Origin of the sequence: Streptomyces sp. NPDC046881, from assembly GCF_040645015.1 — a bacterium.
In the GTDB taxonomy this organism is placed as follows: domain Bacteria; phylum Actinomycetota; class Actinomycetes; order Streptomycetales; family Streptomycetaceae; genus Streptomyces.
In genome coordinates, this window is the sequence record NZ_JBEYXJ010000008.1 from 1 (window position 1) to 54,192 (window position 54,192).

Genomic DNA, 54,192 nt, shown 5'->3' on the forward strand with positions numbered 1-54,192 from the left:
CACCGCGTGAGTGGAACCGGCCGTGCGCGGGCACTCACGCACCCGCAGGACGGCTGCGGCGGGGACCCGGGCGGAGGAGGCAGACGCCGCCCCCCGCGGGCGCGGGAGGGCGTCTGAGGGGCCCGGAGAGCAGCGCCGCGCCCGGGCCCGTACCCGCCGGCGCGCCGGGTGTGATCAGGTGCACCCCATTTGTTTTGACCGCAGCCAATGCGGTAGGTACGCTCAGACCTTGTGCCTGGGGTGTGCCCTGGCTCCTGTGCGTGCCTGTAACCGCATGGCGAGCCGCGACCGGCCACCGTAATTCGCGCCCTTTTCGCCTTGCGGCGGGAGTCTGGCGGATTCGACACACCCGACCGCGTGGGTCGGCGACGTTCCAGGTTAGCTGTACCCATCGGCACACAGAAACCGGAGAAGTAGTGCCTACGATCCAGCAGCTGGTCCGCAAGGGCCGGCAGGACAAGGTCGAGAAGAACAAGACGCCCGCACTCGAGGGTTCCCCTCAGCGTCGTGGCGTCTGCACGCGTGTGTTCACGACCACCCCGAAGAAGCCGAACTCGGCCCTCCGCAAGGTCGCGCGTGTGCGTCTGACCAGCGGCATCGAGGTCACCGCTTACATTCCGGGTGAGGGACACAACCTGCAGGAGCACTCCATCGTGCTCGTGCGCGGCGGCCGTGTGAAGGACCTGCCGGGTGTTCGCTACAAGATCATCCGCGGTTCGCTCGACACCCAGGGTGTCAAGAACCGCAAGCAGGCTCGCAGCCGTTACGGCGCCAAGAAGGAGAAGTAAGAATGCCTCGTAAGGGCCCCGCCCCGAAGCGCCCGGTCATCATCGACCCGGTCTACGGCTCTCCTCTGGTGACCTCCCTGATCAACAAGGTGCTGCTGAACGGCAAGCGCTCCACCGCCGAGCGCATCGTCTACGGCGCCATGGAGGGCCTGCGCGAGAAGACCGGCAACGACCCGGTCATCACGCTGAAGCGCGCTCTCGAGAACATCAAGCCGACCCTCGAGGTCAAGTCCCGCCGTGTCGGTGGCGCTACCTACCAGGTGCCGGTCGAGGTCAAGCCCGGCCGCGCCAACACCCTGGCGCTGCGCTGGCTGGTCGGTTACTCCCGCGCCCGTCGCGAGAAGACCATGACCGAGCGTCTCCTCAACGAGCTTCTCGACGCCTCCAACGGCCTCGGTGCGGCCGTGAAGAAGCGCGAGGACACCCACAAGATGGCCGAGTCCAACAAGGCCTTCGCGCACTACCGCTGGTAGTCGCTACCCACATCGAGACCGAGAGAAGACTGAAGCCTTATGGCTACCACTTCACTTGACCTGGCCAAGGTGCGCAACATCGGCATCATGGCCCACATCGACGCGGGCAAGACGACCACCACCGAGCGGATCCTGTTCTACACCGGTGTGTCTTACAAGATCGGTGAGGTCCACGACGGCGCTGCCACCATGGACTGGATGGAGCAGGAGCAGGAGCGTGGCATCACGATCACCTCTGCTGCCACCACCTGTCACTGGTCGCTGGAAGACGTCGACCACACGATCAACATCATCGACACCCCGGGTCACGTCGACTTCACCGTCGAGGTGGAGCGCTCCCTGCGCGTGCTCGACGGTGCCGTGACGGTGTTCGACGGCGTCGCCGGTGTCGAGCCGCAGTCCGAGACGGTGTGGCGTCAGGCGGACCGCTACGGCGTTCCGCGTATCTGCTTCGTCAACAAGCTCGACCGCACGGGTGCCGAGTTCCACCGCTGCGTGGACATGATCTCGGACCGCCTGGGCGCGCAGCCGATCGTCATGCAGCTCCCGATCGGTGCCGAGGCCGACTTCCAGGGCGTCGTGGACCTGGTCCGCATGAAGGCGCTCGTCTGGTCCGCCGAGGCCACCAAGGGCGAGATGTACGACGTCGTCGACATCCCGGCCACGCACACCGAGGCTGCCGAGGAGTACCGCGGCAAGCTGATCGAGGCCGTGGCCGAGAACGACGAAGAGATCATGGAGCTGTACCTGGAGGGCGAGGAGCCTTCCGAGGAGCAGCTGTACGCCGCGATCCGTCGTATCACCATCGCGTCCGGCAAGGGCACCGGCACCACCGTGACCCCGGTGTTCTGCGGTACCGCGTTCAAGAACAAGGGCGTCCAGCCCCTGCTCGACGCGGTCGTGCGCTACCTGCCGTCCCCGGTCGACATCGAGGCCATCGAGGGCCACGACGTCAAGGACCCCGAGACGGTCATCAAGCGCAAGCCGTCCGAGGAAGAGCCGCTGTCGGCGCTTGCCTTCAAGATCATGAGCGACCCGCACCTGGGCAAGCTCACCTTCGTCCGGGTCTACTCGGGCCGCCTGGAGTCCGGCACCTCGGTGCTGAACTCCGTCAAGGGCAAGAAGGAGCGCATCGGCAAGATCTACCGCATGCACGCCAACAAGCGTGAGGAGATCGACTCGGTGGGCGCCGGCGACATCGTCGCCGTCATGGGCCTGAAGCAGACCACCACCGGTGAGACGCTCTGCGACGAGAAGAACCCGGTGATCCTGGAGTCCATGGACTTCCCGGCGCCGGTCATCGAGGTCGCGATCGAGCCCAAGTCCAAGGGTGACCAGGAGAAGCTGGGTGTCGCCATCCAGCGTCTCGCGGAGGAGGACCCCTCCTTCCAGGTGCACACCAACGAGGAGACCGGCCAGACCGTCATCGGCGGTATGGGCGAGCTTCACCTCGAGGTCCTCGTGGACCGCATGAAGCGCGAGTTCAAGGTCGAGGCCAACGTCGGCAAGCCGCAGGTGGCCTACCGCGAGACGATCCGCAAGGCCGTCGAGCGCGTCGACTACACCCACAAGAAGCAGACCGGTGGTACCGGTCAGTTCGCGAAGGTGCAGATCGGCATCGAGCCCCTCGAGGGCGGCGACGTCTCGTACGAGTTCGTGAACAAGGTGACCGGTGGCCGTATCCCGAAGGAGTACATCCCTTCGGTGGACGCCGGTGCGCAGGAGGCCATGCAGTTCGGCATCCTCGCCGGCTACGAGATGACCGGTGTCCGTGTCATCCTCCACGACGGCGCCTACCACGAGGTCGACTCCTCCGAGCTCGCCTTCAAGATCGCCGGTTCGCAGGCCTTCAAGGAGGCCGCGCGCAAGGCCAGCCCCGTGCTGCTCGAGCCGATGATGGCCGTCGAGGTCACCACGCCCGAGGACTACATGGGTGAAGTCATCGGCGACATCAACTCCCGCCGTGGCCAGATCCAGGCCATGGAGGAGCGGGCTGGTGCCCGCGTCGTGAAGGGCCTCGTGCCCCTGTCGGAGATGTTCGGCTACGTCGGCGACCTCCGCAGCAAGACGTCGGGTCGCGCAAGCTACTCGATGCAGTTCGACTCCTACGCCGAGGTTCCGCGGAACGTCGCCGAGGAGATCATCGCGAAGGCCAAGGGCGAGTAACGCACCGCGTTCACACGCCGTAGGCTTGACTCCGGAGCCTCCAGGGGCAAACGTCCGCAATCGTGAGCGTTTGCCCCGGGTTCCGGGCCTTTACAGCAAAGATCACCTGGCGCCGATGAAGTAAGGCGTACAGAACCACTCCACAGGAGGACCCCAGTGGCGAAGGCGAAGTTCGAGCGGACTAAGCCGCACGTCAACATCGGCACCATCGGTCACATCGACCACGGTAAGACGACCCTCACGGCCGCCATTACCAAGGTGCTGCACGACGCGTACCCGGACCTGAACGAGGCCACCCCGTTCGACAACATCGACAAGGCTCCTGAGGAGCGTCAGCGCGGTATCACCATCTCCATCGCGCACGTCGAGTACCAGACCGAGGCGCGTCACTACGCCCACGTCGACTGCCCGGGTCACGCGGACTACATCAAGAACATGATCACGGGTGCGGCGCAGATGGACGGCGCCATCCTCGTGGTCGCCGCCACCGACGGCCCGATGCCGCAGACCAAGGAGCACGTGCTCCTGGCCCGCCAGGTCGGCGTTCCGTACATCGTCGTCGCCCTGAACAAGGCCGACATGGTGGACGACGAGGAGATCCTGGAGCTCGTCGAGCTCGAGGTCCGTGAGCTCCTCTCCGAGTACGAGTTCCCCGGCGACGACGTTCCGGTCGTCAAGGTCTCCGCGCTCAAGGCCCTCGAGGGCGAGCAGGAGTGGGTGGACTCCGTCCTCAACCTGATGAAGGCCGTCGACGAGTCGATCCCGCAGCCGGAGCGCGACGTCGACAAGCCGTTCCTCATGCCGATCGAGGACGTCTTCACGATCACCGGTCGCGGTACGGTCGTCACCGGCCGTATCGAGCGTGGTGTCCTCAAGGTCAACGAGACCGTCGACATCATCGGCATCAAGACCGAGAAGACCACCACCACGGTCACCGGCATCGAGATGTTCCGCAAGCTGCTCGACGAGGGCCAGGCCGGTGAGAACGTCGGTCTGCTCCTCCGTGGCATCAAGCGCGAGGACGTCGAGCGCGGCCAGGTCATCATCAAGCCGGGCTCGGTCACCCCGCACACCGAGTTCGAGGCGCAGGCCTACATCCTGTCCAAGGACGAGGGTGGCCGCCACACGCCGTTCTTCAACAACTACCGTCCGCAGTTCTACTTCCGTACGACGGACGTGACCGGCGTGGTGACCCTCCCCGAGGGCACCGAGATGGTCATGCCGGGTGACAACACCGAGATGAAGGTGGAGCTCATCCAGCCCGTCGCCATGGAAGAGGGCCTGAAGTTCGCCATCCGTGAGGGTGGCCGCACCGTGGGCGCCGGCCAGGTCACCAAGATCGTCAAGTAAGTTCCGCTTGCTTGAGGGTCACCTGACCTAAGGGGAGGCCCGTACGACTCCGGTCGTACGGGCCTCTTCCGCATTCCCGGCTCCCTGTCGTTCCGGGGGAGCGCATACGGTTCTTCGCGTGAGTACCGTGCCGCCCGCCGACGGGCCCGACCAGCCTCCCCTGTCCGACGAGCAGTGGGCGGCGTTCCTGCGCGACGCCGTCGAGGGCGACGGTGCCGGCGCCCCCAGGGAGCCGTCCGCGCGCGCCAGGACGCGGTTGCGCCGGCTGCGGGCCGGACTGCGCCGCGGGCCCAGGCGTCCCGCGCGCTTCTCGGTGCGCGCCGGAGTGCAGGCCGTCGTGCCCTGGCTGGCCGCGGCGGCCGTGGTGGTCTACGGCGCCTGGGAGCAGGGCCTGCTCTCCTGGGGCGGCGGGGAGGAGCCGGGACCGGCCCGTGCCGTGGCCCTGCCGGGTGGCGGGGTGTCCGACGGCGACCACTGCGGGGCCAGGGGCTACCACCACTTCCCGCTGCCGGCGGCCGCCTCCGTGCCGGTCCCGAAGTCCGCGGATCCGCCGTCCGGCCCGCGGCTCGTCCTCGGCTCCTACGGGTACGTGAAGCCGTCCCGCCGCGCTCCCGGGCGCCTGACCGTCGGCCTGCTCTTCGCGCCGGGCGAGAAGGGCTCGCTGGAGCTGTCCCGGACCCTGGGCGGCGAGGGCGCGGCGGTCGAGATCGAGGGCCCGGACGGGCTGGTGGGCGGCGCCCACGGCGTGCCGGTCACCTGGGACTCCCCGGCGAAGCCGGGTGACGCCGGCACGGCACGCATCGACCTCACCGACGAGGGTGGCGCCGAGCTGTCCCTGCCGTCGCAGGCCCTGTGCCCCGGATACGACGCGGTGTCCGTGGCCGGGCACCTCCCGCCGCCGACCGACTCCTCGAACACGATCACCGGTCAGCCGCCCTACACCCTGACCGTCTCCGTCCGCGACCCGGGCGTCGGCGCCCTGCGCACGTCACTCGGCCTCCCGCCGGGCGGCGGCATCCTGAGCGCGAACAACCTGGTGCCGGACGGCCCCTGAGCCCGGACGGCCCTTCGAAACTATTCGGCGCCGACGACCCGTTCCCCCCGCCGCCGACTCCCTCCACTATTTGTCATGCCTCTGAGCAAATAGATCCGGGCAGTCGGAAGTGACCCGGCCGGTGGGAGGGGACGTATGTCTGTGGCGCGCAGGGCTGTGCTGGGGGCGGGGCTCGCCGCCGTGCCGGTGCTGGCCTCGGGGGTCGCGTGGGCCGGCGCGGACGGCGGCCCGGCGGTGACGGACCCGGGGGCGTACATCTCCTTCTCGGGTGGGGCGTTCTCCCTGGTGGGCGCGCCGGTGGTGGTGAGCCCGGAGGATCATCCCGGAGTCGTACGGGTGGCCGGGGATCTCCGGAACGACCTCGAACGGGTGACGGGGGTCCGCCCGGGCAATGCGCTCGGCCGTTTCCCGGTGCTGCTCGGCACGATCGGGCGCAGCCCGCTGATCGACGGGCTGATCCGGTCCGGGAAGCTCGACGTGACGGGCGTGCGGGGCAGGTGGGAGACCTCGCTACAGACGGTCGTGGACCGGCCGGTGCCCGGTGTGGAGCGGGCGTTCGTCGTCGCCGGCAGCGATCCGCGGGGCACGATCTTCGGGGCGTACGACGTCTCGTACGGCATCGGTGTCTCCCCCTGGCACTGGTGGGACGACGTGCCGCCGGCCCGGCGGGACCACGTATGGGTGAAGCCCGGCCGCTTTACCCAGGGGAGCCCGGCGGTGAGGTACCGGGGCGTCTTCGTCAACGACGAGAATCCCGCGCTGGGCACCTGGGCGCCGGCGTACTTCGGCCCGGGGAAGGCGCCGGGCCACCCCGGCGGCTTCACCGCGGACTTCTACGCCAAGGTCTTCGAGGTGCTGCTGCGTCTGAAGGGCAACTACCTCTGGCCGGCGGTGTGGGGCCGGGCGTTCGCGGAGGACGACCCGGACAACCACCGCCGTGCCGCCGAGTACGGCATTGTCATGGGCACGTCTCACGAGGCGCCGATGATGCGGGGCATCGAGGAGTGGAACCGGCACGCCGGCTCGGGGACCGACCCCTACGGGGGCACGGGCGAATGGTCGTACCGCCGCAACGCGGAGGCGATCCGCGCGTACTGGCGCGCCGGCATCCAGCGCATGGTCGACCAGGGCTTCGAGGGCGTGGTGACCCTCGGCATGCGCGGCAACGGCGACACGAGCCTGCCCGACGGCGACGGCATCGAGCTGATGCAGCAGATCATCGCCGACCAGCGCCGCATCATCGAGGAGGTGACCGGCAGGCCGGCGGCCGAGACCCCGCAGGTGTGGACCCTCTACAAGGAGGTCCAGCGCTACTGGGACCGCGGCCTGCGCGCCCCGGACGACGTCACCGTGGTCCTCACCGACGACAACTGGGGCAACATCCGCAAGCACCCGGACGGCCCGCGCCCCGGCGGCTACGGCCTCTACTACCACTTCGACTACGTCGGCGCCGGCCGCAACTACAAGTGGGTCGACACCGCCAACCTCAGGAACGTCTGGGACCAGCTTCACCAGGCGCACGCCTACGGCAACCACGGCCTGTGGGTGGCCAACGTCGGCGACCTGAAGGGCAACGAACTGCCCACCGAGTTCTTCCTCGGCTACGCCTGGAACCCCGACCCCTGGCCCCTGGAACGCCTCGGCGCCTGGGAGGAGCGCTACGCCCGGCAGAACTTCGGCGCCGCGCAGGCCGGGGAGATCGCCGCGCTGCTGGCGGACTACGGCCGGCTCCAGGCCCGCCGCAAACCCGAGCTGCTGAACCGCCGGATCACCCTCTCCGGCGACCGTGTGGTCTACGACGACCGGCAGACCCCGTACTACTTCGCGCACCGGGAACTGGAACGGGTCACGGAGGAGTGGCGCGAGCTGGGCCGCCGTGCGGAACGAATCGAGCGCCGACTGCCGGAGCGGTTGCGGGACGCGTGGTTCGAACTGGCCGGCTACGCGGTCACGGCGACCGCGAACCTGTACGAGCTGCGGGCGGCGGAGTTCACGAACCTGCTGTACGCGGCGCAGGGCCGGGCCGCGACGAACGACCGCGCGGCCCGGGCGGAGGCGGCCCTCGGCCGGGACCTGGCCCTGGCCGACCGCTTCGGCTCCCGGGTGGCGGACGGCAAGTGGCAGGGCTTCCAGACCCAGCCGCACATCGACTACGGCGACGTGGACCGCTACGGCCCGAACGCGCCGTGGCAGCAGCCCGAGAAGGACGACGTGGCCCTGCCGGACGTGCTGTTCCCCGCTGTACGGCGCATCGAGGTGCCCTCCGGCGATGAGCTGGGCGTGTGCGTGGACGGGGCGGAGGACACGGGGGAGTGGTGGCCGGGAGGCTCCTCCTCGGCCGCGTCGCTGCCGCCGTTCAGCCCCTACCAGACCCGCCCCCGGCAGTACGTGGAGATCTTCAACCGGGGCCGTACGCCCTTCCCCTACGAGGTCTCGGTCCCGGTGCCGTGGCTGCGGGTGGACCGCCCCCGGGGCCGGGTGGAGCAGCAGGTCCGCCTGGAGGTGGAGGTGGACTGGTCCCGGGCTCCGGCCGGGCGCGCCGAGGCGACCCTGACGGTGCACGGCGCGGGCGCGTCGGTCCCGGTCCGCTGCGTGGCGGAACGCCCCTCGGGCGGGCCGGTGCGGGGCTTCGTGGAGGCCGGCGGCTACGTGGCGATCGACGCCGAGCACCACCACCGCGCGGTCGGCCGGTGGCGCCGCATCGACGGCATCGGACGGACCGGGGCGGGCATGACCCCCTGGCCGGTGACAGCCCCGAGCCGGACCCCGGGCGGCGACTCGCCTCGCCTGGAGTACGAGGTGACGCTGCTGTCCGCTGTCCCCGAGGTGACCGTGTGGGCCCACCTGTCCCCGCGCAACCCGGCCCTCCCCGGCGTCCCGGGCCTGCGCTACGCCGTCTCGCTGGACGACGGCCCGATCCGCACGGTGGACATCACCGCGGGCGCGGACGACGGCGCCCTGAACACGGTCTGGGCCCGGCACACCTCGGACAACGTCAACGCGACGGCGACCACGCACCCCGTGACGCAGCCGGGCGTCCACCGGCTGAAGTTCTGGATGGTGGACCCGACGGTGGTGGTGCAGCGCCTGCTGATCGACACGGGCGGGCTGCCGCAGCTGTACCTGGGGCCGCTGGAGAGCCGGCGGGTGGGTCACCCGTAGGGCGGCGGACCCGCCGCGGCTGTCCCGGGCGGCGAGCAGTGGGGACCCCCGGGTCAGAAGACCGGCAGGGCCGTCAGCGCGTCACCGTCAGCGACGAACACGCGGTTGCCGTCGGCCGTCATCCAGTAGTTCCCGGGGTTCTTGATGATGCGGAAGGCCCAGGTGGTGCGGTTCAGGGTGGAGTCGGGGTCGCTGCCGGTGCCGTCGCTCGGGCCGTCGGCCACATTGAGGACGCCGATCACGCCCTCCTCCGCGTTGACCTCCACGGACCAGAAGCCGTGGCCCTGGACCGCCAGCGGGCCGCGCGGGTCGCGTTCGAGGAGGAGGTCGTAGAGCCAGCCGCTCTGTTTCCCGCCTCGGATGTCGAAGCGGAGCGGTGCTCCGAGGGCGGCCACGAAGACGTAGGGGCCGTGGATCGCGGCGGGGCCCCAGAAGACCTTCGTACCGTCCCGGCGTCTCAGGTCCGGGCGCCACAGTTGCTTCCCGTGGGTGAGGTCACGGGCGGTGAAGTACGGGCTGCCGCTCACGAACAGGGTTCCGCCGGACGCGGCGATCCCCGGCCTGACGTCGTCCTGGTCGCGCAGCACCCAGGCCGTGCGGCCGGTGCGCGTGTCGACGGCGAGGACGTCCCCCGCGTCCGTGGCGACGGCCAGGACGCCCCGGGACACGACGCCCCGTGCCGTCCCCTTCGTGCCGAGGCCGGCATCCGGCTTCACGGTCCAGCGGATCCTCGCGTCGGTGCGGCTCACGCTGCGCAGCCGGCCGTCGTCGGTGACGACGTACACCGCCTCGGCATCGGCCGCGAGGACGCAGGAGGCCTCGGCGGGCGCCGTCCACCTGGGTTCGCCGGTGGACGCGACGAAGGTCAGCAGCCTGCCGTGGCCGTCGGCGGCGGCTATCAGCCGGTCGGAGAGCGAGACGAAGCGGCGTTCCGCCACTGCCTCGGGCGCGGACCAGCGCGGTTTCCCGTCGACGACGCCGTGTGCCGTGATACCGCCCTTGGTGTCTCCGACGACCAGGACGTCGCGTACCGGCAGGGGGGCGGGTGTGCGGGCGCCGAGGGCCGACCGCCGGCTCCAGAGCGGATCGGGCGTCTGCCCGAGGACGTAGTCCCCCTTGTCCGCCGACAGCAGCCGGGCCTTGGGGGTGCGCGCCGCGGGCGGTACGTCGAAGGGGTCGCTGCGGTTCTTCCGCCAGAACCACCAGCCGGCGCCGCCGGCACCGGCGAGGGCGATCGGGCCGCCGATCGCGAGGGCCGTCAGCACCCGGCGCCGCGGCACCCCGCCCGGCGCACTCGTGCCCGGCAGCGTGGTCAGCTCGTGCAGGGCGCGTTCCCGGCGCCGCACCTCCTCGGCCAGCGGGCCGGAGCGCCACACGCGGTCGGCGCCGCGGGGCGGGGCGAAGGCCCGCGCGACGGCGTCCGGGGTGGGCCGGTGCGCGGGGTCCTTGGCCAGGCACGGGCCGATGAGCTGCTGGAGGGCGGCCGGGACCCGGTCCATGCGCGGGGTGCCGTGGACGACCTCGTACTGGACGGCGGCGGCGTGCGAGCCCCCGTAGGCACGCTGCCCGCTCGCCGCGTACACCAGCAGGGCGCCCAGGGAGAAGACGTCGGCGGCCGGGCCCACTCGCTGCCCCAGTGCCTGTTCCGGTGCCCCGTAGCCCGGGGTCACCGGAATCTGCCCGGTGGTGGTGAGGGTGAGTCCGTGCTCGGGGCGGGCGATGCCGAAGTCGATGACGCGCGGGCCCGTCGAGGTGAGCACCACGTTGGCGGGTTTCAGGTCGCGGTGCACCAGGCCGGCGGCGTGGATGTCCCGCAGCGCGTGCGCGAGGGCCGCCGCGAGGGCCCGGACCCCGTTCTCGTCGAGGGGGCCGTGCGCGCCGACCGCCTCCTCCAGGTTCGGGCCGCTCAGGAACTCGGTCGCGATCCACGGGCGCCCGCCCTCGGTCTGCGTGTCCAGCACCCTGGCCACGCCCGGGCTGCCGACCGCCTGCGCCATCCGGGCCTCGCGCACGAAGCGCTGACCGAGCTGGGGGTCGTCCGCGAGATGGCGGTGCAGCACCTTCACCGCGGCCGTCCGCCCGTCGCGGTCCTGGCCGACGTACACCTTGCCCATGCCGCCCTCGCCGAGCACGCCGAGGATGCGGTAGGGCCCGAGGCGGATCGGGTCTCCGGTGTCCAGTGGCTTCATGTCTGCTGACCTCGGATCTCAGAGGAGCGGATAACCGGCGGCGTAGCTCTCGCCCAGGGCGATCAGGCGACGGGAGGCCGGGTGGGCGAAGTAGCGGGCCGCCGCGGTGGCTTTGACGGGGCGGGACGTGCTGCCGTCGGCCAGCGCGACGGCCGTCAGCTGCGACGACGCCCGGCGGTACACGTAGGCGACGCCGACGACGGGCGGCGCGCCGAGGTCGGCGGTGGTCGCGCCGCCGCCCTTCTCCGTCCAGCGCGGTGCGCCGCTGCCGGCGTCGACCGCGACGATCCCGCGTCCCGACTCCACCGCGTACACCACCCCGTCGTGGACGGCGGGCGGGCTGTAGGCGGCTCCCGGGGCGCCCTTGCCGTAGCGCCAGGCGACTTCGCCGTCGTCCAGGGCGAGCGCGAGCAGCCCGCCCGCCGACGGATACACGTGCCGGTCGTCGACGGCCAGGTGGGTCCGGCTGAAGGCGGGCTGCCCGCTGTCGAGCGGGCGGCTCCACAGCTGCCGTCCGGTGCCGGTGTCCCGTACGACGAGCCGGGTGGCGCCGTCGGCGGACTGCTGGACGAGGACGAGGCGCTCGCCGGACACCTGGGCCGCCAGGAAGTGGAACCGTTCGTTGCCGTCAGGGCGTGCCGGGAGGGGGATCTCCCACACCTTCTTGCGGGCGTTCAGGTCGAGGGCGAGCAGGTGCCAGCTCTGGCCCTTGCGGAAGGCGTTGCTGTGCGGCGGGGCGGAGGGCTGGGGGCCCCGGCCGCCGACCGCGTAGACGGCGGTGCCGGAGGCGCACAGCAGCTGGGTCCCGTACAGGCCGCCGTTGAAGTCCTTCAGTTCCAGGGAGGGCTCCCCGGGCCTGCCGTCGGCGAGGCCGACGGGGCGGACGGACAGCGGACCGGCCTCGTGCGCGGTGTAGTCGAGTGCGTGGATCCGCCGGCCGTCGGTGACGGTGAGGTGTCCGAAGTACACGCCGGGATCGGCCCACAACGACTTCCCCGACGCCGGGTCCAGCCCCTTGACGCCGACCGACTCCCCGACGACCACCAGCCGGTCGAGCAGCAGCGGGGCCGGCGGAACCGGCGGCTGGTCGGTGTACTCGGCCACCACCTGCCAGCGCAGGTCCCACGCGGGCCGCGCCGGGCCGGTCGGCGCGGGGCGCGCGGGAGTGCCGCCGCCCCGGCGGCCGAGCCAGGCCCAGGCACCCGCTCCGGCCGCGGCGACACCGAGGGCGGAACCCGCGCCGAGGGACAGCAGCCTGCGGCGGGACACGCCCGCCGGGGCGGCGTCGGGCTCGGTCCCGGGCAGGCCGTGCCCGGCCGGGGGCGGCAGCCGGTGCGGCTCGGCCCGCCAGACGCCGGCGGCCCGCCGGGCGATGTCCACGAGCACCGGCTCCGGCAGACAGTCCGCGAAGTCCTCTTCGACGCCGCCGAGCCGGGCACGCAGCTCGCCGGTCGTGGGCCGCTGCCGCGGGTCCTTGGCGAAGCACGGGCCCAGTACGGCGGCGAGGCCGGCCGGGACCCCGGTCAGGTCCGGTTCGGCGTACCGCACCCGGTACAGCAGGTCCGCCGCCTGCCCCCTGCCGAACGGCCCCCTGCCCGATGCGGCGTGGACCAGCACCCCGGCCAGGGCGAACACGTCACCGGCCGGTGTGTGTTCCTCGCCCGCCGCCTGCTCGGGCGACATGAAGGCGGGCGTGCCCGCCGCGGCCCCGGTCCGGGTGAGGCGGTCGTCGCCGAGCGCCCGGGCGATGCCGAAGTCGATGACCTTGGGACCGTCGGCCGTCACCATGATGTTGGACGGCTTCAGGTCCCGGTGGACGACGTCCGAGTCGTGCAGCTGGGCCAGCGCGGCGCACAGGCGGGCGCCGACGGCCCGGACCGCCCGCTCCGGCAGCGGCCCGCTCAGCCGGACGGCGTCGTCCAGGGGCGGCCCGATCAGGTACTCCGTGGCCAGCCAGGGCGTCTCGTGGACGAGGTCGGCGTCGAAGACCCGTGCGCCGTGCTCGCCGCCGATGACCCGGGCGGCGTCCGTCTCCAGCCGGAACCGGGTCCGGAAGACGGGGTCCGCGGCGATGCGGGCGTGCATCGTCTTGAGGGCGGCGACGCGTCCGGTGTCCGAACGGCCGAGGTAGACCGTGCCCATGCCGCCGCTGCCGAGGCGGGCGATCAGGTGGTAGGAGCCCAGCCGCGCGGGGTCGTCGTGAGCGAGGGGGGAGAACATCAGGGCCGCGTCTCCTGGGCGTGCGCGGGAACCGGGGCCGCGAGGACGCCGGCCGACTGACGGGCGAGGGCGGCGACGATCCGGGCCGGGAGGGGGAACGGGGGACCGTCGAGGACGGTGGGTACGGGCGCGAGGGGGCCCGGGAGCGCCTGCGGCCGGGGCGGGAGCGGCGCCGACAGGCCGGCCGCGAGATCGGACGCCGACGGCCGCCGGGCCGGGTCACGGGCCAGGCATGCGGTGATCGGCTCACGCAGCGACGCCGGAAGCTCCTCGCGCTCCGGGACGGTGTACCCGGTGCTCGCGTACGACAGCACGGCACCGAGCGCGTACACGTCACCGAGCGGCCGCGGTCGGCCGCCCTGTGCCTGCTCCGGCGCCAGGCACCCGGGATCCAGTCCGGGCCTCCCCAGCCGCTGCTCGCCCTCCGGAGCCGCGGCGCGCACCGCGCCGAAGCACGCCAGCAGCGGTCCGTCCACGCCGAGCAGCACGGCCGCGGGGGAGACGCCGGCATGCGCCACACCTCGCGCGTGGACCGTGGCCAGCGTGCGGGCGAGGGCCGCGCCGAGGGCACGCACCACGGTCTCCGGCAGCGGTCCGCCGTGCGCGGCGAGAGCGGCGGTCAGGGGCAGCACGGGGGTGTACGGCGCCGCGTGCCAGACCGGGACGGCCGCCCGGTCCACCTCCGCGACGGGCGCGAGGCCGGGTATCGCCAGTCGCCGTGCCTCCTCGGCCTCGGCGACCCAGCGGGCGGGTTCGGTCCCGGGGTGCGGCACCTGCACGAGGACCGTGCGCCGGCCGTCGGCACTGCGGGCCACATAGCGGCGATCGGGCGTCCGGTGCCGCTCGGCCTCCTCGTCGACCGCGGCCAGGACCGCATACGGCCCGATCCACAGCGGATCGTCCTGGCGCAGCCGCCTCATGCGCGCGTTCCCCCCGGTCGTCGGCACAGGGGAGAGATCCTACCGGGGGGAGTCGGGGCCGCTCCGGAGTGCGGGCAGAGCCACCTCCGCCCAGACGGTCTTGCGCGGGTGCCGCCCCTCGGTGACGCCCCAGCGGTCGGCGAGCGCCGCTACGAGCATCAGACCGCGGCCTGATTCGCCGTCCTCGGCCGGAGTGGTGAGCCGGGGGAGCCGGTCACCGCGCGTGTCGGTGACCTCGATGCGGAGGATGCCGCCGACGACGTAGAGCAGCAGCCGGAAGTCGCGGCCGGGTACGCGGCCGTGGGTGGCGGCGTTGGCGGCGAGTTCGGCGACGATCTGCGCCGGCGTCTCCAACGGCAGCCCCCACGTGCGTAGTTGCTGCTCGGTGAGCAGCCGGGCGAGACGGGCACCGCGTGGCGTGGGGGACAGGCGGACGCTGAAGTGGGGGATGGTGCCGCCGAGTTGGTTTTCAGGGGCAGCCATTTCTTGATTCATGTCACTGAGCGTGGCGGATTCTGCTTCCGTGAAGGGAGTGACCGCGCCTGTACGTACGGTGACTGTCCCGGCTTTGTCTCGGCTGTCTCGGCTGTCCCGGGCGTTGTACGGGTACGGAGTGCGCGCCGGAGGAGGAGCGATGGGTGAGGGAGTGGACGAGGCCGGCTGGGACGTCGAGCCCGGCGACGAGATCGAGCCGGTGGTCCAGGCGGTGGGGCGCCTGCTCAAGGTCTGCCGGGAGGCGGCCGGGGTCTCGGTGCCGGAGCTGGCCGAGGCCATGGGGTACGGCGAGGACATGATCCGCAAGATCGAGCGCGGGGCGCGGATTCCTCGACCGGAGCTGCTGGACAGGGCGGACACGTTCCTGAAGGCGCAGGGCCATCTGAGGGCCTTCACGGAGGACATGAAGAAGGCCCGCTATCCGAAGAAGGTGCGGGAGCTGGCGGAGATGGAGGGGCGGGCGGTGGAGATGCTGCTCTACGGCACCCACAACATCCATGGCCTGCTGCAGACGCCGGAGTACGCGCGAGCGCTGTTCGAGATGAGGCAGCCCGCGCTCAGTGAAGACGTCGTGGAGCGGGAAACCGCGGCACGCATGGCTCGTAAGGCTGTCTTCGAGCGTGAACCCGCGCCGACGCTCAGTTTCGTCCAGGAACAGGTGACGCTCGAACGTCCCTACGGTGGGAAGATGGTGCTGCGCCGACAGCTGGAACTCCTCCTGGGGGTAGCGCAGTTGCGGAACGTAACGCTTCAGGTCATGCCTACCGACCGAGAAGAGAACGCCGGGGCGTCAGGCCTGGTCGAGGTGCTGAAGTTCGCCGACGGCACGGCGATCGGACGCTCCGACGGCGCGTTCAACGGCCGCCCGGTCTCAAGCCCAAAAGATCTTCGGATCCTCGAACTGCGCTATGGAATGATCCGGGCGCAGGCTCTCACGCCGAGGGAGTCACAGGCCTTCATCGAGCAAGCGCTGGGGAGACTATGAGCACTGCCGAACTCCACTGGTTCAAGAGCAGTTACAGCAGCAGCGCTGAACCCGGCGACTGCGTCGAAGTCGCGCTCCACTGGTTCAAGAGCAGCTACAGCAGCAGTAGCAACGGCAACGACTGCGTTGAGGTCGCCCCCACCCCCACCACCATCCACATCCGCGACTCCAAGCACCCCGAAGGCCCCCGCCTCACCGCCACCCCGGCCGCCTGGGCGGCGTTCGTCGGCCTGGCCCGGCGGTCCTAGGCGACAGCTGAGACACCGACTGCGTGGAGCACCAGGCGGTGTCGCGTTGCTGACGCCGCTTCTCCGGGGCTGAGTCTGCGGCTGCGGCAAGTGATCTCGCGACGGTGTTGTGCAATCACATGCCAAGGTCAGGAGTGGCTGGTGGAAAAACGTTTGAGGGTGCAGTTGAGTAACTGCACCCTCAAACGGTCATCCCAGTCTGGGTGTTTCCGATGCTTCGTTCAATTCGGTGGAGTCTGCCTCGCTCTGCGCAGGGAATTCCGGTTCTGCGATAGCGCGTGTTAGCCGCGCAAGTTTCCCTTGGGTTTTAGACTCGATGGTCTCTGTCAGCCAGATCGACGCTCCCGCAATCCCCATGAAGGATGAAGCGAGAATTGTCCAGGTCACTGAAGAGGCGCGTCCCATCGACGTGATGACGACAGCCGTCATTAGAGTGAGTGCAGGCAGGGCCGCAGGGAGGTGCCAGCTAAACGCGTGTGAGCGCCTCGGCTTGGTTTTGCGAGGAGCCCTGTTGGGATCCGGTTCCTCGATGGTGTGCGGCTGCGGAGAAGGGGACAGATCGACGACGTTGTGCCCGCCTTCGTTGTGGATGTGAACCACGAGCGGTCGGTCGTGGCTGCTCATGTCCTCGTCGAGGTTCTCGGCGTCTTCGATGATCGCGTCGATGCGTGCCGCTTCGGCGGGGTCGTCGTGCATCCGCTGGAGGGCCTGCATGAACGAATCGACGCGCGCCTCCTCGGAGCGCTTCTCTTCCTGGTCCTGGTTCACTGCTCCTCCTCCCCGCTGTCGTTGTAGCCGGGATCCACTTTTCCCCGCAACTTGTTAATTGCTGTGGACGTATAGCTTTTGACCGACCCTTCCGAAACTCCCATGGCTTCGGCGGTTTCTCTTACGCTCAACCGTTTGAAGAAACGTAGTCGGATTACTTGCTGTTCGCGGGGTGATAGATCCTTGATCGCGTTCGCGAGTGTGATGTGGGTGATGATCTCATTGATTTTGTCGTGATCGGTGATCGCGTCGATGTCACCAAAGTGGCGGTTGCTTTCTTCTTTCTTGTTCTTGCTCCACCACGTTGCGCACTCGTTCTTGGCGATTTTGTAGGCGTAGCTCACCGGGCGTCCCTCGCGGATGTGGGGCCATCTGCGACGGACGGCAACGAAGACATCGTTGACGATCTCTTCAGCGACGGGGCGCGGGATCTTACTGCGGATGAGCCACCCGAGCATCACCCCACTGTGTTCGCGGTAGAGATCGATGATCTCGTTGTCGTAGAGCTCTTTGTCTTTCTCGTTCACCTGGGCAGGTCACCCACCGGGAGTTCCTCCTGTCGCCCCTGCGGCGCGATGGTCGGGGTCGGGCCGTCATTGGCCCGACCGAGAGCGAGCCGAGCGGACGGAGGAACGTCCGGTTCATCGGCCTGAAGCGGCGAGGGAACCGTGTCCGTCGTGTCCACGGCCTCGCGGCTGTCGACGCTCGGCGGCTGCGGGGCCGTGCGGATCACTCGGGTCCGGCCGCCGTCCTCGGACTCCATGAAGTCCGTGCCCGGGGGCAGCAGCGGGATGACGTTCGCGGTGGCCGCGTTGCGCTCCTGCTCCAACTCGACGGCCGTGCGGTTCTTGTTCCGCTCGGTCATGTAGGCCCAGAAGCCGCCTCCGCCTCGGCGGAAGAAGCCGGTGGCCATGGTCCACAGTTCCATCGGAGGGGGGTTCCTCTCGTCGCCTGCTGTCCTGCTTCGAAGGTGTAAAGGGCTCGCCGAGCAGATCGGTTGGGGGCGACTTCGAGATTTTCCGCGTGGCGCTGTCCTGCGGGGCGACGGGCCGGGGGCGGCGGCAGCTGGACGGCACGGGTATGCCGTTGTTGTCGCGTTCGAGGCAGTCCCAGGCCAGAGTGCGGATCTCGCCGGGGCGCCGTCCGGTGTCCATGAGGAGTTCGACGATGGTGCGGATGACCGGGTCTTCGCCGGAGCCCAGTGACGGCACTTGGCCGTTCCGACGGTGATTTCTCGTCGCCCGGTCTCGATCTCGGGGCGCACTCACCGTGAAGGCTGCCAAGGTTGTGGCTCGGCCCACCGATGGCGCGCCGGGCCGGAACGACTGCGAGCACGGCCGTGACCGTACGGCTGAGCACGCTGCGTGCGGACCGCTGACACGGCACGGAACGGCCACCCGAGGGAAAGGGGCGCGATGCAGGAGAAGTTCGGTCCCCGACGCATCCACGCCGGCTGGTACGCGGGCGTGGCCGTGCTGGTTCTGGGGCTCGTGGCGGCCGTGCTGTACGGCTCCGGGGTGTACGACTCCTGGCGGGACGGCCGTTCGCTGGACAAGGCCTGCGACGGCACGCTGGCCCAGGGCGGACTGGCCTCGGCGCTGGGCTCCTCGGACCTGAAGGCCGAGCAGGGCGACGCCGGTGTCCTCGCCGGGTGCTTCGTCAAGACGTCCCCCGGGTCCGGACGCGCCGTGCGGATCACCCTGCGCTGGAGCACCGACGGAGCCCCCTCGGGCAGCCTGGTCTGGTACCACTCGGGCTACAGCGGGGTGCGGGCACAGGCGGCACCGCTCGGGAACGGCTGGTCCGGTGTCGTCCGCTACGACGGCACCTGGCAGATCATGGTCACGCTCCACTGCGCGAACCAGAAGAACAAGGAGCTGGTCGCCTACGGTGACCTCTACGGCGCCTCCGGCGGGACCGCGGTCACCGGGCTCGGCCGGGTGACCACCGAGACCGCCCGGAAGGCGGCCGGGAAGTACGGCTGCGAGGCGAAGGCCGGCAAGCCGCTGACCCGGGTGTCCACGGCCCGCCTCGGCAAGCCCGGCACGGCGAAGCCGCTCGCGCGGGCGCAGGGGTCCTGCGTCGCACTGCGTGACACCTCGATGGCGGGGAGCGGCACATCCGGGATCATGGAGTACCCCGCGGACCCGGACGCCCCGCAGACCAACTGCTACCTGGTGACCGGCGGGAAGAAGCCCGGTTACGGGCTGTACGCGTACTACGGCGTCGCCGCCGAGGACTTCGAGTCGACCGGCTTCGGCGGACCCGACCACGACTCCGTGGTGGCGACCGCGCCCTGCCCCCGGGCCGGCCACGAGGCGGTCTTCGTGGTCTACCGTCTCTACGACCCGGACACCCGCAGCGAGCCGGTCGCGCACTACTCCGCCGCGTTCGCCCGGTCCGCACTGAAGGCCTTCGCCGGGCACGAGGCGGAACAGCGCGGCTGCGGAGACGTACGGATCACGGATCCGACGTGACCGCGACCCCTGTTTGACCTACGTCACCTTCGGGGTAATCTCTTCGGCTCGATTGGCGGAGGACCTGCCCCATATGGCAGACTGTCGGAGTTGCTCGGTCGAGTGTTGATGCTGCGCGCCTCCCGCCGGGAGGACCGGAAGCGAGTCCCACAGTACTCGTCGCCCTAACTGCCGTAAGGCAGCGCTGGGGCGGACGTACGGGAATCTTTCGGGAAGCGTGGGCGCGGCACCGGCCAGGCACCCGGTGGGCCTTCCGCCCCCGGCCTGCGGTTCCGGAAGGGCCGTGTGCATTCCCGCAGGGATGTTCGAACAAGGGACATCTGTGTCAGCGGGAGCGCGACACGCCCGACCGCGTGGGTCGGACGAACGAAGGCAGCAGACGGAATCCGCCGGGTTCCAGAGCGTAAGAAGAGACAGGACTACTGAGTAGCCATGGCGGGACAGAAGATCCGCATCCGGCTCAAGGCCTACGACCACGAGGTCATCGACTCCTCGGCGAAGAAGATCGTCGAGACGGTGACCCGCACTGGTGCGTCGGTCGCGGGCCCGGTGCCGCTGCCCACTGAGAAGAACGTGTACTGCGTCATCAAGTCGCCGCACAAGTACAAGGACTCGCGCGAGCACTTCGAGATGCGCACGCACAAGCGCCTGATCGACATCCTCGACCCGACCCCCAAGACCGTTGACTCTCTGATGCGACTCGACCTCCCGGCCGGTGTCGACATCGAGATCAAGCTCTGAGGCTGGTGGGCTGAGAATGGCTAAGCAGATCAAGGGCATCCTGGGCGAGAAGCTCGGCATGACGCAGGTGTGGGACGAGAACAACCGTGTTGTTCCGGTCACCGTCGTCAAGGCCGGCCCCAACGTCGTGACCCAGGTCCGTACGAACGACGTCGACGGCTACGAGTCGGTCCAGATCGCCTTCGGCGAGATCGACCCGCGCAAGGTGAACAAGCCCCTCAAGGGCCACTTCGCCAAGGCCGACGTCACCCCGCGCCGTCACCTCGTCGAGATCCGTACCGCTGACGCCAGCGAGTACACCCTCGGCCAGGAGATCACCGCCGAGGTGTTCGAGGCCGGCGTGAAGGTCGACGTCACCGGCAAGAGCAAGGGCAAGGGCTTCGCCGGTGTCATGAAGCGCCACAACTTCCGTGGCCTCGGCGCCGGACACGGCACCCAGCGCAAGCACCGCTCCCCCGGCTCCATCGGTGGCTGCGCCACCCCGGGCCGCGTGTTCAAGGGCCTCCGCATGGCGGGTCGCATGGGCAACGAGCGGGTCACCACCCAGAACCTGACCGTCCACGCCGTTGACGCGGAGAAGGGTCTGCTGCTCATCAAGGGCGCGGTTCCCGGTCCGAACGGCGGCCTCGTCCTGGTCCGCACCGCGGCCAAGGGGGCCTGAGGTAACCGATGAGCACTGTTGACATCCTTTCGCCGGCTGGCGAGAAGGCCGGTTCCGTCGAGCTCCCCGCGGAGATCTTCGACGCCAAGGTCAGCGTTCCGCTGATCCACCAGGTCGTCGTCGCGCAGCTGGCCGCTGCCCGTCAGGGCACGCACAAGACCAAGACCCGCGGTGAAGTCCGTGGTGGTGGCAAGAAGCCGTACCGCCAGAAGGGCACCGGTCGCGCCCGTCAGGGTTCGACCCGCGCGCCGCAGTTCGCCGGTGGTGGCGTCGTGCACGGTCCCGTGCCGCGTGACTACTCGCAGCGGACCCCGAAGAAGATGAAGGCCGCCGCCCTGCGCGGTGCCCTCACCGACCGGGCGCGTCACAACCGCATCCACGTCGTCTCCGGCGTGGTCGAGGGTGACATCTCCACGAAGGCCGCCAAGAGCCTGTTCGGCAAGATCTCGGAGCGCAAGAACCTGCTCCTGGTCGTCGAGCGCTCCGACGAGGCCGCGTGGCTGTCCGCCCGCAACCTGCCCCAGGTCCACATCCTGGAGCCGGGCCAGCTGAACACGTACGACGTTCTCGTCTCGGACGACGTGGTCTTCACCCAGGCCGCTTTCGAGTCCTTCGTCGCCGGCCCGAAGGCCAACGACACCGAAGGGAGCGAGGTCTGATGGCCATCCGTCACCCCGCTATCGCCTCGAAGGCCGCCAAGGCCGCCAAGGCCGCGCGCGTCGCCAAGGCACGCCGCCACGCCACCGAGGGCAAGAACACCGTCGAGACCCCGCTCAGCAAGTCGTACACGGACCCCCGTGACGTCCTGCTGAAGCCGGTCGTCTCCGAGAAGAGCTACGCGCTCCTCGACGAGAACAAGTACACGTTCATCGTCGACCCGAACGCCAACAAGACCCAGATCAAGCAGGCCGTCCAGGCGGTCTTCGACGTCAAGGTCACCGGGGTCAACACGATCAACCGCCAGGGCAAGCGCAAGCGGACCCGCACCGGTTTCGGCCAGCGTGCCGCGACCAAGCGCGCGATCGTGACCCTCGCCGAGGGCGACCGTATCGACATCTTCGGCGGTCCGACCGCGTAAGCGGGTCGGATCGTCCGATATCGGACGAGGACTGAGAAATGGGAATCCGCAAGTACAAGCCGACTACGCCGGGCCGTCGTGGTTCCAGCGTCGCCGACTTCGTCGAGGTCACGCGGTCCACGCCGGAGAAGTCGCTGGTCCGCCCGCTGCACAGCAAGGGCGGCCGTAACAACGCCGGTCGTGTGACCGTTCGCCACCAGGGTGGCGGACACAAGCGCGCCTACCGAGTGATCGACTTCCGTCGTCACGACAAGGACGGCGTGCCGGCGAAGGTCGCGCACATCGAGTACGACCCCAACCGCACCGCGCGCATCGCGCTGCTGCACTACGCCGACGGCGAGAAGCGCTACATCCTCGCCCCGCGCAACCTGCAGCAGGGTGACCGCGTCGAGAACGGTCCCGGGGCCGACATCAAGCCGGGCAACAACCTGGCCCTCCGCAACATCCCGGTCGGTACCACGATCCACGCGATCGAGCTCCGTCCCGGTGGCGGTGCCAAGTTCGCCCGCTCCGCCGGTGCCTCCGTGCAGCTGCTCGCGAAGGAGGGCGCCTACGCCCACCTGCGCATGCCGTCCGGTGAGATCCGCCTGGTCGACGTGCGCTGCCGCGCCACCGTCGGCGAGGTCGGCAACGCCGAGCAGAGCAACATCAACTGGGGCAAGGCGGGCCGCAAGCGGTGGCTGGGCGTTCGCCCGACCGTCCGTGGTGTGGTCATGAACCCGGTTGACCACCCGCACGGTGGTGGTGAGGGCCGGACCTCCGGTGGTCGCCACCCTGTGTCCCCGTGGGGCAAGAAGGAAGGCCGTACTCGTTCGCCCAAGAAGGCGTCGAACAAGTACATCGTCCGCCGCCGCAAGACGAACAAGAAGCGCTAAGGACGGGTTGAGATGCCTCGTAGCTTGAAGAAGGGACCCTTCGTCGACGACCACCTGATCAAGAAGGTGGACGCCCAGAACGAAGCGGGCTCTAAGAACGTCATCAAGACCTGGTCCCGTCGCTCGATGATCGTCCCGGCCATGCTCGGTCACACGATCGCGGTGCACAACGGCAAGACCCACATCCCGGTGTTCGTCACCGAGTCGATGGTCGGCCACAAGCTCGGCGAGTTCTCGCCGACGCGCACCTTCCGGGGCCACGTCAAGGAAGACCGGAAGTCGAAGCGCCGCTAGCAGCGGATCGCATTCAGACACGTAAGTAACTGAAGGGACAACCATGGAAGCCAGGGCCCAGGCGCGGTACATCCGCGTCACGCCCATGAAGGCCCGCCGCGTGGTGGACCTCATCCGTGGCATGAACGCCACGGAGGCCCAGGCCGTCCTGCGATTCGCTCCGCAGGCCGCCTCGGTGCCGGTGGGCAAGGTGCTGGACAGCGCCATCGCCAACGCCGCGCACAACTACGACCACACCGATGTCGACAGCCTCTTCGTTTCCGAGGCCTACGTCGACGAGGGCCCGACCCTGAAGCGGTTCCGTCCGCGTGCCCAGGGCCGTGCCTACCGGATCCGCAAGCGGACCAGCCACATCACCGTGGTCGTCAGCAGCAAGGAAGGAACCCGGTAATGGGCCAGAAGGTAAACCCGCACGGGTTCCGGCTCGGTGTTACGACCGACTTTAAGTCGCGTTGGTACGCCGACAAGCTGTACAAGGACTACGTCAAGGAAGACGTCGCCATCCGTCGGATGATGACGTCCGGCATGGAGCGCGCCGGCATCTCCAAGGTCGAGATCGAGCGCACCCGTGACCGCGTGCGTGTGGACATCCACACCGCTCGTCCGGGCATCGTCATCGGCCGCCGTGGCGCCGAGGCCGACCGCATCCGCGGTGACCTCGAGAAGCTCACGGGCAAGCAGGTCCAGCTGAACATCCTCGAGGTCAAGAACCCCGAGACCGACGCTCAGCTCGTGGCCCAGGCCGTCGCCGAGCAGCTCTCCTCCCGCGTCTCCTTCCGTCGGGCCATGCGCAAGAGCATGCAGTCCGCCATGAAGGCCGGCGCCAAGGGCATCAAGATCCAGTGCGGTGGCCGCCTCGGCGGCGCCGAGATGTCCCGCTCGGAGTTCTACCGCGAGGGCCGCGTGCCCCTGCACACGCTCCGTGCGAACGTGGACTACGGCTTCTTCGAGGCCAAGACGACCTTCGGCCGCATCGGTGTGAAGGTCTGGATCTACAAGGGCGACGTCAAGAACATCGCCGAGGTCCGCGCCGAGAACGCTGCCGCCCGTGCGGGTAACCGCCCGGCCCGCGGTGGCGCCGACCGCCCGGCCCGTGGTGGCCGCGGTGGCGAGCGGCGCGGTCGCAAGCCGCAGCAGGCTGCCGGTGCCGAGGCCCCCAAGGCCGAGGCCCCCGCCGCCGCTCCGGCTGAGAGCACCGGAACGGAGGCCTGACCGTCATGCTGATCCCCCGTAGGGTCAAGCACCGCAAGCAGCACCACCCGAAGCGCAACGGTATGTCCAAGGGTGGAACGCAGGTTGCGTTCGGCGAGTACGGCATCCAGGCGCTGACCCCGGCCTACGTGACGAACCGCCAGATCGAGGCGGCTCGTATCGCGATGACCCGCCACATCAAGCGTGGCGGCAAGGTCTGGATCAACATCTACCCGGACCGTCCCCTCACCAAGAAGCCGGCCGAGACCCGCATGGGTTCCGGTAAGGGTTCTCCGGAGTGGTGGATCGCCAACGTCAAGCCCGGACGCGTCATGTTCGAGCTGTCGTACCCCAACGAGAAGATCGCCCGTGAGGCGCTCACGCGTGCGGCCCACAAGCTGCCGATGAAGTGCCGGATCGTCAAGCGCGAGGCAGGTGAAGCGTGATGTCGGCCGGTACCAAGGCGTCCGAGCTGCGCGAGCTGGGCAACGAGGAGCTTCTGGCGAAGCTCCGCGAGGCCAAGGAAGAGCTGTTCAACCTCCGCTTCCAGGCGGCGACGGGTCAGCTCGAGAACCACGGTCGGCTGAAGGCCGTCCGCAAGGACATCGCGCGGATCTACACCCTGATGCGTGAGCGCGAGCTGGGCATCGAGACGGTGGAGAGCGCCTGATGAGCGAGAGCAACGTGACTGAGAACACCGAAGCCCGAGGCTTCCGCAAGACCCGTGAGGGTCTGGTCGTCAGCGACAAGATGGACAAGACCGTCGTCGTCGCCGTCGAGGACCGTGTGAAGCACGCGCTGTACGGCAAGGTCATCCGCCGTACGAACAAGCTCAAGGCCCACGACGAGCAGAACGCTGCGGGCGTCGGCGACCGCGTCCTCCTCATGGAGACCCGGCCGCTGTCCGCGACGAAGCGCTGGCGCGTCGTCGAGATCCTCGAGAAGGCCAAGTAATTCCTGCGGGGCAAACCCCGCAGGTCAGTTCCGCCAGGCTCCGGGGGCCGCTGAGAGGCGGCCCCCGGGGAACCGGCAGACGATCAGGAGATAGACGTGATCCAGCAGGAGTCGCGACTGCGTGTCGCCGACAACACTGGTGCGAAGGAGATCCTTTGCATCCGTGTGCTCGGTGGCTCCGGTCGCCGCTACGCGGGCATCGGTGACGTCATCGTCGCCACCGTCAAGGACGCGATCCCCGGTGGCAACGTGAAGAAGGGTGACGTCGTCAAGGCGGTCATCGTTCGCACCGTCAAGGAGCGCCGCCGTCCGGACGGCTCGTACATCCGCTTCGACGAGAACGCCGCCGTCATTCTGAAGAACGACGGCGACCCTCGCGGCACCCGCATCTTCGGCCCGGTCGGCCGTGAGCTGCGCGAGAAGAAGTTCATGAAGATCATCTCGCTCGCGCCGGAGGTGCTGTAAGCATGAAGATCAAGAAGGGCGACCTGGTCCAGGTCATCACCGGTAAGGACAAGGGCAAGCAGGGCAAGGTCATCGCGGCCTACCCCCGCGAGGACCGTGTCCTGGTCGAGGGTGTCAACCGGGTCAAGAAGCACACCAAGGCCGGCCCGACCGCCAGCGGTTCCCAGGCCGGCGGCATCGTGACGACCGAGGCCCCCATCCACGTGTCCAACGTTCAGCTGGTCGTGGAGAAGGACGGTCAGAAGGTCGTCACGCGTGTCGGCTACCGCTTCGACGAAGAGGGCAACAAGATCCGCGTTGCCAAGCGGACGGGTGAGGACATCTGATGGCTACCACCACCACTCCGCGTCTGAAGCAGAAGTACCGCGAGGAGATCGCGGGCAAGCTGCGTGACGAGTTCAAGTACGAGAACGTCATGCAGGTTCCCGGCCTCGTCAAGATCGTGGTCAACATGGGTGTCGGCGACGCCGCCCGTGACTCGAAGCTGATCGAGGGCGCGATCCGCGACCTGACCACCATCACCGGTCAGAAGCCGGCCGTCACCAAGGCCCGCAAGTCCATCGCGCAGTTCAAGCTGCGTGAGGGCCAGCCGATCGGTGCCCACGTCACGCTCCGTGGCGACCGCATGTGGGAGTTCCTGGACCGCACCCTGTCGCTCGCGCTCCCGCGCATCCGCGACTTCCGCGGCCTGTCCCCCAAGCAGTTCGACGGCCGTGGCAACTACACCTTCGGTCTCACGGAGCAGGTCATGTTCCACGAGATCGACCAGGACAAGATCGACCGCGTCCGGGGTATGGACATCACCGTGGTGACCACGGCGACCAACGACGAAGAGGGCCGTGCCCTTCTCCGTCACCTCGGCTTCCCGTTCAAGGAGGCGTGAGCGAGATGGCGAAGAAGGCTCTCATCGCGAAGGCTGCTCGCAAGCCCAAGTTCGGTGTGCGTGGCTACACCCGCTGCCAGCGCTGCGGTCGTCCGCACTCCGTTTACCGCAAGTTCGGCCTCTGCCGCGTGTGCCTTCGTGAGATGGCTCACCGTGGCGAGCTGCCGGGCGTGACCAAGAGCTCCTGGTAATCCCCGTTTTTTAGGGATTCCTGGACCTCTCGGTAAGCAACCGGGACGGCAGAGGCTCCCGCCCTCATGGCTTAGGCTAGGAGGGTTGGGCCTCTGCCGCCCTGAACGCCCGCGGACAGCGTCCGCTAGTAATTGCTTACTACGCCGTAGGTCCCCGCGCCGCACCCGTCCCGTCCATGTACGGGGAGAGGGATGGCGCATATAGGAAACCCCGGCGAGAAAGGCCACAGGCCAATTCATGACCATGACTGATCCGATCGCAGACATGTTGACGCGTCTGCGGAACGCGAACTCGGCGTACCACGACTCGGTGTCGATGCCGCACTCCAAGATCAAGTCTCACATCGCGGAGATCCTCCAGCAGGAGGGCTTCATCACGGGCTGGAAGGTCGAGGACGCCGAGGTCGGCAAGAACCTCGTCCTGGAGCTGAAGTTCGGCCCCAACCGTGAGCGCTCCATCGCGGGCATCAAGCGGATCTCCAAGCCCGGTCTCCGGGTGTACGCGAAGTCCACCAACCTGCCGAAGGTGCTCGGCGGCCTGGGCGTGGCGATCATCTCCACGTCGCACGGGCTCCTCACCGACAAGCAGGCCGGCAAGAAGGGCGTGGGTGGGGAAGTCCTCGCCTACGTCTGGTAGCAGAAGGGAACGGAGGAAACAGCTATGTCGCGCATCGGCAAGCTCCCCATCGCGGTTCCCGCCGGCGTGGACGTCACCATCGACGGCCGTACGGTTTCGGTCAAGGGCCCCAAGGGCTCGCTGACCCACACCGTTGCCGCGCCGATCGACATCGCTAAGGGCGAGGACGGCACCCTCCAGGTGCTGCGCCCGAACGACGAGCGTCAGAGCAAGGCCCTGCACGGCCTCTCCCGCACGCTGGTGGCGAACATGATCACCGGCGTGACCCAGGGTTACGTGAAGAAGCTCGAGATCAGCGGTGTCGGTTACCGAGTGACCGCCAAGGGTTCGAACCTGGAGTTCGCTCTCGGTTACAGCCACCCGATCGTCGTCGAGGCCCCCGAGGGCATCACCTTCAAGGTGGAGACCCCGACCCGTTTCTCGGTCGAGGGCATCGACAAGCAGAAGGTCGGCGAGGTTGCGGCCAACATCCGCAAGCTGCGCAAGCCCGACCCGTACAAGGCCAAGGGCGTCAAGTACGAGGGCGAAGTCATCCGCCGCAAGGTCGGAAAGGCGGGTAAGTAAGCCATGGCATACGGGCAGAAGATCCTCAAGGGCGACGCCTACAAGCGCGCCGCGATCAAGCGCCGTCACATCCGGATCCGCAAGAACCTTTCCGGTACGGCGGAGCGTCCCCGTCTGGTCGTGACCCGCTCCAACCGCCACATCGTGGCGCAGGTGATCGACGACCTGAAGGGCCACACCCTGGCGTCGGCGTCCACTCTGGACAGCTCGATCCGCGGTGGCGAGGGCGACAAGTCCGCGCAGGCCAAGCAGGTCGGCGCCCTGGTCGCCGAGCGTGCCAAGGCCGCCGGTGTCGAGGCCGTCGTGTTCGACCGTGGTGGCAACCAGTACGCCGGGCGCATCGCCGCCCTGGCGGACGCCGCCCGCGAAGCCGGGCTCAAGTTCTGAGCCGCTTGTAGCTAGCGGAAAGAGAGAGGTAATCCAATGGCTGGACCCCAGCGCCGCGGAAGCGGTGCCGGTGGCGGCGAGCGGCGGGACCGGAAGGGCCGTGACGGCGGCGCTGCTGCCGCCGAGAAGACCGCGTACGTCGAGCGCGTCGTCGCGATCAACCGCGTCGCCAAGGTTGTGAAGGGTGGTCGTCGCTTCAGCTTCACCGCGCTGGTCGTGGTGGGCGACGGTGACGGCACCGTGGGTGTCGGATACGGCAAGGCCAAGGAGGTGCCGGCCGCCATCGCCAAGGGCGTTGAGGAGGCCAAGAAGCACTTCTTCAAGGTCCCCCGGATCCAGGGCACCATCCCCCACCCCATCCAGGGTGAGAAGGCTGCCGGCGTCGTGCTGCTCAAGCCCGCGTCCCCGGGTACCGGTGTTATCGCCGGTGGTCCGGTGCGTGCCGTGCTCGAGTGCGCCGGTATCCACGACGTGCTGTCGAAGTCGCTCGGCTCCGACAACGCCATCAACATCGTGCACGCGACCGTGGAGGCCCTGAAGGGTCTGCAGCGTCCCGAGGAGATCGCGGCCCGCCGTGGTCTGCCGCTCGAGGACGTCGCTCCCGCGGCCCTGCTGCGTGCGCGTGCCGGGGCGGGTGCGTAATCATGGCGCAGCTCAAGATCACGCAGGTCAAGTCCTACATCGGCAGCAAGCAGAACCACCGTGACACCCTGCGCTCCCTTGGTCTCAAGGGCATCAACACGCAGGTCGTCAAGGAGGACCGCCCCGAGTTCCGCGGCATGGTGCACACCGTCCGCCACCTCGTGACGGTCGAGGAGGTCGACTGATCATGGCGGAGCAGAACCCGCTCAAGATCCACAACCTCCGTCCCGCCCCGGGCGCCAAGACCGCCAAGACCCGTGTCGGTCGTGGTGAGGCGTCGAAGGGTAAGACGGCCGGTCGTGGTACCAAGGGCACCAAGGCCCGCTACCAGGTTCCGGAGCGCTTCGAGGGTGGCCAGATGCCGCTCCACATGCGCCTCCCGAAGCTGAAGGGCTTCAAGAACCCGTTCAAGACCGAGTTCCAGGTCGTGAACCTCGACAAGCTGGCCGCGCTCTACCCCGAGGGTGGCGAGGTCACCGTCGAGGGTCTGGTGGCCAAGGGTGCCGTTCGCAAGAACAGCCTCGTCAAGGTCCTCGGCCAGGGCGAGATCTCCGTGGCGCTGCAGGTGACGGTCGACGCCGTCTCCGGCTCCGCCAAGGAGAAGATCACCGCCGCCGGCGGTACGGTCACCGAGCTCGTCTGAGTCCTTCGGACGACGCCTCGATGACGTAGACGATCCCGACCGGGGATACCTCACAATGAGGTATCCCCGGTTGGTCGTTCCTAGGGGGGCAGTGTCGCCGGTAAGGTGGCCTGCACTGTTCTTTTTCGTATTCGTCGAACCTCAGACCGTCACCCTTGACGCAGTTGCGCGGGGGTCGCAGGAGGCACCGTGCTCACCGCGTTCGCCCGGGCGTTCAGGACGCCCGACCTGCGCAAGAAGCTGCTCTTCACGCTGGGCATCATCGTGGTCTACCGGGTCGGTACCCACATCCCGATCCCCGGCGTCAACTACCAGGCCGTCCAGAAGTGTGTGAACGAGGCGTCGGGCAACCAGGGCCTGTTCGGTCTCGTGAACATGTTCAGTGGTGGCGCGCTGCTGCAGATCACGATCTTCGCGCTCGGCATCATGCCGTACATCACGGCGAGCATCATCCTGCAGCTGCTGACCGTGGTGATCCCGCGTCTGGAGGCCCTGAAGAAGGAGGGCCAGGCCGGCACGGCGAAGATCACGCAGTACACCCGCTACCTGACCGTGGCGCTCGCCATCCTGCAGGGCACCGGCCTCGTCGCCACCGCCCGCAGCGGCGCCCTCTTCAACGGCTGCTCGGTCGCGTCCAGCATCGTCCCGGACCAGGCCATCTTCACCACGATCACGATGGTCATCTGCATGACCGCCGGTACGGCCGTCGTGATGTGGCTCGGTGAGCTGATCACCGACCGCGGCATCGGCAACGGCATGTCGATCCTGATGTTCATCTCGATCGCCGCGACCTTCCCGTCCGCGCTGTGGGCCATCAAGAAGCAGGGCACGCTGGCCGGCGGCTGGATCGAGTTCGGCACCGTCATCGCGGTGGGCCTGGTCATGGTCGCGCTCGTCGTCTTCGTCGAGCAGGCCCAGCGCCGCATCCCGGTACAGTACGCGAAGCGCATGATCGGGCGCCGTTCCTACGGCGGTACGTCCACGTACATCCCGCTCAAGGTGAACCAGGCCGGTGTGATTCCTGTCATCTTCGCCTCCTCGCTGCTCTACATCCCGGCGCTCGTGGCGCAGTTCGCGGGGGGCAAGTCGGACTGGAAGACCTGGATCGAGGCGAACCTCACCAAGGGCGACCACCCGATTTACATCACTTCGTACTTCTTGCTCATCGTTTTCTTCGCGTTCTTCTACGTGGCGATCTCCTTCAACCCCGAGGAAGTCGCCGACAACATGAAGAAGTATGGTGGCTTCATCCCGGGCATCCGGGCTGGCCGACCGACCGCTGAGTACCTCAGCTACGTGCTCAACCGGATCACCTGGCCGGGTTCGCTGTATCTGGGTCTGATCGCTCTCGTACCGACAATGGCGTTGGTGGGCTTTGGGGCAAGCCAGAACTTCCCGTTCGGCGGGACCAGCATCCTCATCATCGTGGGTGTCGGCCTCGAGACGGTGAAGCAGATCGAGAGCCAGCTCCAGCAGCGCAATTACGAAGGGTTCCTCCGCTGATGCGTATCGTCCTCGTCGGGCCGCCGGGTGCTGGTAAGGGAACGCAGGCCGTCCGGCTCGCAGAGAAGCTGGCCGTCCCGCACATCTCCACGGGTGACCTGTTCCGGGCCAACATCAGCCAGCAGACCGAGCTGGGCAAGCTCGCGAAGTCCTACATGGACGCCGGCAACCTCGTCCCCGACGAGGTGACCATCGCGATGGCCAAGGACCGCATGGAGCAGCCGGACGCGCAGAACGGCTTCCTGCTGGACGGCTTCCCGCGGAACGTCTCGCAGGCGGAGGCGCTGGACGAGCTGCTGCAGACCGAGGGCATCACGCTGGACGCCGTCCTCGACCTGGAGGTCCCCGAGGACGAGGTCGTCAAGCGCATCGCCGGCCGGCGCATCTGCCGCAACGACTCCTCCCACGTCTTCCACGTGACGTACAGCAAGCCGAAGCAGGAGGGCGTCTGCGACGTCTGCGGCGGCGAGCTGTACCAGCGCGACGACGACTCCGAGGAGACCGTGCGCAAGCGGCTGGAGGTCTACCACACGCAGACCGAGCCGATCATCGACTACTACAAGGCGCAGGGCCTGGTCGTGACGATCTCCGCCCTGGGCCCGGTGGACGAGATCACGCAGCGGGCGCTGGAGGCCCTCAAGCGCGAGAAGGCCGGGAACAAGTAGTTCCCGGTCCTTCCGGCCGCGGTGCCTGCCCGGGCGCCGCGGCCGTACTGTTGTACAGGTATCCCAGTCGACGCGAGTGACGGAGAGCGCAGGCCCCCCATGGTGCAGATCAAGACCCCCGAGCAGATCGCGAAGATGCGGGCGGCGGGCCTGGTCGTAGCCGCCATCCACGCGGCCACGCGGGAGGCCGCGGTGCCGGGTGCCACCACCAAGGACCTGGACGAGGTGGCCCGCAAGGTCCTCGCCGAGCACGGCGCGAAGTCGAACTTCCTGGGGTACGGCGGCTTCCCCGCCACCATCTGCACCTCCGTGAACGACGTGGTCGTCCACGGCATCCCCTCCGACGACGTCGTTCTGAAGGACGGCGACATCATCTCCATCGACTGCGGCGCGATCGTCGACGGCTGGCACGGTGACGCGGCCTACACCGCGTTCGTCGGCTCCGGCCACTCCCCGGAGCTGATCGAGCTGTCCCGGGTGACGGAGGAGTCGATGTGGGCCGGCATCGCGGCCATGAAGCAGGGCAACCGGCTGGTCGACGTCTCCCGGGCGATCGAGACGTACATCCGCCGCCAGCCCAAGCCGGGCGGCGGCAGGTACGGGATCATCGAGGACTACGGCGGCCACGGCATCGGCACCGAGATGCACATGGACCCGCACCTGCTGAACTACGTCGACCGCCGCCGCGGCAAGGGCCCCAAGCTGGTGCCCGGCTTCTGCCTCGCGATCGAGCCGATGGTCTCGCTCGGCACCCCGCGTACGGAGGTCCTCTCCGACGACTGGACGGTCATCACGACGGACGGCACCTGGTCCTCCCACTGGGAGCACTCGGTCGCCCTGACGGAGCAGGGCCCGCTGGTCCTCACCGCCCCCGACGGAGGCAAGGCGAAGCTCGCCGAGTACGGCATCACGACGGCCCCCGACCCGCTTGCTTAACGATCACCCCCGAGGGCAGACTTCCTCGATTCGCCTTTCGGGGTGCGCCGACGTAGACTGACTCGTCGGCTCTCGTGCACCCGCATGTCCTCATGCTTGAAAGTGTGACGGAGTCGATCAAGGTAGTCGATTCGAAGGGCGAAGCGTGGCCAAGAAGCAAGGTGCCATCGAGATCGAGGGCACTGTCGTCGAGTCTCTGCCGAACGCCATGTTCAAGGTCGAGCTCCAGAACGGCCACCAGGTCCTGGCACACATCAGCGGCAAGATGCGTATGCACTACATCCGCATCCTCCCTGACGACCGGGTCGTGGTGGAGCTGTCTCCGTACGACCTGACGCGTGGCCGGATCGTCTACCGGTACAAGTAGATCTTGCCCGCGCCCCGGGCCCGCCCGGTGCGATGGCACTGACCCGGAGAACCTCACCCCATGAAGGTCAAGCCGAGCGTCAAGAAGATCTGCGACAAGTGCAGGGTGATCCGCCGTCACGGCCGGGTCATGGTCATCTGCGAGAACCCGCGCCACAAGCAGCGCCAGGGCTGACGCACGACCATCACCCTCTGCACCTCTATCGCAGAGATTCGCGCGACGCGAGCTGAATATGTTCATACGCAGAACCCGAGCCATCCAGCTCGACACCCCCGGTTCGGAGGCCGGGGACCCGGTTCGTACCTGGTACGGCGGCCGGGAGCCGGTTCTGTGGAAGACCTCCGAAGATTCACCAGGAGCCATTGAATGGCACGCGTTTCCGGTGTCGACATCCCGCGCGACAAGCGCGTGGAGATCGCCCTCACCTACGTGTTCGGCATCGGCCGGACCCTCTCGAAGGAGACGCTGGCTGCGACCGGCGTCGACCCGAACACCCGTGTTCGTGACCTGACCGAAGAGCAGCTGGTCGCGATCCGCGAGTACGTCGACAACAACATCAAGACCGAGGGTGACCTCCGTCGCGAGATCCAGGCCGACATCCGCCGCAAGGTCGAGATCGGTACCTACCAGGGTCTCCGTCACCGTCGCGGTCTGCCCGTCCGCGGTCAGCGCACCAGCACCAACGCTCGCACCCGCAAGGGTCCGCGTCGCGCCATCGCCGGCAAGAAGAAGCCGGGCAAGAAGTAGTCCGCAGCGGACACCTGTCCACGGTCTTCGCTGTAGGACCGACCACCTCCCGTAGGAGTTAGTAGATGCCCCCCAAGGGTCGTCAGGGCGCTGCCAAGAAGGTGCGCCGCAAGGAAAAGAAGAACGTCGCTCACGGCCACGCGCACATCAAGAGCACGTTCAACAACACGATCGTCTCCATCACGGACCCGTCCGGCAACGTGATCTCCTGGGCCTCCGCCGGCCACGTCGGCTTCAAGGGCTCCCGGAAGTCCACGCCGTTCGCCGCGCAGATGGCCGCCGAGTCGGCTGCCCGCCGCGCCCAGGAGCACGGCATGCGCAAGGTCGACGTGTTCGTGAAGGGCCCGGGTTCCGGTCGTGAGACCGCGATCCGCTCGCTGCAGGCCACGGGCCTCGAGGTCGGCTCCATCCAGGACGTCACCCCGACCCCGCACAACGGCTGCCGCCCGCCGAAGCGCCGCCGCGTCTGACGCACCGGCTGCTTCAGGGTTTTTCGGGCGGTACGGCCCCGTGAAAAGGGCCGTATCGCCCGTACCCTTGCAGTACCCGCACTTCTCACGGGTGCGGTTTCCGTCGGACGTCAAATAGCGGGCGTCCACGAAAGAAGGATCTGATCCACACATGCTGATCGCTCAGCGTCCCTCGTTGACCGAAGAGGTCGTCGACGAGTTCCGCTCCCGGTTCGTGATCGAGCCGCTGGAGCCGGGCTTCGGCTACACCCTCGGCAACTCCCTCCGCCGTACCCTCCTCTCCTCGATCCCCGGCGCTGCTGTCACCAGCATCCGGATCGACGGCGTGCTGCACGAGTTCACCACCGTGCCGGGCGTCAAGGAGGACGTCACCGACCTGATCCTCAACATCAAGCAGCTGGTCGTCTCCTCGGAGCACGACGAGCCGGTCGTGATGTACCTGCGCAAGCAGGGTCCGGGTCTGGTCACCGCCGCCGACATCGCGCCCCCGGCCGGTGTCGAGGTGCACAACCCCGACCTCGTCCTGGCCACGCTCAACGGCAAGGGCAAGCTGGAGATGGAGCTGACCGTCGAGCGCGGTCGCGGTTACGTCTCCGCCGTGCAGAACAAGCAGGTGGGCCAGGAGATCGGCCGTATCCCGGTCGACTCGATCTACTCGCCGGTTCTGAAGGTCACGTACAAGGTCGAGGCCACGCGTGTCGAGCAGCGCACCGACTTCGACAAGCTGATCGTCGACGTCGAGACCAAGCAGGCGATGCGTCCGCGCGACGCCATGGCCTCCGCCGGTAAGACGCTGGTCGAGCTGTTCGGTCTCGCCCGCGAGCTGAACATCGACGCCGAGGGCATCGACATGGGCCCGTCCCCGACGGACGCCGCCCTGGCCGCCGACCTCGCGCTGCCGATCGAGGAGCTGGAGCTCACCGTCCGCTCCTACAACTGCCTCAAGCGTGAGGGCATCCACTCCGTGGGTGAGCTGGTCGCGCGTTCCGAGGCCGACCTCCTCGACATTCGCAACTTCGGTGCGAAGTCCATCGACGAGGTCAAGGCGAAGCTGGCCGGCATGGGCCTGGCCCTGAAGGACAGCCCGCCCGGATTCGACCCCACGGCCGCCGCGGACGCCTTCGGTGCGGACGACGACGCGGACGCGGGTTTCGTGGAGACCGAGCAGTACTGATCGGTCGCAGCCGGTGAGCATCCGCTCATCGGGTTCCTGACCCCGGTACCTGACACGGCCGGGGCAGACACACAGGAGAAAGAACATGCCGAAGCCCACCAAGGGTGCCCGTCTGGGCGGCAGCGCCGCGCACGAGAAGCTCCTCCTCGCCAACCTGGCGAAGAGCCTCTTCGAGCACGGCCGTATCACCACCACCGAGGCGAAGGCCCGCCGTCTGCGGCCGTACGCCGAGCGTCTGATCACCAAGGCGAAGAAGGGCGACCTTCACAACCGCCGTCAGGTGCTCCAGGTCATCACGGACAAGAGCGTCGTCCACACGCTCTTCACCGAGATCGGCCCGCGGTACGAGAACCGTCCGGGTGGTTACACCCGCATCACCAAGATCGGTAACCGCCGTGGCGACAACGCGCCCATGGCCGTCATCGAGCTGGTCGAGGCGCTGACGGTTGCTCAGCAGGCGACCGGTGAGGCCGAGGCCGCCACCAAGCGTGCGGTCAAGGAGGCCGAGGAGGCCAAGGCCCCCGAGGCGACCGAGGCTCCGGCCGAGGAGGCCGCTGCCGAGGAGTCCAAGGACGCGTAAGCGCTCCGCGGCGTTCGCGGGCCCGTTCCTTTCGAGGAGCGGGCCCGCTCTCGTGTTCCTGAGAGGATCCGTACGTGAGTGATGAAGTACAGCCCGGGCACGTCCGTCTCCGTCTCGATCTCTCCTACGACGGCACCGGCTTCCACGGCTGGGCCAAGCAGGCCGGCGGCCGGCGGACCGTGCAGGGGGAGATCGAGGACGCGCTGCGGACGGTGACCCGGTCGCGGGAGACCTACGAGCTGACGGTCGCCGGGCGGACCGACGCCGGGGTGCACGCGCGCGGGCAGGTGGCCCACGTGGATCTGCCCGAGGGCGTCTGGCGCGAGCATCACGAGAAGCTGCTGAAGCGGCTCGCCGGGCGGCTGCCGAGGGACGTCCGGGTCTGGGCGCTGCGGGAGGCGCCCCGTGGGTTCAACGCGCGGTTCTCGGCGATCTGGCGGCGGTACGCCTACCGGGTCACCGACAATCCCGGGGGAGTGGACCCCCTGCTGCGGGGGCACGTCCTCTGGCACGACTGGCCGCTCGACGTGGACGCCATGAACGAGGCGGCCCGGGCGCTGCTCGGCGAGCACGACTTCGCCGCCTACTGCAAGAAGCGCGAGGGCGCGACCACGATCCGCACGCTCCAGGAGCTGAGCCTGGTGCGGGGCGACGACGGCATCATCACCGCGACCGTGCGGGCGGACGCGTTCTGCCACAACATGGTGCGCTCGCTGATCGGGGCGCTGCTGTTCGTGGGGGACGGGCACCGGGGGCCGGAGTGGCCCGGGAAGGTGCTGGCCGCGGGGGTGCGGGACTCCGCCGTGCATGTCGTGCGGCCGCACGGGCTGACCCTGGAGGAGGTCGGCTACCCGGCCGACGAGCTGCTGGCGGCGCGGAGCAAGGAGGCCCGGAACAAGCGGTCGCTGCCTGGCGCGTCCGGCTGCGAAACATGTTAGTTACGTTGCATTTCGCGGCGCTTATGCCCCATGTCTGGACTTACCAGGCGTAACCGTCCTGGTCGACTCTTACGCCTTTCATACCTCTCGATTAAGGTTGCGCCTTCCGGCCACATGTTCGACAGGGGGTGGCCGGGCTGGCTGGGGGGTCGACGGGTCGTACGGGCCCGGGGTTGGACAACGGCATGACTTCAGTGGGTCCCGTGCGGACCGGGGGGCGTCGCGCGGCGCGCCGGAGCAGCGGACGGCGACGGGCGGAGCGCGGCGGGCGCCCCGCGCTGGGGCTGCTGCCGCTCCCGCCGTCGGACAAGGAGAAGTACTCCTACGCGCACCGGAACCTGTGGATCCTGACGATCAGCTCGCTGATCAGCTTCTGCTGCCTGGTGACGAGCCAGTTCAAGCTGGCGCAGTCCACGCCGGTGCTGTGGATCTACACCCCGCTGCTGGTGTTCACGGTGATCTACTACCTGGTGTCGCTGCGGGTGAACGGCTTCACCCGGGACTTCGACATCGCCCACCACCGGCGGCTGGTGCAGAACTGGCGGCCCGCGGTCCACCCGACCGTCGACGTGTTCCTGCCGGTGTGCGGCGAGCCCATCGAGGTGCTGCACAACACCTGGCGGCACGTGCGGGCGATGGCCGACCGGTACCCCGGGGTCTGCGTGCCGTTCGTGCTGGACGACGGCGCGAGCCCGGAGCTGGCGGCGATGGCCCGGGACTTCGGCTTCCGCTACGGCACCCGGGAGAACCGGGGCTGGTTCAAGAAGGCCGGCAACCTGCACTTCGGCTTCGGGCAGTCGGACGGCGAGTACATCCTCATCCTCGACGCGGACTTCACCCCGCGGGCCGACCTGCTCGAGGAGCTGCTGCCGTACATGGACGACGATCCGCGGATCGGCATCGTCCAGTCCCCGCAGTACTTCCGGGTGCTCGACTCGCAGAACTGGATCGAGCGCGGCGCGGGCGCGGTGCAGGAGCTGTTCTACCGCTCCGTGCAGGTGTCCCGGCAGGGCAGTGACGGCGCCATCTGCGTCGGCTCCTGCGCGATCTACCGGCGCGCGGCCCTGGAGACCAACGGCGGTACGACCCTGATCGAGCACTCCGAGGACGTGCACACCGGCTTCGACCTGCGCGGGCTCGGCTGGGACCTGCGCTATGTGCCGGTCGCCGTCTCCACCGGCGTGTGCCCGGACAGCGCCGGCGCCTTCTTCAACCAGCAGTACCGCTGGTGCTCGGGCTCGATGAGCCTGCTGGGCAGCCGCAAGTTCTGGCAGGCGAGGATCCGGCTCTCCAGCCGGCTGTGCTACATGTCCGGGTTCTTCTACTACATCCACACCGCGCTGTTCACCTTCGCGGCGCCGGTCATCCCGATCGTGCTGCTGCTGACGATGCCGGAGAAGCTCAAGGTGGAGCATCTGCTCCTGGTGCTGCCCAGCATCCTCTACACCACGATCGTCTTCCCGATGTGGCACCGGGCGCCGTACCGCCTGGAGGCCTGGGCGGCCCGCATGATGTACGGCTGGGCGCACGTCTTCGCCATCTGGGACATCCTGCGCAAGAACCGCATGGGCTGGCAGCCGACCGGCTCCTCCGGTGCCAAGAAGAACAAGACCCGGCGCTTCTGGATCGGCATGTGGGCGTGGAGCGGCGGCACGGCGCTGGTCTGGGTCACCGCGGCGGTGTACCGGACGTTCACCATGAACGCCCCGGACTTCGCCCTGATCCTGTCCTCCGGGCTGTTCTACGCACTGGTCGTCGGCCGCGTCCTGGTCCAGCCGCGCGCGGGGGCGGAGGCCGCCTGATGCGACCGGTGAAACCTTTCTTCAGGGCCCGTGCCGCCCTGGCCGGCACCCTCGTCGGCCTCCTCGCGCTCACCGGCTGTTCGCTCCTCGGCGACGACGGCGCGCCGGAGTCCGGCACCGGCACGGCGGGCCCGCACTCCTCCGCGAGCGCCGACCGGGACATCCCCTACGACGTCACGCCCCTGCTGAAGCCCGCGAAGAAGTACTACGGCGTGGCCGTGCCCGGCGCCCCGACCTCCATGAAGAGCGTCGACACGTACACCGGCATGACCGGCAAGCAGCCGAACCTCGTCGAGTACTACGCCGGCTGGGGCGACGGCTTCGACGCCACCGGGGTGCGCAACGCCTGGGCCGAGGGCGCGCTGACGCTGATGTCCTGGGAGCCCTTCGACACCCCGCTCACCGACATCGCGGCGGGCAGGTCCGACGCGTACATCAAGGAGTACGCGACCGCCGTCCGCCGGCTCAACCTGCCCGTGGTGATCGACTTCGCGGACGAGTTCAACGGCCACTGGGAGAAGTGGGGCACCGACGACGTGACCCCGGCCCATTACGTGGCCGCCTGGCGGCACATCCACCAGACCTTCGTGGACGCCGGCGCCACCAACGTCATCTGGGCCTGGTCGCCCAACATCGTCAACCCGGTGCGGAACGTGAAGCTGGAGCCGTACTACCCGGGCGACGCCTACGTCGACTGGGTCGGACTGATCGGCTACTTCACCACCGGCTCCGACAACGCCTTCGACAGCGTCTTCGGGCCCACCCGCGAGCGGATCCGCACCTTCACCAAGAAGCCGTTCCTGCTGCTGGAGACCGCCGCCATGCCCGGCGAGCGGCGCCGCGCCGACATCCGCAACCTGTTCGCGGGCGTCGCGGCCGACGACGACATGCTCGGCTTCGTCTGGTTCAACCACAAGAAGCGCGCCGACTGGCGGCTGGAGGCCAGCCCGCTGGCGCTGAAGGAGTTCAAGCGCCTGGCAGCCGACGACCGGTTCGGCTTCGACGTACGGAAGCCGTCATGACCTCACGACCCCAGTACTACACCCCCGAGCCGTACGACCCGTACGCCGACGACGAGCCGCAGGGCGGCTGGTTCAACTCCGACGGCTACGTCCCGCGCCAGCCGCACTCGTACGACGTCCCGCAGGCCTACGACGTCCCGCACTCCTACGACGTCCCGCAGGCCTACGACGTCCCGCACTCCTACGACGTCCCGCAGGCGTACGAGATACCCGAGGGGTACGACTACGACCCCCGGACCTATCCGTACCAGCAGCCGGCCGACCAGCCGGTCTTCGCCCCGCACACCGTGCCGGAGCCGGCCGAGGCGGCCGACCCCGGGTACCACGTGCCCGAGACCCCCGAGGTCGGCTGGGACATGGCCGCCAGCCGGCGGCGCGCCTGGGTCAGCCGGGCCGTGCTGCTGTTCGTGCTGGCCGTCCAGGCGGTGCTCTCGCTGCGCCTGTCCAACACGGCGTTCCAGGACGAGGCCCTGTACCTGTCGGCCGGGCACGCCGAGCTGCAGCACCTGCTGCACGGCACCCCGCTGCCGGTGAACTACGCGGCGTACTTCTCCGGCTCGCCGCAGCTGTACCCGGTGCTCGCCGCCGTCGTCGACGACCGCTTCGGGCTCGCGGGAGCGCGCACCCTCAGCCTGGCCTTCATGCTGGGCACCACCGCGCTGCTGTACTCCTTCACCCGGCGGCTGTTCAACGAGCGGGCCGCGCTGGCCGGCGCGGCGCTCTTCGCCGTGGTGCAGTCGACCGTCGTCATGGGGTACTTCGCCACCTACGACGCCGCCGCCGTGTTCCTGCTGGCTCTGACCACGTGGATCGTCGTACGCACCGACCGGGCGCCGGTGGCCGCCGTCCTGCTCGCCGCGCCCGTCGCCGTGCTCGCCGTCGGCGTGAAGTACGCCTCCGGGCTGTACCTGCCGACCATCGTCGTGCTCGCGCTGCTCACCGGCTGGCCGCACAAGGGCGGCAGGGCCTTCCTGCGGATGCTGCTGCTCGCGCTCGGCATCGGCGCCCTGCTCGCGGCCGGCATGTACAGCACCGACCTGCTGGCCGGTGTGCGGCAGACCACCACCGACCGCGACCACGGCTCCGACGGCGCCGCCTTCCTGCTCCAGCGGTCGGCCGAGTGGGGCGGGCTGATGTTCCTCGCGGCCGTCGGCGGCGCGCTCTCCTACATGCGGCGCAGCCGGATGAACGAGTCGCCGCTCGCCCAGCGGCTCGGCAACCCCGGCTGGCGCCGGCGGGCGCTGCTCGGTCTGGTGCTGTGCGGCACCGCCCTGCTCGCGCCCGCGTACCAGGTGCACCTGGGGACCGTGGTCTCGCTGTTCAAGCACGTCGGCTTCGGACTGCTCTTCGCCGCGCCGATGGCCGGCGTGGGCGTGACCCGGCTCATCGGCGCCCACTTCCGCCATCCCCAGCTCGGCATCATGCTGTGGACGGCGACGCTCTGCCTCGGCATCTCCCAGGCGGACTGGCGGTTCGGCGTCTGGCCCGACTCCGCGAAGATGATCCAGGTCATCGACTCCCACGTGGACCGCACGGGCCACTACATGGCCTCGACGCCCGAGGTCCCCGTCTACTACCTGCGCGAGAAGACCAGCCAGCGGCAGTGGCAGGGCGCCTTCGCCATGGAGTACACGGACCGGAAGGGCCGGCACCACTCCGGCGACGCCGGCTACCGGGCGGCCCTGCGCGACGGCGCGTACGACCTGGTCGTCCTGGACGGCCTCACCAACCCCCGGGTGGACACCGTCGTCGCGGACGCCCTCAAGGGCAACGCGCACTACCGGCTCCTCGCCGACCTGCCGTTCCGCAACTCCAGCGGCACCGGTCACTACCGCATCTGGGTCAAGACCTCCTGACCGAGACGTCGAAGACACCCACGGGGAAGGAACAGCGAGGATGACGCACGACGGGGTACCGGTCACCGTGGTGATGCCGACCTACAACGAGGCGGCGAACCTGCCGGGCATGGCCGAGGCGGTGCTCGCCCTGCCGCTGGACGGGCTCCATCTGAAGATCGTCGACGACTCCAGCCCGGACGGCACCGGGCGGATCGCCGAGGAACTGGCCGAGCGGTACAACCGGGCCGGCCGGCGCCGGATGAGCGTGCTGCACCGCACGGAGAAGGACGGGCTGGGACGGGCGTACACGGCCGGCATGTCCGCCGCACTGGAGGAGGGCGCCGCGTACGTCGTCCAGATGGACGCCGACGGCAGCCACCCGGTGGAGGCCGTGCCCCGCATGCTCCGGGCGGCCCGGGACTCCGGCGCCGGGCTGGTCGTCGGCAGCCGGTACGTCGAGGGCGGCTCGCTGGACGAGCGGTGGGGCGCGCACCGGGTGCTGCTGTCCCGCTTCGCCAACCGGTACGCGCGCGCCGTCCTCGGCACCGAGATCCGGGACATCACCGCCGGCTTCAACCTGTGGTCGGCGCCGACCCTGCGGGACGTGGACCTGTGGTCCCTGGACAGCGCGGGCTACAGCTTCCAGGTGGAGCTGAAGTACAAGGCCGTACGGGCCGGGCACACGGCCGTGGAGATCCCGATCCGCTTCACCGAGCGCACGGAGGGTGTGTCCAAGATGACCCTCCGTACCCAGCTGGAGTCGGCGGTGATCCCGCTGCGGCTGCGGCTGAAGCGGCGCTAGCCGGACTACCGGTTCGCGGCGGCCGAGGCCTGGGCCTGGCCGCGGCGGTGGATCTGGTTGGCGGTGAACTGGGCCAGGTCGTTGCCGGTGCGGAAGACCTTGGTGTCCTTGGTGGTGACGTTCTTGCCGCTGGTGAAGCCGGAGATCGTGAAGTACGCGTAGCGGCCGTAGGCGTTGCGGGTGGAGCGGCAGAACGCGCCGTCGCAGAACGGCTTGACGTCCTTGCCGAACAGCGAGCGCACGATGCTCCGGTCGTCGGTCTGCGTCTTGGCCTTCGTGGCCTGGGCCGCGGTGTCGAACACGGCGACGCCGACGGTGACCGCGATGCCGCCGTTGCTGTAGGTGGTGCGCATCAGGCGGGTGCAGCCGTTGGCGGTGAGGATCTTGGGCAGGGTGCCGCCGGCGGCGGTGGCGCAGCTCTTGGTGTCGGCCGACGGGCCCTTCTTGTACACCGTGCCGCTCATGGTGAGCTGCTTGCCCGGGAACAGGGTGTCCGGGCTGAGCGGGGCGGTGTCCTTCTTGGCGCTGGATATGAAGTCCGCGGGGTCCAGCGGCGGCGGGGCGCTGGTGGGCGCGAAGGACGGCGTGGCGCCGGTGGAGCCCGGTATGGAGGCGCTGGCGGGCAGGCCGCTGGGCCCGGCCTGCGGATCACCGCCGTTCGCGGAGACCACGGCCATGGCGACCGCGGTGCCTATCGCGACCGTGGCGAGCCCGCCGCCGGCTATGAACAGCAGCTTGCGGCGCTTGTTCCGCGTCTCCGATGCCTCGGCGAGCGCGGCCCAGTCCGGTGTCCCGTCGTCTCCGTCGTTCCACGGCTGCTGGGATTGCGGTTTCCAGGGATCCCACTGAGACTGGGGTCCCCCCTGCCCGTAACTCATGGGGCGCATCTTAGACGGGGGGCCGGGGGTGCGGGGTCCCTCTCCCGGCCTGCCTCGTTTTGACCCGTCCGGGGGCCGCCCGGTAACCTACTTCTTCGTTGTGTATTGGCTTGCTCATTCTCACGGGACGGGCCCTTACACCGGTCCACCGGGCCGATGACCAGCGACCCCACGCACGCGGTTTGCGTCGCCGCCGTGGGTCAAGGCTGTCGTGATCGTTTCGGTGACCTTGTTTAGGACCATTCACTCGAAGCGAAGGCTACGAACCGTGCGTACGTACAGCCCCAAGCCCGGCGATGTGACGCGCCAGTGGCACGTCATCGACGCTCAGGACGTTGTCCTGGGCCGTCTCGCCACCACCGCTGCGACCCTCCTCCGGGGCAAGCACAAGCCGATCTACGCGCCGCACGTCGACGCTGGTGACTTCGTCATCATCATCAACGCCGACAAGGTGCACCTGTCCGGCAACAAGCGGACCCAGAAGATGGCGTACCGCCACTCCGGCTACCCGGGTGGTCTGCGCTCCGTCCGCTACGACGAGCTGCTGGCGAAGAACCCCGAGAAGGCCATCGAGAAGGCCGTCAAGGGCATGCTCCCCAAGAACACCCTGGGCCGTCAGATGCTCACCAAGCTGAAGGTCTACTCGGGCGACCAGCACCCGCACGCTGCCCAGCAGCCGGTGCCGTTCGAGATCACCCAGGTCGCGCAGTAAGTCCGGCCACCCCCTAAGACTGAAGAGAATCTGAGGAGCATCGTGGCCGAGACCACTGCCGAGCAGCCGCTCGAAGAGCTTGACATCGACAGCTACACCACCGAGTCCGAGGTCCCCGTCGAGGGCGAGTACACCTCGGAGTCCCTGGCCTCCCGCTTCGGCGAGCCCCAGCCGGCCGCCGGCCTGGGCCGCCGCAAGAACGCCATCGCCCGCGTCCGGATCGTCCCGGGCACCGGCAAGTGGAAGATCAACGGTCGCACCCTCGAGGACTACTTCCCGAACAAGGTGCACCAGCAGGAAGTGAACGAGCCCTTCAAGGTGCTCGAGCTCGAGGGCCGTTACGACGTCATCGCCCGCATCGCCGGTGGCGGTGTCTCCGGCCAGGCCGGTGCGCTCCGTCTCGGTGTCGCCCGTGCGCTGAACGAGGCCGACGTCGACAACAACCGCGGTCCGCTGAAGAAGGCCGGCTTCCTGCGCCGCGACGACCGTGCGGTCGAGCGGAAGAAGGCCGGTCTGAAGAAGGCCCGCAAGGCTCCGCAGTACAGCAAGCGCTAATCAAGAGCTGCCTGCTCGTACTCCGAACGCCCCGGCGGCACGCCACATGTGCCCCCGGGGCGTTCGCTTATCCGAGCCAAGGGCGTATAACGACACAAGACGCTCAAAGGCTTGTGTGATGGCATGCTTCCTCGTCATGTTTCCTCGGGAGGACAAGTGGGACGACTCTTCGGCACGGACGGCGTGCGCGGTGTCGCCAACGCGGATCTGACGGCCGAGATGGCGCTCGGCCTCTCCGTCGCCGCGGCGCACGTGCTGGCCGAGGCGGGCACCTTCGAGGGCCACAAGCCGACGGCGGTGGTCGGACGGGACCCGCGCGCGTCCGGGGAGTTCCTTCAGGCGGCCGTGGTCGCGGGCCTGGCGAGCGCGGGCGTGGACGTGCTCTGCGTCGGCGTGCTGCCGACGCCCGCGGTGGCGCACCTGACCGGCGCGCTCGGCGCCGACCTCGGTGTGATGCTCTCCGCCAGCCACAACGCCATGCCGGACAACGGCATCAAGTTCTTCGCCCGCGGCGGCCACAAACTCGCCGACGAGCTGGAGGACCGGATCGAGGCGGTGTACGACGCGCACCGGCACGGCGAGCCCTGGGAGCGGCCGACGGGCGCCGGGGTGGGCCGCGTACGGTCGTACGACGAGGGCTTCGAGCAGTACATCGCCCACCTCCTGTCGGTCCTGCCCAACCGGCTCGACGGACTGAAGATCGTCCTGGACGAAGCGCACGGCGCGGCCTCGGGGGTCTCGCCGGAGGCGTTCGCCCGGGCCGGTGCCGAGGTCGTCACGATCGGCGCCGAGCCGGACGGCCTCAACATCAACGACGGCTGCGGCTCGACCCACCTGGGCCGGCTCAAGGCCGCGGTCCTGGCGCACGGCGCGGACCTCGGCATCGCGCACGACGGCGACGCCGACCGCTGCCTGGCCGTGGACCACACCGGCGAGGAGGTCGACGGCGACCAGATCCTCGCCGTGCTCGCGCTGGCGATGCGGGAGCGTTCCGCACTGCGCTCCGACACCGTCGTCGCGACCGTGATGTCCAACCTCGGCTTCAAGCTGGCCATGGAGCGCGAGGGCATCCGGCTCGTGCAGACCGCCGTCGGCGACCGGTACGTCCTGGAGGAGATGAAGGAGCACGGCTACGCCCTCGGCGGCGAGCAGTCCGGGCACGTCATCATCCTCGACCACGCGACCACCGGCGACGGCACGCTGACCGGCCTGCTGCTGGCGGCGCGGGTCGCCCAGACCGGCCGTACGCTGCGGGAGCTGGCCTCCGTCATGGAGCGGCTGCCGCAGGTCCTCATCAACGTCCCCGACGTGGACAAGTCCCGGGTGAAGACATCCGCGGACGTCGCCGCCGCCGTGGCCGAGGCGGAGCGGGAGCTGGGTGCCACGGGCCGGGTGCTGCTGCGGCCGTCCGGTACGGAGCCGCTGGTCCGGGTCATGGTCGAGGCCGCGGACATCGAGCAGGCCCGGGCGGTCGCCGGCCGGCTGGCCGACGCCGTGAAGTCCGCGCTGGGGTAGTACCCCGCCGCGTCAGCCGAGACGTTCCCTCTGCCTCGCCCAGAAGTACTTCTGGGCGAGCAGGGTGAGCGTTCCCGCCAGGACGATGCCCAGCAGGTTCAGCAGGAGCTGGACCGTCGAGCCGCTCGTCTGGGACGTGTCGCCGTAGGCCAGCGCCACTGCCGCGTTGGCCGCGGCCGGGACCGTCGTCACCGAGATGGCCACGCCCACCAGCGCGCCCGACTTGGACGAGGTCAGGGACAGCGTGCCGGCGACTCCGGCGAGTACGGCCACGACGATCGAGAACCAGTCCGGGGCGTAGATGAACCCGGTGTTCGGCCTGTCGGCCTCCAGCTGCGCCTTGCTGAACAGGCCCACCGCATCCATCAGCAGACTGAACGCGGAGGTCAGGGCCATCGCCACCGCGAAGCCCACCAGCAGCGCGATCAGTGAGCGCCACGCCAGGCGCGGGTGGCGCTGCACCACGGCCGTGCAGATCCCGGCGAGCGGCCCGAACTCCGGTCCCACCGCCATCGCGCCCACGATCAGGACCGCGTTGTCCAGCACCACACCGCAGGCCGCGATCATCGTGGCCAGGGTGATGAAGGCCACGTAGGTGAACGACAGCGTCGACTCCTCGTGGGTGGCGTCGGTCAGGCCCTCCCACAGCACCGCGTCCGCGCCCTCGCCCGGCGCCTCCGCCTCGGCCTTGTCGGCGCGCCGGGACAGCGAGAGGTCGATGGTCTCCACGGCGATCGAACCGGTCTCGTCCAGGCCGATCCGCCGCAGCCCGGCGATGAGTTCGTCGCCCGCCTCGCGGGCCACGTCGCACAGGACGAGGTCGCCGGCAGGGTTGCGGGCGGCGCCCGGCAGGACGACGAGGTGGGTGGTACCGACCGTCTTCTCGATCAGACGGACCACCTCGTCGGTCCGCTCCGCCGGGGTGATCAGGCGCAGATGCAGCATGGCGCCCATCCAACACGGTCGGCTACAGCTTGCGCAGCCGCAGGCGCTGCACCTTGTGGTCCGGGCCCTTGCGCAGGATGAGGGTGGCCCGGCCGCGGGTCGGGGCGATGTTCTCGACCAGGTTGGGCTTGTTGATGGTCCGCCACAGCGTGCGGGCGTAGTCGAGGGCCTCCTCCTCGGAGACCTGGGTGTACTTGCGGAAGTACGAGTTCGGGTCCTGGAAGGCGGTCTGGCGCAGCTTCCTGAAGCGGTTGAGGTACCAGCGTTCGATGTCCTCGGCACTGGCGTCGACGTACACGCTGAAGTCGAAGTAGTCGGCGAGACCGACCCGGGTGCGGCCGTCCTTGCCCGGCAGGGCGGGCTGGAGGACGTTCAGGCCCTCCACGATCAGGATGTCCGGGCGGCGGACGGTGAGCTTCTCGTCCGGCACGATGTCGTAGATGAGGTGGGAGTAGACCGGCGCGGACACCTCGCCCTTGCCGGCCTTGATGTCGGCGACGAAACGGGTGAGGGCCCGGCGGTCGTAGGACTCGGGGAATCCTTTCCGCGACATCAGGCCGCGGGCCTCCAGCTCCCGGGTGGGCAGCAGGAAGCCGTCCGTCGTGACCAGTTCCACGCGCGGGTGCTCGGGCCAGCGGGAGAGCAGGGCCTGGAGGAGGCGGGAGACGGTGGACTTGCCGCAGGCCACCGAGCCGGCGACGCCTATCACGAACGGGGTGCCGGACTGGGAGCCCTGCTCCCCGAGGAAGGTGTTCAGCGCGCCTCTGAGGCCGTCGGTGGCGCCGACGTAGAGGTTGAGGAGCCGGGAGAGCGGGAGGTAGATGTCCCGCACCTCGTCGAGGTCGATCACGTCGCCGAGACCGCGGAGCTTCTCCACCTCCTCGGCGGTGAGCGGCAGCGGTGTCTTGTCGCGCAGCGCGCTCCACTCGGCGCGGGTGAGATCGACGTAGGGAGTCGCCTCCGGCCTGTGCCGGTGGGCGCTCCGGGGCATCGAGGAGACCGGTGAGATCACAGTCCATTGTTAACGGAGTTTGAACGGGACGGCGGGTGGGGTCCGTCACGCGCGCGGCCCGGCCCGCCGGCGTCACCGGTGCCGTCAGGGCCTTCGTACGGTGGTGGGAATTTCCGAATCCGGGCAGCCGGAGGCCTTTTTTGATCGCCGCGGGACCGTAGGCTGCCGCTCATGTGCGGAATCGTGGGATACGTAGGGTCACAGTCGGCGCTCGACGTCGTGACGGCCGGGCTGAAGCGGCTGGAGTACCGGGGGTACGACTCGGCGGGTGTCGCCGTGCTGGCGGACGGCGGGCTGGCCGCCGCCAAGAAGGCCGGGAAGCTGGTCAACCTGGAGAAGGAACTGGTCGACCGGCCGCTGCCGACCGGCTCGACCGCCATCGGCCACACGCGCTGGGCCACCCACGGCGGTCCCACCGACGGCAACGCGCACCCGCACCTGGACAACGCGGGCCGGGTCGCCGTGGTCCACAACGGCATCATCGAGAACTTCGCGCTCCTGCGCACGGAACTGGCCGAGCGCGGCCACGAGCTGAACTCCGAGACGGACACCGAGGTCGTCGCCCACCTGCTCGCCGAGGAGTTCTCCTCCTGCGCCGACCTCGCCGAGGCGATGCGGCTGGTGTGCCGGCGGCTGGAGGGCGCGTTCACGCTGGTCGCGGTGCACGCCGACGAGCCGGACGTGGTGGTCGGCGCCCGCCGCAACTCGCCGCTGGTGGTGGGCGTCGGGGAGGGCGAGGCGTTCCTGGCCTCCGACGTCGCCGCGTTCATCGAGCACACGCGGTCGGCGATCGAACTGGGCCAGGACCAGGTGGTGGAGCTGCGCCGGGACGGTGTCACCGTGACGGGCTTCGACGGCCGCCCGGCCGAGGTCCGCTCCTACCACGTGGACTGGGACGCCTCCGCCGCCGAGAAGGGCGGCTACGACTACTTCATGCTCAAGGAGATCGCCGAACAGCCCAAGGCGGTCGCCGACACCCTGCTCGGCCGCATCGACCCGTCCGGCTCGCTGACCCTGGACGAGGTGCGGATCAGCCCCTCCGAACTGCGCGAGATCGACAAGGTCGTCATCGTCGCCTGCGGTACGGCCTTCCACGCCGGCCTGATCGCCAAGTACGCCATCGAGCACTGGACGCGGATCCCCTGCGAGGTGGAGCTGGCCAGCGAGTTCCGCTACCGGGACCCGATCCTGGACGGGCGGTCGCTGGTGATCGCCATCTCCCAGTCCGGCGAGACCATGGACACCCTGATGGCGCTCCGGCACGCCCGCGAGCAGGGCTCCAAGGTGCTGGCGATCTGCAACACCAACGGCTCGACGATCCCCCGCGAGTCCGACGCGGTGCTGTACACGCACGCGGGCCCCGAGGTCGCGGTCGCCTCGACCAAGGCGTTCCTCACCCAGCTGGTCGCCTGCTACCTGGTCGCTCTCTATCTGGGCCAGGTGCGCGGCACCAAGTGGGGCGACGAGATCCAGGCCGTGATCAAGGACCTGTCCCGGATCTCGGAGGAGGTCGAGCGGGTCCTGGAGACCATGGAGCCGGTACGGGCGCTGGCGCGCACCCTCGCCTCGAAGAACACCGTGCTCTTCCTCGGCCGGCACGTGGGCTACCCGGTGGCCCTGGAGGGCGCGCTCAAGCTGAAGGAACTGGCGTACATGCACGCCGAGGGGTTCGCCGCGGGCGAGCTGAAGCACGGCCCGATCGCGCTGATCGAGGAGGACGTGCCGGTGGTCGTCGTCGTGCCGTCCCCGCGCGGCCGGTCGGTCATCCACGACAAGATCGTCTCCAACATCCAGGAGATCCGGGCCCGGGGCGCGCGCACCATCGTGATCGCGGAGGAGGGCGACGAGACGGTGGTGCCGTACGCCGACCACCTGATCCGGATCCCGGCCACCCCGACGCTGCTGCAGCCGCTGGTGGCGACGGTCCCGCTCCAGGTCTTCGCGTGCGAGCTGGCGACGGCGCGCGGCAACGAGGTGGACCAGCCGAGGAACCTGGCCAAGTCGGTCACGGTGGAATGAGCCCGAGGGGCGGACGGCATCGTGCCGTCCGCCCCTCGGGTCCCGTTCAGGCGGTCACCAGTTGATGCAGGTCTTCGGCACCCAGCCGGTCTTCTTGTCGCCGCCGTAGTACCACAGGTTGCTCTTCTTGCCGCAGGCCGTGTACGAGCCGCCCTTGTAGGCCTTGCCGTCGTTGCAGACCGTGCCCTTCCTGCCCTTGCCCCAGATGCCGACGGCCGTGGCGGACGTCTTCGGCGAGGTGCGGACGTTGACGGTCTGCTTGGCCTTGACGTTGATGATCGCCTTGCTGCAGTCCCTCGGCAGGGTGGCCGCGGAGGCGGTACCGGCGGTGGCGACGGCGCCGGTGAGGGCCGTACCGATGAGGGCCGCGGTGGTGAGCGCGGTGCCCAGAGACTTCAACTTCACAGCTGTGTCCTCCCGTTGTGGTGCGAGGCGGCCGTCCGAGGACGGCCGCCGGTCGCCAGGAAGACTACGGGAGCGGCGGACTTGGCCGATCTTGGGGTTGTGCTCAGTGCACGGAGAAGCCGCCGTCCACGTGGATCGACTGGCCCGTGACGTAGGCGGAGGCGCGGCTCGCCAGGAACACCGCCGCGCCCGCGAAGTCCTCGGCGAGCCCGTTGCGGCCGGTCATCGTGCGCGCGGCCAGCGCCGCCACCCGCTCCGGGTCGGACGACAGCCGCCGGTTGAGCGGGGTCATCACGAACCCCGGCACCAGCGTGTTGCAGGTGACCCCGTACGGCGACCAGGCCTCGGCCTGGGAGCGGGCCAGGGATTCCAGCGCGCCCTTGGAGACGCCGTAGGCGCCGCTGTGCACGAAGGCGCGGTGGGCCTGCTGGGAGGTGATGTGGATGATCCGGCCGAAGCCGCGCTCGGCCATGCCCGGACCGAACCGCTGCCCCAGCAGGAAGGGCGCCTCCAGGTTCACCGCCATCGTGGCGTCCCACACGTCCTCGCCCAACTCGCCCATCGGCGGCCGGAGATTGATTCCAGCCGAGTTGACGAGGACGTCGGGCTCGCCGAAGACGGCCGCGGCCTCCTCGGCCGCCGCACGCACGCCCTCCCGCGACCCCAGATCCCCGGCTACCCAGGCCGCACGGCAGCCGTCGGCCGTCAACTCGTCCACCGTGGCCGCCAGTTCCGCCGGCCGGCGGGCCACGACCACCACGCTCGCCCCGGCCCGCGCCAGCGCCCCCGCGACGGCCCGTCCGATACCGGAACTCCCGCCGGTCACCACGGCGGTGCGGCCGTCCAGGGAGAAGAGGCCGGAGAGATAGGCGTGCGACGAGACCATGCCGGAAGCCTAGAGCGCGGGCGGCCGACGTGGTGTCGCCGGATCCCGCTCCGCCGGAGTCGTAGGGTGCTCGCCATGAGCATCATCGGGGTGGGCATCGACGTCGCCGAGATCGACCGGTTCCGGGCGTCCCTGGAGCGGACGCCGGGACTGGCCGACCGGTTGTTCGTGACCAGCGAACTGCTGCTGCCCAGCGGGGAGCGGCGCGGGATCGCCTCGCTCGCGGTCCGGTTCGCCGCCAAGGAGGCGCTGGCCAAGGCGCTGGGCGCGCCGCCCGGGCTGCAGTGGACCGATGCCGAGGTGTACGTGGAGGACAGCGGGCAGCCGCGGCTCAGGGTGAAGGGCACGGTGGCCGCGCGGGCGGCGGAGCTGGGCGTGCGGGCCTGGCACGTGTCGCTCAGTCATGACGCGGGCGTGGCCTCGGCCGTGGTGATCGCCGAGGGCTGACCGGTCCGCGGCCCCGGGTGTGGGCGGTGGGGGTTGCGGGGCAGACTCGGTGCCATGCGTACTGCGTACAGCGTGGAGACGGTAAGGGCGGCCGAGCGGGCGTCGATGGCACGGCTGCCGGAGGGTGCGCTGATGCAGCGGGCCGCCGCCGGGCTGGCCGCCGCCTGCGCCGAACTGCTCGGGCGGGTGTACGGCAGCCGGGTGGTGCTGCTCGTCGGCAGCGGGGACAACGGCGGGGACGCCCTGTACGCGGGGGCCCGGCTGGCCCGGCGCGGCGCCGGCGTGACGGCCGTGCTGCTGACGCCCGAACGGGCCCACGGCGGGGGGCTGGCGGCCCTGCGGCGGGCGGGCGGCACGGTCGTCGCCGCGGACCGGGCCGAGGAACCGGTCCTGCGGGCCGACCTGGTGGTGGACGGGATCGTCGGGATCGGCGGCACGGGCGGGCTGCGGCCGGACGCCGAGCGGCTGGCCGGGGTGGTGGCGCGGTCCGGGGCGGCGGTGGTGGCGGTGGACCTGCCCAGCGGGGTGGACGCGGACACCGGGGAGGTGCGGGGGGCCGCGCTGCGGGCCGATCTGACCGTCACCTTCGGCGCGTACAAGCCCGGACTGCTGGTGGATCCCGCGCGGGAGTACGCCGGGGTGGTGCGGCTCGTCGACATCGGGCTGGAGCCGCCGCCCGCCGACATCGAGCTGGAGGCGCTGCAACATGCCGACGTGGCACGGCTGTTGCCGGCGCCGGCGGCGGAGAGCGACAAGTACCGGCGGGGTGTCGTCGGGATCGCCGCGGGCTCGGCGCGGTACCCGGGGGCGGCCGTGCTGGCGGTGTCCGGGGCGTTGCGGGGCGGAGCCGGGGCCGTCCGGTACGTCGGGCCGGCCGGGGCCGCGGTCATCGCGCGCTTCCCGGAGATCCTCGTGTCCGACGCCGGGCCCGCCAAGGCCGGGCGGGTGCAGGCCTGGGTGGCCGGGCCCGGGGCCGGGGACGACGCGGAGAGCGTGGCCGAGGTGCTGGAGGCGGACGTGCCGGTGCTGCTGGACGCGGACGGGCTGCGGCTGGCCGAGCGGGACGCGGTACGGCGGCGTACGGCACCGACGCTGATGACTCCGCACGCCGGGGAGGCCGCCGCGCTGCTGGGCGTGCGGCGGGAGGAGGTCGAGGGCGCCCGCTTGGCGGCGGTGCGGGAACTGGCGGCCGGGTACCGGGCGACGGTGCTGCTGAAGGGGTCGACGACGCTGGTCGCCGGGCCGGCGGGCGGGCCGGTGCGGGTCAACCCGACGGGGACGCCGTGGCTGGCCACCGCCGGGAGCGGCGACGTGCTGTCGGGGCTCGCCGGGTCCCTGCTGGCGGCGGGGCTGGACGCGCTGGACGCGGGCAGCGTCGCCGCGTACCTCCACGGCCTGGCGGGCCGCCTCGCCGCCGCCGGCGCACCCGCGGGCGCCCATGACGTCGCGTCACACCTCCCGCAGGCCTGGCGCAACGTACGCGCCTGACCCGCCGGCCGGCGAAGCCGCCGGCGGGCTCGGAGGGGCGGCGCCCGGGGGCCGGCGGCGGCCTCTGAGACACTGGGGGCGCCATGAGTGAGACAGCAGCTGAGCCGACCGCCGCCCTGCGCGCCCGCGCCGAGATCGATCTGGGCGCCCTGCGCGCCAATGTGCGGGCCCTGCGCGCCCGGGCGCGGGGCGCCGCCGTGATGGCCGTCGTCAAGTCCGACGCGTACGGCCACGGCGCGGTGCCGTGCGCCCGCGAGGCCCTCGCCGCGGGCGCGACCTGGCTCGGCACGGCCACGGCCGAGGAGGCCCTCGCGCTGCGCGCGGCCGGGCTGCCCGGCCGCATCCTGTGCTGGCTGTGGGTGCCGGGCGGCCCCTGGCGGCAGGCGATCGAGGCCGACATCGACGTCTCGCTGAGCGGCCTGTGGGCCCTGCGCGAGGTCGTCGAGGCCGCCCGGGCGGCGGGGCGCCCCGCGCGCGTGCAGCTCAAGGCCGACACCGGACTCGGCCGCAACGGCTGCCAGCCCGGCGAGGACTGGGCCGAACTGGTCGCCGCGGCCCTGCGCGCGGAGGCCGAGGGCCTGGTCCGGATCACCGGGCTGTGGTCGCACTTCGCGTGCGCCGACGAGCCGGGACACCCGTCCATCGCCGCCCAGCTCGCCCGGTTCCGGGAGATGACGGCGTACGCCGAGGAGCGGGGCGTACGGCCCGAGGTGCGGCACATCGCCAACTCGCCGGCCACCCTCACCCTGCCCGAGTCCCACTTCGACCTGGTCCGCACGGGCATCGCCGTGTACGGCGTCTCGCCCAGCCCGGAGCTCGGCACCCCCGCGGACCTCGGGCTGCGCCCGGTGATGACGCTCAGCGCCTCGCTGGCCCTGGTCAAGCGCACCCCGGGCGGCCACGGCGTGAGCTACGGCCACCACTACGTCACCCCCGGCGACACCACCCTCGGCCTGGTGCCGGTCGGGTACGCGGACGGCGTTCC

Annotated in this window: 63 protein-coding genes (1 of these 63 only partly in view); 51 read left to right on the forward strand and 12 right to left on the reverse strand. The window is 69.7% G+C overall.

Features of this window, described 5'->3' with window-relative positions:
• Positions 1–416: 416 nt before the first annotated feature.
• The 6 genes from rpsL to ABZ923_RS06315 all read left to right on the forward strand — a co-directional run bounded on the left by rpsL (position 417) and on the right by ABZ923_RS06315 (position 8,993).
• Positions 417–788, forward strand: a complete 372-nt coding sequence (rpsL, locus tag ABZ923_RS06290) for a 30S ribosomal protein S12 (protein ID WP_003948652.1) — start codon at positions 417–419, stop codon at positions 786–788.
• 2 nt (positions 789–790) lie between these two features.
• Complete coding sequence (gene rpsG, locus ABZ923_RS06295) at positions 791–1,261, forward strand: 30S ribosomal protein S7 (protein WP_003998848.1); 471 nt, start codon at positions 791–793, stop codon at positions 1,259–1,261.
• A 39-nt stretch (positions 1,262–1,300) separates the two neighbouring features.
• Positions 1,301–3,427, forward strand: coding sequence for an elongation factor G (gene fusA / locus ABZ923_RS06300; protein ID WP_030345398.1), 2,127 nt, complete (start codon positions 1,301–1,303; stop codon positions 3,425–3,427).
• 156 nt (positions 3,428–3,583) lie between these two features.
• Positions 3,584–4,777, forward strand: a complete 1,194-nt coding sequence (tuf, locus tag ABZ923_RS06305; RefSeq protein ID WP_014674366.1) for an elongation factor Tu — start codon at positions 3,584–3,586, stop codon at positions 4,775–4,777.
• A gap of 118 nt (positions 4,778–4,895) precedes the next feature.
• On the forward strand, positions 4,896–5,831 hold the full coding sequence (locus ABZ923_RS06310; protein ID WP_361467513.1) for a hypothetical protein: 936 nt from the start codon (positions 4,896–4,898) through the stop codon (positions 5,829–5,831).
• 135 nt (positions 5,832–5,966) lie between these two features.
• Positions 5,967–8,993, forward strand: a complete 3,027-nt coding sequence (locus ABZ923_RS06315; protein ID WP_361467516.1) for a glycosyl hydrolase 115 family protein — start codon at positions 5,967–5,969, stop codon at positions 8,991–8,993.
• Between the two features lie 53 nt (positions 8,994–9,046).
• Here the strand turns inward: ABZ923_RS06315 and ABZ923_RS06320 are convergent, their stop codons facing one another.
• The 4 genes from ABZ923_RS06320 to ABZ923_RS06335 are packed head-to-tail and all read right to left on the reverse strand — an operon-like array spanning position 9,047 to position 14,817.
• Positions 9,047–11,182: a protein kinase gene (locus ABZ923_RS06320; protein WP_361467519.1), complete on the reverse strand. Its 2,136-nt coding sequence runs from the start codon at positions 11,180–11,182 to the stop codon at positions 9,047–9,049.
• Positions 11,183–11,200: 18 nt separating this feature from the next.
• The gene (locus tag ABZ923_RS06325; protein ID WP_361467521.1) at positions 11,201–13,402 is read right to left on the reverse strand and encodes a PQQ-binding-like beta-propeller repeat protein; all 2,202 of its coding nucleotides are present in this window, start codon (positions 13,400–13,402) and stop codon (positions 11,201–11,203) included.
• A complete protein-coding gene (locus ABZ923_RS06330; protein WP_361467524.1) occupies positions 13,402–14,322 on the reverse strand; it encodes a serine/threonine protein kinase in 921 nt (306 codons plus the stop codon). Before ABZ923_RS06330 ends, ABZ923_RS06325 begins: the two co-directional genes overlap by 1 nt.
• 39 nt (positions 14,323–14,361) lie before the next feature.
• Positions 14,362–14,817, reverse strand: a complete 456-nt coding sequence (locus ABZ923_RS06335) for an ATP-binding protein (RefSeq protein ID WP_361467527.1) — start codon at positions 14,815–14,817, stop codon at positions 14,362–14,364.
• 139 nt (positions 14,818–14,956) lie between these two features.
• On the opposite strand from ABZ923_RS06335, the gene ABZ923_RS06340 reads away from it, so the two are divergent.
• Both ABZ923_RS06340 and ABZ923_RS06345 read left to right on the forward strand, forming a co-directional pair.
• On the forward strand, positions 14,957–15,802 hold the full coding sequence (locus tag ABZ923_RS06340; RefSeq protein WP_361467529.1) for a helix-turn-helix transcriptional regulator: 846 nt from the start codon (positions 14,957–14,959) through the stop codon (positions 15,800–15,802).
• Positions 15,799–16,050: a DUF397 domain-containing protein gene (locus ABZ923_RS06345; protein WP_361467532.1), complete on the forward strand. Its 252-nt coding sequence runs from the start codon at positions 15,799–15,801 to the stop codon at positions 16,048–16,050. The genes ABZ923_RS06340 and ABZ923_RS06345 overlap by 4 nt, the downstream gene beginning before the upstream one ends.
• Positions 16,051–16,239: 189 nt before the next feature.
• Here ABZ923_RS06345 and ABZ923_RS06350 read toward each other — a convergent pair whose 3' ends face one another.
• Genes ABZ923_RS06350 through ABZ923_RS06360 form a run of 3 tightly spaced genes read right to left on the reverse strand, consistent with a single transcriptional unit; the run spans position 16,240 to position 17,746 of the window.
• On the reverse strand, positions 16,240–16,818 hold the full coding sequence (locus ABZ923_RS06350; protein WP_361467534.1) for a hypothetical protein: 579 nt from the start codon (positions 16,816–16,818) through the stop codon (positions 16,240–16,242).
• The gene (locus tag ABZ923_RS06355; protein ID WP_361467537.1) at positions 16,815–17,345 is read right to left on the reverse strand and encodes a sigma-70 family RNA polymerase sigma factor; all 531 of its coding nucleotides are present in this window, start codon (positions 17,343–17,345) and stop codon (positions 16,815–16,817) included. Before ABZ923_RS06355 ends, ABZ923_RS06350 begins: the two co-directional genes overlap by 4 nt.
• A complete protein-coding gene (locus ABZ923_RS06360; RefSeq protein WP_361467541.1) occupies positions 17,342–17,746 on the reverse strand; it encodes a hypothetical protein in 405 nt (134 codons plus the stop codon). Before ABZ923_RS06360 ends, ABZ923_RS06355 begins: the two co-directional genes overlap by 4 nt.
• Before the next feature lie 487 nt (positions 17,747–18,233).
• Between ABZ923_RS06360 and ABZ923_RS06365 the strand changes: the two genes are divergently transcribed.
• The 36 genes from ABZ923_RS06365 (at position 18,234) to ABZ923_RS06540 (ending at position 42,345) form a co-directional block, all read left to right on the forward strand.
• The gene (locus ABZ923_RS06365) at positions 18,234–19,295 is read left to right on the forward strand and encodes a hypothetical protein (protein WP_361467543.1); all 1,062 of its coding nucleotides are present in this window, start codon (positions 18,234–18,236) and stop codon (positions 19,293–19,295) included.
• Positions 19,296–19,727: 432 nt separating this feature from the next.
• Entirely contained in the window at positions 19,728–20,036 is a 309-nt protein-coding gene (rpsJ, locus tag ABZ923_RS06370; RefSeq protein WP_003948644.1) for a 30S ribosomal protein S10, read from the forward strand.
• Positions 20,037–20,052: 16 nt separating this feature from the next.
• Positions 20,053–20,697, forward strand: a complete 645-nt coding sequence (gene rplC / locus ABZ923_RS06375) for a 50S ribosomal protein L3 (protein ID WP_014674369.1) — start codon at positions 20,053–20,055, stop codon at positions 20,695–20,697.
• An 8-nt stretch (positions 20,698–20,705) separates the two neighbouring features.
• On the forward strand, positions 20,706–21,356 hold the full coding sequence (gene rplD / locus ABZ923_RS06380; protein WP_361467546.1) for a 50S ribosomal protein L4: 651 nt from the start codon (positions 20,706–20,708) through the stop codon (positions 21,354–21,356).
• Positions 21,356–21,775: a 50S ribosomal protein L23 gene (gene rplW, locus ABZ923_RS06385; protein WP_030345427.1), complete on the forward strand. Its 420-nt coding sequence runs from the start codon at positions 21,356–21,358 to the stop codon at positions 21,773–21,775. The genes rplD and rplW overlap by 1 nt, the downstream gene beginning before the upstream one ends.
• A gap of 38 nt (positions 21,776–21,813) precedes the next feature.
• Positions 21,814–22,650, forward strand: a complete 837-nt coding sequence (rplB, locus tag ABZ923_RS06390; protein ID WP_361467549.1) for a 50S ribosomal protein L2 — start codon at positions 21,814–21,816, stop codon at positions 22,648–22,650.
• Positions 22,651–22,662: 12 nt separating this feature from the next.
• Entirely contained in the window at positions 22,663–22,944 is a 282-nt protein-coding gene (gene rpsS / locus ABZ923_RS06395; RefSeq protein ID WP_095748093.1) for a 30S ribosomal protein S19, read from the forward strand.
• Positions 22,945–22,987: 43 nt separating this feature from the next.
• Positions 22,988–23,335: a 50S ribosomal protein L22 gene (rplV, locus tag ABZ923_RS06400; RefSeq protein WP_030601197.1), complete on the forward strand. Its 348-nt coding sequence runs from the start codon at positions 22,988–22,990 to the stop codon at positions 23,333–23,335.
• On the forward strand, positions 23,335–24,156 hold the full coding sequence (gene rpsC / locus ABZ923_RS06405; RefSeq protein ID WP_014674374.1) for a 30S ribosomal protein S3: 822 nt from the start codon (positions 23,335–23,337) through the stop codon (positions 24,154–24,156). The genes rplV and rpsC overlap by 1 nt, the downstream gene beginning before the upstream one ends.
• A gap of 5 nt (positions 24,157–24,161) precedes the next feature.
• Positions 24,162–24,581, forward strand: coding sequence for a 50S ribosomal protein L16 (rplP, locus tag ABZ923_RS06410; protein WP_009190136.1), 420 nt, complete (start codon positions 24,162–24,164; stop codon positions 24,579–24,581).
• Positions 24,581–24,805, forward strand: a complete 225-nt coding sequence (gene rpmC / locus ABZ923_RS06415; RefSeq protein WP_003974259.1) for a 50S ribosomal protein L29 — start codon at positions 24,581–24,583, stop codon at positions 24,803–24,805. The genes rplP and rpmC overlap by 1 nt, the downstream gene beginning before the upstream one ends.
• A complete protein-coding gene (gene rpsQ / locus ABZ923_RS06420) occupies positions 24,805–25,089 on the forward strand; it encodes a 30S ribosomal protein S17 (RefSeq protein WP_014674375.1) in 285 nt (94 codons plus the stop codon). The genes rpmC and rpsQ overlap by 1 nt, the downstream gene beginning before the upstream one ends.
• 96 nt (positions 25,090–25,185) lie before the next feature.
• Entirely contained in the window at positions 25,186–25,554 is a 369-nt protein-coding gene (rplN, locus tag ABZ923_RS06425) for a 50S ribosomal protein L14 (RefSeq protein WP_003998823.1), read from the forward strand.
• Between the two features lie 2 nt (positions 25,555–25,556).
• Positions 25,557–25,880 (forward strand): 50S ribosomal protein L24, encoded by a 324-nt coding sequence (gene rplX, locus ABZ923_RS06430; RefSeq protein WP_030345434.1) that lies wholly within the window; start codon positions 25,557–25,559, stop codon positions 25,878–25,880.
• The gene (gene rplE / locus ABZ923_RS06435; protein WP_030345436.1) at positions 25,880–26,437 is read left to right on the forward strand and encodes a 50S ribosomal protein L5; all 558 of its coding nucleotides are present in this window, start codon (positions 25,880–25,882) and stop codon (positions 26,435–26,437) included. Before rplX ends, rplE begins: the two co-directional genes overlap by 1 nt.
• A 5-nt stretch (positions 26,438–26,442) precedes the next feature.
• Positions 26,443–26,628: a type Z 30S ribosomal protein S14 gene (locus ABZ923_RS06440; protein ID WP_003948630.1), complete on the forward strand. Its 186-nt coding sequence runs from the start codon at positions 26,443–26,445 to the stop codon at positions 26,626–26,628.
• A gap of 238 nt (positions 26,629–26,866) precedes the next feature.
• Positions 26,867–27,265 carry a 30S ribosomal protein S8 gene (gene rpsH / locus ABZ923_RS06445; RefSeq protein ID WP_014674378.1) on the forward strand — a complete coding sequence of 133 codons (399 nt, stop codon included), beginning with the start codon at positions 26,867–26,869 and terminating at the stop codon, positions 27,263–27,265.
• A gap of 24 nt (positions 27,266–27,289) precedes the next feature.
• The gene (gene rplF / locus ABZ923_RS06450) at positions 27,290–27,829 is read left to right on the forward strand and encodes a 50S ribosomal protein L6 (protein ID WP_030345438.1); all 540 of its coding nucleotides are present in this window, start codon (positions 27,290–27,292) and stop codon (positions 27,827–27,829) included.
• Positions 27,830–27,832: 3 nt separating this feature from the next.
• On the forward strand, positions 27,833–28,216 hold the full coding sequence (gene rplR / locus ABZ923_RS06455; RefSeq protein WP_030745253.1) for a 50S ribosomal protein L18: 384 nt from the start codon (positions 27,833–27,835) through the stop codon (positions 28,214–28,216).
• Between the two features lie 36 nt (positions 28,217–28,252).
• A complete protein-coding gene (gene rpsE / locus ABZ923_RS06460) occupies positions 28,253–28,858 on the forward strand; it encodes a 30S ribosomal protein S5 (RefSeq protein ID WP_019753099.1) in 606 nt (201 codons plus the stop codon).
• 2 nt (positions 28,859–28,860) lie between these two features.
• Positions 28,861–29,043 carry a 50S ribosomal protein L30 gene (gene rpmD / locus ABZ923_RS06465; protein ID WP_003974250.1) on the forward strand — a complete coding sequence of 61 codons (183 nt, stop codon included), beginning with the start codon at positions 28,861–28,863 and terminating at the stop codon, positions 29,041–29,043.
• 2 nt (positions 29,044–29,045) lie between these two features.
• Positions 29,046–29,501, forward strand: a complete 456-nt coding sequence (gene rplO, locus ABZ923_RS06470; RefSeq protein ID WP_023547373.1) for a 50S ribosomal protein L15 — start codon at positions 29,046–29,048, stop codon at positions 29,499–29,501.
• A 189-nt stretch (positions 29,502–29,690) separates the two neighbouring features.
• Positions 29,691–31,004, forward strand: coding sequence for a preprotein translocase subunit SecY (secY, locus tag ABZ923_RS06475; protein WP_361467557.1), 1,314 nt, complete (start codon positions 29,691–29,693; stop codon positions 31,002–31,004).
• Positions 31,004–31,669, forward strand: a complete 666-nt coding sequence (locus tag ABZ923_RS06480) for an adenylate kinase (RefSeq protein WP_361467560.1) — start codon at positions 31,004–31,006, stop codon at positions 31,667–31,669. The genes secY and ABZ923_RS06480 overlap by 1 nt, the downstream gene beginning before the upstream one ends.
• Before the next feature lie 99 nt (positions 31,670–31,768).
• On the forward strand, positions 31,769–32,605 hold the full coding sequence (gene map / locus ABZ923_RS06485; RefSeq protein WP_361467563.1) for a type I methionyl aminopeptidase: 837 nt from the start codon (positions 31,769–31,771) through the stop codon (positions 32,603–32,605).
• Between the two features lie 145 nt (positions 32,606–32,750).
• On the forward strand, positions 32,751–32,972 hold the full coding sequence (infA, locus tag ABZ923_RS06490) for a translation initiation factor IF-1 (RefSeq protein ID WP_003948620.1): 222 nt from the start codon (positions 32,751–32,753) through the stop codon (positions 32,970–32,972).
• A gap of 60 nt (positions 32,973–33,032) precedes the next feature.
• Positions 33,033–33,146 (forward strand): 50S ribosomal protein L36, encoded by a 114-nt coding sequence (gene rpmJ, locus ABZ923_RS06495; RefSeq protein ID WP_003998809.1) that lies wholly within the window; start codon positions 33,033–33,035, stop codon positions 33,144–33,146.
• 192 nt (positions 33,147–33,338) lie between these two features.
• Positions 33,339–33,719, forward strand: coding sequence for a 30S ribosomal protein S13 (gene rpsM, locus ABZ923_RS06500; RefSeq protein WP_030641206.1), 381 nt, complete (start codon positions 33,339–33,341; stop codon positions 33,717–33,719).
• Between the two features lie 65 nt (positions 33,720–33,784).
• On the forward strand, positions 33,785–34,189 hold the full coding sequence (rpsK, locus tag ABZ923_RS06505; RefSeq protein WP_003956432.1) for a 30S ribosomal protein S11: 405 nt from the start codon (positions 33,785–33,787) through the stop codon (positions 34,187–34,189).
• A 151-nt stretch (positions 34,190–34,340) separates the two neighbouring features.
• Positions 34,341–35,363, forward strand: coding sequence for a DNA-directed RNA polymerase subunit alpha (locus ABZ923_RS06510; protein WP_003966937.1), 1,023 nt, complete (start codon positions 34,341–34,343; stop codon positions 35,361–35,363).
• Positions 35,364–35,448: 85 nt separating this feature from the next.
• Complete coding sequence (gene rplQ / locus ABZ923_RS06515) at positions 35,449–35,943, forward strand: 50S ribosomal protein L17 (RefSeq protein ID WP_208033772.1); 495 nt, start codon at positions 35,449–35,451, stop codon at positions 35,941–35,943.
• A 74-nt stretch (positions 35,944–36,017) separates the two neighbouring features.
• Entirely contained in the window at positions 36,018–36,881 is an 864-nt protein-coding gene (gene truA, locus ABZ923_RS06520) for a tRNA pseudouridine(38-40) synthase TruA (protein WP_361467567.1), read from the forward strand.
• Between the two features lie 383 nt (positions 36,882–37,264).
• On the forward strand, positions 37,265–38,683 hold the full coding sequence (locus ABZ923_RS06525; RefSeq protein WP_361467717.1) for a glycosyltransferase family 2 protein: 1,419 nt from the start codon (positions 37,265–37,267) through the stop codon (positions 38,681–38,683).
• The gene (locus ABZ923_RS06530) at positions 38,683–39,705 is read left to right on the forward strand and encodes a glycosyl hydrolase (protein WP_361467569.1); all 1,023 of its coding nucleotides are present in this window, start codon (positions 38,683–38,685) and stop codon (positions 39,703–39,705) included. Before ABZ923_RS06525 ends, ABZ923_RS06530 begins: the two co-directional genes overlap by 1 nt.
• Entirely contained in the window at positions 39,702–41,561 is a 1,860-nt protein-coding gene (locus ABZ923_RS06535; protein WP_361467571.1) for a glycosyltransferase family 39 protein, read from the forward strand. Before ABZ923_RS06530 ends, ABZ923_RS06535 begins: the two co-directional genes overlap by 4 nt.
• A gap of 40 nt (positions 41,562–41,601) precedes the next feature.
• Positions 41,602–42,345: a polyprenol monophosphomannose synthase gene (locus ABZ923_RS06540; RefSeq protein ID WP_361467574.1), complete on the forward strand. Its 744-nt coding sequence runs from the start codon at positions 41,602–41,604 to the stop codon at positions 42,343–42,345.
• Between the two features lie 5 nt (positions 42,346–42,350).
• Here ABZ923_RS06540 and ABZ923_RS06545 read toward each other — a convergent pair whose 3' ends face one another.
• Positions 42,351–43,223 carry a hypothetical protein gene (locus ABZ923_RS06545; RefSeq protein ID WP_361467577.1) on the reverse strand — a complete coding sequence of 291 codons (873 nt, stop codon included), beginning with the start codon at positions 43,221–43,223 and terminating at the stop codon, positions 42,351–42,353.
• 268 nt (positions 43,224–43,491) lie between these two features.
• On the opposite strand from ABZ923_RS06545, the gene rplM reads away from it, so the two are divergent.
• The 3 genes from rplM to glmM all read left to right on the forward strand — a co-directional run bounded on the left by rplM (position 43,492) and on the right by glmM (position 46,005).
• Complete coding sequence (rplM, locus tag ABZ923_RS06550; protein WP_189978663.1) at positions 43,492–43,935, forward strand: 50S ribosomal protein L13; 444 nt, start codon at positions 43,492–43,494, stop codon at positions 43,933–43,935.
• A 42-nt stretch (positions 43,936–43,977) separates the two neighbouring features.
• A complete protein-coding gene (gene rpsI, locus ABZ923_RS06555; RefSeq protein ID WP_003998795.1) occupies positions 43,978–44,490 on the forward strand; it encodes a 30S ribosomal protein S9 in 513 nt (170 codons plus the stop codon).
• Between the two features lie 156 nt (positions 44,491–44,646).
• The gene (glmM, locus tag ABZ923_RS06560) at positions 44,647–46,005 is read left to right on the forward strand and encodes a phosphoglucosamine mutase (RefSeq protein WP_361467580.1); all 1,359 of its coding nucleotides are present in this window, start codon (positions 44,647–44,649) and stop codon (positions 46,003–46,005) included.
• Positions 46,006–46,017: 12 nt separating this feature from the next.
• Here glmM and ABZ923_RS06565 read toward each other — a convergent pair whose 3' ends face one another.
• Together ABZ923_RS06565 and coaA are read right to left on the reverse strand one after the other, a co-directional pair.
• Positions 46,018–46,950 (reverse strand): DUF389 domain-containing protein, encoded by a 933-nt coding sequence (locus ABZ923_RS06565; protein WP_361467582.1) that lies wholly within the window; start codon positions 46,948–46,950, stop codon positions 46,018–46,020.
• A gap of 22 nt (positions 46,951–46,972) precedes the next feature.
• Positions 46,973–47,962: a type I pantothenate kinase gene (coaA, locus tag ABZ923_RS06570; protein ID WP_361467584.1), complete on the reverse strand. Its 990-nt coding sequence runs from the start codon at positions 47,960–47,962 to the stop codon at positions 46,973–46,975.
• Between the two features lie 171 nt (positions 47,963–48,133).
• Between coaA and glmS the strand changes: the two genes are divergently transcribed.
• The gene (glmS, locus tag ABZ923_RS06575) at positions 48,134–49,981 is read left to right on the forward strand and encodes a glutamine--fructose-6-phosphate transaminase (isomerizing) (RefSeq protein WP_361467586.1); all 1,848 of its coding nucleotides are present in this window, start codon (positions 48,134–48,136) and stop codon (positions 49,979–49,981) included.
• Positions 49,982–50,035: 54 nt separating this feature from the next.
• Here glmS and ABZ923_RS06580 read toward each other — a convergent pair whose 3' ends face one another.
• Both ABZ923_RS06580 and ABZ923_RS06585 read right to left on the reverse strand, forming a co-directional pair.
• A complete protein-coding gene (locus ABZ923_RS06580; protein ID WP_361467589.1) occupies positions 50,036–50,386 on the reverse strand; it encodes a hypothetical protein in 351 nt (116 codons plus the stop codon).
• A gap of 103 nt (positions 50,387–50,489) precedes the next feature.
• Positions 50,490–51,272 carry an SDR family oxidoreductase gene (locus ABZ923_RS06585; RefSeq protein ID WP_361467592.1) on the reverse strand — a complete coding sequence of 261 codons (783 nt, stop codon included), beginning with the start codon at positions 51,270–51,272 and terminating at the stop codon, positions 50,490–50,492.
• Between the two features lie 75 nt (positions 51,273–51,347).
• On the opposite strand from ABZ923_RS06585, the gene ABZ923_RS06590 reads away from it, so the two are divergent.
• The 3 genes from ABZ923_RS06590 to alr all read left to right on the forward strand — a co-directional run.
• Positions 51,348–51,719, forward strand: a complete 372-nt coding sequence (locus ABZ923_RS06590; RefSeq protein WP_361467594.1) for a holo-ACP synthase — start codon at positions 51,348–51,350, stop codon at positions 51,717–51,719.
• Positions 51,720–51,773: 54 nt separating this feature from the next.
• Entirely contained in the window at positions 51,774–53,207 is a 1,434-nt protein-coding gene (locus tag ABZ923_RS06595) for an NAD(P)H-hydrate dehydratase (RefSeq protein WP_361467596.1), read from the forward strand.
• Positions 53,208–53,290: 83 nt separating this feature from the next.
• Positions 53,291–54,192 carry the 5' portion of an alanine racemase gene (gene alr, locus ABZ923_RS06600; protein ID WP_361467599.1) on the forward strand. It continues 262 nt past the right edge of the window, so only the first 902 of its 1,164 coding nucleotides appear in the window; the start codon lies at positions 53,291–53,293; its stop codon lies beyond the right edge, outside the window.

What these genes read in the sequence shown, in the direction of transcription:
- rplO (WP_023547373.1), top strand. Translation starts at nt 29,046, where the DNA reads ATGGCGGAGCAGAACCCGCTCAAGATCCACAACCTCCGTCCCGCCCCG.
- rpsM (WP_030641206.1), top strand. Translation starts at nt 33,339, where the DNA reads ATGGCACGCGTTTCCGGTGTCGACATCCCGCGCGACAAGCGCGTGGAG.
- ABZ923_RS06595 (WP_361467596.1), top strand. Translation starts at nt 51,774, where the DNA reads ATGCGTACTGCGTACAGCGTGGAGACGGTAAGGGCGGCCGAGCGGGCG.
- fusA (WP_030345398.1), top strand. Translation starts at nt 1,301, where the DNA reads ATGGCTACCACTTCACTTGACCTGGCCAAGGTGCGCAACATCGGCATC.
- ABZ923_RS06365 (WP_361467543.1), top strand. Translation starts at nt 18,234, where the DNA reads ATGCAGGAGAAGTTCGGTCCCCGACGCATCCACGCCGGCTGGTACGCG.
- ABZ923_RS06585 (WP_361467592.1), bottom strand. Translation starts at nt 51,272, where the DNA reads ATGGTCTCGTCGCACGCCTATCTCTCCGGCCTCTTCTCCCTGGACGGC.
- ABZ923_RS06540 (WP_361467574.1), top strand. Translation starts at nt 41,602, where the DNA reads ATGACGCACGACGGGGTACCGGTCACCGTGGTGATGCCGACCTACAAC.
- glmS (WP_361467586.1), top strand. Translation starts at nt 48,134, where the DNA reads ATGTGCGGAATCGTGGGATACGTAGGGTCACAGTCGGCGCTCGACGTC.
- rplV (WP_030601197.1), top strand. Translation starts at nt 22,988, where the DNA reads ATGGAAGCCAGGGCCCAGGCGCGGTACATCCGCGTCACGCCCATGAAG.
- ABZ923_RS06590 (WP_361467594.1), top strand. Translation starts at nt 51,348, where the DNA reads ATGAGCATCATCGGGGTGGGCATCGACGTCGCCGAGATCGACCGGTTC.
- rpsG (WP_003998848.1), top strand. Translation starts at nt 791, where the DNA reads ATGCCTCGTAAGGGCCCCGCCCCGAAGCGCCCGGTCATCATCGACCCG.
- rplQ (WP_208033772.1), top strand. Translation starts at nt 35,449, where the DNA reads ATGCCGAAGCCCACCAAGGGTGCCCGTCTGGGCGGCAGCGCCGCGCAC.
- ABZ923_RS06340 (WP_361467529.1), top strand. Translation starts at nt 14,957, where the DNA reads ATGGGTGAGGGAGTGGACGAGGCCGGCTGGGACGTCGAGCCCGGCGAC.
- ABZ923_RS06440 (WP_003948630.1), top strand. Translation starts at nt 26,443, where the DNA reads ATGGCGAAGAAGGCTCTCATCGCGAAGGCTGCTCGCAAGCCCAAGTTC.
- rpsE (WP_019753099.1), top strand. Translation starts at nt 28,253, where the DNA reads ATGGCTGGACCCCAGCGCCGCGGAAGCGGTGCCGGTGGCGGCGAGCGG.
- ABZ923_RS06545 (WP_361467577.1), bottom strand. Translation starts at nt 43,223, where the DNA reads ATGAGTTACGGGCAGGGGGGACCCCAGTCTCAGTGGGATCCCTGGAAA.
- rpsH (WP_014674378.1), top strand. Translation starts at nt 26,867, where the DNA reads ATGACCATGACTGATCCGATCGCAGACATGTTGACGCGTCTGCGGAAC.
- ABZ923_RS06320 (WP_361467519.1), bottom strand. Translation starts at nt 11,182, where the DNA reads ATGAAGCCACTGGACACCGGAGACCCGATCCGCCTCGGGCCCTACCGC.
- rpsK (WP_003956432.1), top strand. Translation starts at nt 33,785, where the DNA reads ATGCCCCCCAAGGGTCGTCAGGGCGCTGCCAAGAAGGTGCGCCGCAAG.
- rplR (WP_030745253.1), top strand. Translation starts at nt 27,833, where the DNA reads ATGGCATACGGGCAGAAGATCCTCAAGGGCGACGCCTACAAGCGCGCC.
- rplC (WP_014674369.1), top strand. Translation starts at nt 20,053, where the DNA reads ATGGCTAAGCAGATCAAGGGCATCCTGGGCGAGAAGCTCGGCATGACG.
- ABZ923_RS06325 (WP_361467521.1), bottom strand. Translation starts at nt 13,402, where the DNA reads ATGTTCTCCCCCCTCGCTCACGACGACCCCGCGCGGCTGGGCTCCTAC.
- ABZ923_RS06480 (WP_361467560.1), top strand. Translation starts at nt 31,004, where the DNA reads ATGCGTATCGTCCTCGTCGGGCCGCCGGGTGCTGGTAAGGGAACGCAG.
- rplD (WP_361467546.1), top strand. Translation starts at nt 20,706, where the DNA reads ATGAGCACTGTTGACATCCTTTCGCCGGCTGGCGAGAAGGCCGGTTCC.
- ABZ923_RS06510 (WP_003966937.1), top strand. Translation starts at nt 34,341, where the DNA reads ATGCTGATCGCTCAGCGTCCCTCGTTGACCGAAGAGGTCGTCGACGAG.
- rplE (WP_030345436.1), top strand. Translation starts at nt 25,880, where the DNA reads ATGGCTACCACCACCACTCCGCGTCTGAAGCAGAAGTACCGCGAGGAG.
- ABZ923_RS06315 (WP_361467516.1), top strand. Translation starts at nt 5,967, where the DNA reads ATGTCTGTGGCGCGCAGGGCTGTGCTGGGGGCGGGGCTCGCCGCCGTG.
- ABZ923_RS06565 (WP_361467582.1), bottom strand. Translation starts at nt 46,950, where the DNA reads ATGCTGCATCTGCGCCTGATCACCCCGGCGGAGCGGACCGACGAGGTG.
- ABZ923_RS06535 (WP_361467571.1), top strand. Translation starts at nt 39,702, where the DNA reads ATGACCTCACGACCCCAGTACTACACCCCCGAGCCGTACGACCCGTAC.
- rpsS (WP_095748093.1), top strand. Translation starts at nt 22,663, where the DNA reads ATGCCTCGTAGCTTGAAGAAGGGACCCTTCGTCGACGACCACCTGATC.
- ABZ923_RS06530 (WP_361467569.1), top strand. Translation starts at nt 38,683, where the DNA reads ATGCGACCGGTGAAACCTTTCTTCAGGGCCCGTGCCGCCCTGGCCGGC.
- rplP (WP_009190136.1), top strand. Translation starts at nt 24,162, where the DNA reads ATGCTGATCCCCCGTAGGGTCAAGCACCGCAAGCAGCACCACCCGAAG.
- ABZ923_RS06360 (WP_361467541.1), bottom strand. Translation starts at nt 17,746, where the DNA reads ATGGAACTGTGGACCATGGCCACCGGCTTCTTCCGCCGAGGCGGAGGC.
- map (WP_361467563.1), top strand. Translation starts at nt 31,769, where the DNA reads ATGGTGCAGATCAAGACCCCCGAGCAGATCGCGAAGATGCGGGCGGCG.
- rplW (WP_030345427.1), top strand. Translation starts at nt 21,356, where the DNA reads ATGGCCATCCGTCACCCCGCTATCGCCTCGAAGGCCGCCAAGGCCGCC.
- ABZ923_RS06330 (WP_361467524.1), bottom strand. Translation starts at nt 14,322, where the DNA reads ATGAGGCGGCTGCGCCAGGACGATCCGCTGTGGATCGGGCCGTATGCG.
- rpsJ (WP_003948644.1), top strand. Translation starts at nt 19,728, where the DNA reads ATGGCGGGACAGAAGATCCGCATCCGGCTCAAGGCCTACGACCACGAG.
- rpmC (WP_003974259.1), top strand. Translation starts at nt 24,581, where the DNA reads ATGTCGGCCGGTACCAAGGCGTCCGAGCTGCGCGAGCTGGGCAACGAG.
- rplB (WP_361467549.1), top strand. Translation starts at nt 21,814, where the DNA reads ATGGGAATCCGCAAGTACAAGCCGACTACGCCGGGCCGTCGTGGTTCC.
- rpsC (WP_014674374.1), top strand. Translation starts at nt 23,335, where the DNA reads ATGGGCCAGAAGGTAAACCCGCACGGGTTCCGGCTCGGTGTTACGACC.
- ABZ923_RS06335 (WP_361467527.1), bottom strand. Translation starts at nt 14,817, where the DNA reads ATGAATCAAGAAATGGCTGCCCCTGAAAACCAACTCGGCGGCACCATC.
- rplX (WP_030345434.1), top strand. Translation starts at nt 25,557, where the DNA reads ATGAAGATCAAGAAGGGCGACCTGGTCCAGGTCATCACCGGTAAGGAC.
- rpmJ (WP_003998809.1), top strand. Translation starts at nt 33,033, where the DNA reads ATGAAGGTCAAGCCGAGCGTCAAGAAGATCTGCGACAAGTGCAGGGTG.
- rpmD (WP_003974250.1), top strand. Translation starts at nt 28,861, where the DNA reads ATGGCGCAGCTCAAGATCACGCAGGTCAAGTCCTACATCGGCAGCAAG.
- ABZ923_RS06345 (WP_361467532.1), top strand. Translation starts at nt 15,799, where the DNA reads ATGAGCACTGCCGAACTCCACTGGTTCAAGAGCAGTTACAGCAGCAGC.
- rplF (WP_030345438.1), top strand. Translation starts at nt 27,290, where the DNA reads ATGTCGCGCATCGGCAAGCTCCCCATCGCGGTTCCCGCCGGCGTGGAC.
- rpsQ (WP_014674375.1), top strand. Translation starts at nt 24,805, where the DNA reads ATGAGCGAGAGCAACGTGACTGAGAACACCGAAGCCCGAGGCTTCCGC.